This is a genomic window from Sporosarcina thermotolerans, assembly GCF_030067815.1.
GTDB classification, from domain to species: Bacteria; Bacillota; Bacilli; order Bacillales_A; family Planococcaceae; genus Sporosarcina; species Sporosarcina thermotolerans.
Genome location: NZ_CP125968.1, coordinates 995,001 through 1,052,671, shown reverse-complemented (window position 1 = coordinate 1,052,671; position 57,671 = coordinate 995,001). Strand labels below are relative to the sequence as shown.

The window sequence follows — 57,671 nt, the reverse complement described above, 5'->3', positions numbered from 1 at the left end:
ATGGTTTCTAAATCCTCGGTAGTCGGGGCTTTAATGAAAAAGTCAGTTCCCCAGTCAATCATATCGAACTGCTCAGTAGGTCGAATCATAATACGCCTTGCTTCGATTGGTTTGAACCCTAAACGTAAGAAATGCTCTGCTTGGTATGGTAATATTCCAATTGCCTCAAGAGGCTTGGATGGTTCGGAAATATCTTTCAAGTATTTCTTCAACCTTCTTAGAACTCTATAACTTTCTGTAAATGGCGGTTCCAAGAAAAAGGACCAAAGCATGTTAGGTTCTAAGCACACTCCACCAATACGTCTCCCGCTCTGCAATAGCCAGTAGCAAGGGACTTCACTTCCAAAAATAGCCACGCGTCTTTCCCAGCTCTGTCTAAAAAACACATTTTCCCTATAGGTAGTGTAATGTATTGCGAAATCTTTTGGATTTGCTTTCATTAAGCTAAACTCATTGTCTATACGTTGTTGCATACGATCCCCCCTCATTCCAACTAAAAACTATTATTTGTTTTGAATAAGCCCAAAGCCAATTCCCGTTGGATCTACTAAATAAGCAAGATAAAACTCGTCGAATTCCATTTTCTCTCTAACGATCATCGCCCCATTTTCTGTAGCCTTCAAAATTGCCTCATCAATTAGATCCACTTCAATCTGGATACGTGCGCCATGCGGGAAATCATGTGGACCTTTTGCAATTCCTCCATTAATGCCGCCATGTTCTATGTCTCCTGTCGAAATAGCTCTGTAATCCCATTTCGGCTTGGCAATTTCCCACCCGAAAACGGTGGAATAAAATTCCGCTGCTTTTTCCGGTTCTTGACTATTCAACTCAAAACCAATTACATTTCCTGAACGCACTTTCATGATACATCCCCCCATTAGACATCTTATTGTAATTACAATTATTCCAAGGTTCAGTAATATTGACAAGTACTTTTGTGAAAACGTTCATGTTCACTGCCCGCCAGGTGTCCAAACGAGTAAACTTCCCATTGAATGTTAGAGACTTCCCGTTAAACGCCGGGAACTTCCCATTGAACGACAAAGACTTCCCGTTAAACGTCAGGAACTTCTCATTGAACGGCAAAGACTTCCCGTTAAACGCAGGGAACTTCCCATTGAACGGCAAAGACTTCCCGTTAAACGCAGGGAACTTCCCATTGAACGGCAAAGACTTCCCGTTAAACGCCGAGTACTTCCTATTGAACGCCTATGACTTCCCGTTAAACACCGAGAACACTTCCTATTGAATGGAATGCCAATGTTCAGCAAAATCATCGGTTAACATGCAAAAAACTGCCACCCTAATAAAAAAATTGTGCAGTTAGCAAGCGCTTCGCCTCGAACGGAAGTATCATTCCGTTTTTACAAGGAGCTGGAAAAGGAGAGTTAAGGGTGCAAATGGTGTCTATGAAAAAACAGGATTTCTACTCTTGGAAAGATCCTGTTTTCTTCTATTCTAAAAGCAAATTTCTTCTAATGAACAAAGTACACAGCTTGGTGCATTTCGAACAAAAATGTAAGTTTTGGAGTTCGTTTTGTTCGTTATTTCAATGGATGACCCCTATGCCGCACGGTATGATGGAGACAACATGATTAAATGATTTGGGGGAATATGCGATGGATATAGTTGTGCAGACAACAGGCATTCGAAAGGTATATGGCACAAAATCGAATTTAATTACCGTACTTGAGGATATCGACTTTGCCGTTCAAGAAGGAGAGTTTGTTGCCATTATGGGGCCTTCGGGGGCTGGCAAGACGACGTTGCTAAATATTTTAGCCACGATTGATAAACCAACCTCGGGAAGTGTACGCATAAACGGAACTGAGATTACAAGCTTGAGCGATGAACCATTATCCGAGTTTAGACGTTCAAAGTTAGGATTCATTTTCCAGGACTATAATTTGCTTGATTCATTGACGATACGGGAGAATATCATGCTGCCTATGACGTTTTCCAACAAATATGATGTTTCGACAGACTTAAGAGTTAATGAAATTGCTGGAAAGCTTGGCATAGGGGCTATTTTGGACCGGTATCCTTATGAAACGTCGGGAGGGCAAAAGCAGCGGGCTGCTGCTGCGCGGGCGATTATCCATAATCCAACGCTCGTTCTTGCAGATGAACCGACCGGTGCATTGGATTCAAAAGCTTCGATGGATCTTCTATCGGCATTTCAATTGATGAATAATGAGTATGGGACGACAATTTTGATGGTTACGCACGATGCTTTTGCCGCAAGTTATTGCGACCGTGTCCTTTTCATGAAGGATGGTAGATTGTTTACCGAGATTGTGAAAGGCGATAAGGATCGGAAGTGGTTTTTTGATCGGCTTGTGATGACCTTATCAAACTTGGGAGGCGGCAGTTATGACATTATATGATGTCGTCCTCAAGAACATAAAATATAATATCCAGAAGTATTTTATTTACATCGCTTCCCTCACCTTTAGTGTGCTCATTTATTTCACATTCGTTTCATTGCAGTACAATGAGCAAATTGGCGAGGCATTTGCCCGGGAAGATAAGATGGGTCCTCTTTTGACTGGCGTTTCGGTTTTGCTGTCCTTGTTCATCATGGTGTTCGTCTGGTATTCTAATGCATTCTTCATCACAAACCGTAAGCAGGAAATTGGGCTTTATTCATTAGTCGGCGGTACAAAAAAGGAAATCGGGAAAATGCTGTTTTACGAGAATATGTCATTGGGCATTCTCGCGTTAGTCATTGGTATAGGGCTTGGACAATTATTCTCAACGTTCTTTAGTATGATTTTACTCAAAGTTATGGGATTTACATTGGTTGTTCATTTCTCCATACAGCCGGCGGCCATCGCACAGACTTCGCTTGTTTTCCTACTCGTCATGTCGATTACGTCGTTACAAGGCTATTTGATCGCCTATCGTTTTAATTTAATTGAGCTGTTTCAGGCAAAGCAGAAGGTACAACAACAATGGAAGCCGTCTTACATTCTTGCAATACTTGCGGTCGCGTTGATTAGCTTCGGTTATTGGAGTCTTTTACATGCAGTCGAATCAAAAAGCTGGGCTGATCATTTCGGTAGGAATTTCACAATAATTTTGGCTGTCCTTGTCATCGGATCCTATTTTCTATTCCATACGGGCAGCGGATTCCTTGTTCATGTATGGCAGAAAAGGAAAAAATCCTACCAACGCTGGAAGAACTTGTTGACGCTCACACAATTGAAAAGTCGGCTACGCAGCAACGGTCTGCTTTTAACTGTCATTTCCGTGTTGAATGCCGTAACACTCGTTGCATTCGGTTTTGCTTATACAATTTACTTTAATACACTTCAAACTCTTGAGGATCATGTGCCGTTTAGTTATCAGTTCAGCGCGCAGTCGGAACTTGCTAATAAGAAAGTGACAAATATCTTGGGAGCATACGAGGAGCATCCACTTATCTTTGATGAAACATTCGAGTATCTAACAGTTCCTGGATCGGCAAATGGGCTTGACTCGGTGCCAGGCGGCTTTCATTATTACCGAGACTCTTTCTTGGTGCTTTCAATCTCAACATACAATTTACTGGCGGAAAAACTTGAAAGATCTCCAGTAGATACTATCCAAGGAGAAAATGAAACAGTCATTTTGGGAAGGAATTTTATCGGTTCACAAAAGAAGGATGAGAATGTAGGCACTAATTTATCACTTGTCAGTCCAAAAGGGGAACTTCCATTTCATGTTATCGGCAATAAAGTGGAAACACTCTTTTCATATAATGTACAGCCATCCGTATTGATTGTGAATGATAGTATGTACGAACAATTGAAACAAAGTGGAACTATGCATGCGACTCGGGTAATAAAGGTCGGTAATCAGAAGGAAGCAAATCGATTGACAGATGATTTAAAAGCAGTCTATGAAGGCGATGGGAACGAAACGGAGTGGTTCGAGCCGGACAAGGGCTTCTATAGTTTTTCTGAAAGTTATCAAACAGGGCAATCCATATATGGCCTGCTCATCTTCGTGTTTGGCTTCATGGGACTTGTTTTTTTAGTAGCCACAGGCAGTGTTATTTATTTTAAAACGTTGACAGAAGCAGCGGAAGACCGAAAGCGTTACGAAATTTTACGTAAAATCGGACTGAGTCGGAAGAAGGTAAAGGCGCTGATTGCAAGACAAACATTTCTATTTTTCCTTCTCCCTCTCCTTGTAGGGATTACGCATAGTTGCATCATCCTTGCAGCACTCTCTTATGTGATGGATATCAATTTCATCTATCCTGTTTCAATCAGCGTCTCTGTGTATACATGTTTATATGGCCTTTATTACCAAATGACCGTTGCAACTGCAAACAAACTTGTGAATTCATAAATAAACGGGAAGGGCTCGCCTTTCCCGTTTCATTTACAATGGCGTAATAATCATCGCCTTTTGGAAAATGGACAGTTATAACTGTATACATATTTACCGTCGAGATAGTTACCCCATGACCAATCTTGTCTATAATTTTTTTTGCGATATACAAACCAATCCCGGTTGATTTACTGTTAATGCGGCCATTTGTTCCTGTGAAACCTAATTCAAAGACACGGCCTATATCCTGGTCCGGGATGCCAATGCCCTGGTCTTTTATTTTTAATCTAACCTCATTGGAATCTTCCTCAGAAATAATTGTAATTATTTCTCCGTCCTCTGAGTACTTCAATGCATTAGAGATGAATTCAGATAGCGAGTAGACAAGCCATTTAGTGTCCGTTTCAATTACCAAGGGTTGAATTTGAAGGTCAATTTTTATCTTCCGTCTAATGAACTCCTTTGCAAATTTTTTAACGACAGACTTGACGATTGTGTCAGTTCCGTCCTTGAGATGAAATAATCCCTTGCGAAATGGTCGGTTCTTGTGAAGTAAAGGGCCTGATTGACACTTCGTTCAATGCGTGAGATTTCTTCTAAAATACTCTCGTTTTCCGGGTTTCCCTTCGCTTGCTCCACTATCAATTTACTGATTGCAATCGGTGTTTTAATATCATGGAACCAGGTCGTCATGAATTCCATTGATTCCTTTTTATCGCGAAGGATGGATGTTAATTGTTGCTGTTGCGCATTGTTTACTGCTTGGAGCAATTCCATATACAATTGCTGCTCATATGTATTTGCAGCTCCTATCCCGTCCTGTATAAACGCTCCGTTGCTCCAACGGGAACTAATCTCCTTATGATGCTTTGCAATGATATAATAATCGATTACCAAATAAGAAATAAAGAAAAAGAGCGAAATGACATGGATATAAAGGATATTGGAAAAATGGATGGACATACTCGGCTCGACATTAAGCATAATTGTGACAAACGACATGATACCTGCATACAAGATGATTAGGCGCTTTTGGAAGCGGATGTATTGGCTAAATGAAGTGCTCATGAGAGTATGTATCCTTGTCCTTTTTTCGTTTGAATGTATCCTACCATTCCATATTCGCCTAATTTTCGGCGCAACCGGTTTATATTGACAGTGAGCGTGTTGTCATCGATGAAATTTTCATCCTCCCATAAGGCTGTTATTAATTCATCACGCGGGACAATTTCACTTTTACGTTCAAGAAGAACGCAAAGGATGCGGAATTCATTTTTCGTTAACTCAATTTCACCTTCAGGAGTGGAAAGAGCCGCCTTCTTTACATTAAGCGTTAAATCGCGATGTGTAAGCCGATCGGTATCTGCTTGTTGGTAGGTATATGTCCTTCTCAATAGTGCATGGATTTTTGTTAGCAGCATCTCCATCGAGAATGGTTTTTGAACAAAGTCGTCTCCCCCATATTCAGTGCCATCATCATGTCCATCGTCTCCGTTCGTGATGAGAGGAAGACGATTGGTACATTTGAATGCCGTCTAATCCGTTCGCACCAATAAAATCCATTCATATAAGGTAGATTAATATCAAGCAAGACGAGATTCGGTTTCACCGTGAGGAATGATTCTTCCACTTGACGGAAATCTTCTACAACATGAACCGCATATCCCCATTTTTGCAATTCTGATGCAATAATCGAACGGATTTTCATCTCATCTTCCACAACTAAAACGGTAAACATTTTCCTTCCCACCCCTATCCTTGAAATGAGATACAACTTTAAAGGCTTATATTTATCCTGATTGTATCATAGGTAATTATCGGAAAAGGCGTCATGACAAAAATGTAAGTTTGCTAAAGAAGTTCTTTCATTTTCTTAATCTCTTATCCAATGTCGCCTACCCTATACTGGTTCCTTCCATTCGCATTACGTTGTTATACGGCGCAGTTATATTGTCATACGAACTTCCCTTTAAACACCATGAACTTCCTATTGAGGTCCAATGTTTAGCAAAAATAATCGGTTAACGTACAAAAAAACTGCCACCAACACAAACTAAAATGTGTAGGTGACAGGTCTAAAAAAGATTACTTCTTTTCAATTACAGCAAAATAATTATCCTCTTCATCAGCAAAATTAAAAATGTTTACCTGTTGGCAACTCCATCATCTCGCCAGTCTTAACTCCTTTATTCTTAAGAGCGTTAAAAAGCTCATCTACATTCTCCGTAAAGAACATTAACGAAGGTGTTCAAAGATTCAATTCAGGGCTCATTTTAGCAACGAACTCCTTATTGTGTATGACGATACTTGTCCCCCACCTTCCGGAGCAACCTCAATCCATCGAAAACCTTGTCCATTATCTTCTTCCCCGATTACTTGAAACCCCAACTTTTCCGTCCAAAAACTTCGTGCTTGATCTTGATTCGTAACATATAACATGACTTGCCCCAACGTATGAATCATTCGCTTCGGACTCCATTTAATTAGTTTTAGGTATATAAATCAATTACATATTCAAATACTACCTTATACAGTATAATTTGTCATAAACATGCTTAAACATTTTTTATTGACACCATTCAGTATAGGAATTATATTTACCTTTACCTATTAAAAATGAAAAGGAATAAATTATGAATAATACACTTGTACGCGATGAAAAGGCATTAACGAAAGCGTTCATGAGTTTTCTACTACCGATTATGTTCGCGAATATTTTACAATCCCTTGGTCAGATTTTCGGGATGTTTTTAGTGGGGAGAAATTTGGGGGTCGATGCCCTCGCAGCAATATCCGCGTTCTTCCCGTTCTTCTTTTTTTTGATGGCATTTGCGATTGGCATTGGTTCCGGGAGTTCGATATTGGTAGGACAAACCTTCGGCGCGGGCAATATTGATAAAATGAAGCAAGTTGTTGGCGTCACGTTGGCAGCCACGACTCTTTTATCGATTGTCGTTGCCATTTTCGGTGGCGTATTCATTGAAACGATTTTGCGCATCATGCAGACACCGGAAAATATTTTTGCTCAAAGTGTTGCGTATGCCCGTATTTTATTTTTCACTTTACCAATTATGTTTATTTACATGGTGTACACGACTTTCTTACGGGGAGTTGGTGATTCCAAGACACCGTTCATTTTCTTGGTTATCAGTGTAATCTTAAACATTATATTTCTCCCTGTTCTTATGTTCGGGTGGCTTGGCTTGCCCCGTCTTGGTTTGAATGGTGCCGCGTATGCATCGGTTTTGTCCAACCTTATAACACTTCTATTGCTTTTACTTTATTTACACAAGAAACAACATAGTTTGCGGTTGGATAAAACGGTGTTGCAATACTTCAGATTAAAGAAGGATATTTTGTCATCCTTATTGAAACTAGCAATCCCGGCCAGTATAAGCATGGTGGCGATTTCGGTCGCTGAAATTGCGATCATCGGATTTGTGAACGTCTACGGATCCAGTGCGACAGCTGCTTATGGCGTAGTTAATCAGATTGGCGGATATGCACAAATGCCGGCGATGAGTATCGCGATTGCGACATCAGTATTCGTCGCACAAGCGCTTGGTGCCAGTTCCACGCAAATGATTCAAAAAATCCGGCAGATCGGTGTACGCCTAAACTATGTATTAGGCGGAATCATTATCGCCATTATGTATCTGTTTGCACAACCAATTTTAGGTCTTTTCATTGATCATGCTGAAACTCTTTCTATTGCAAAAGATTATTTATTCATTACGTTTTGGAGTTATATTATTTTCGGTCATATGCAAACTGTAACTGCTACGATGCGCGCAACAGGCGTTGTCCTCTGGCCGACCATCTTTTTGGTCCTTACGATTTGGGCTTGCGAAGTACCTGTCGCGTATTTCCTATCCCACCATACTTCCCTTCAATTGAACGGCGTTTGGGCTTCGTATGCAATAGCGTTCTGTGTGAATTTCATTGCCCAGTATACGTATTTCCAAACGAGATGGAAAAAGAAAACGTTACAGGTTATGTTGCGTGATTGAATGGTTTTCTAAAACCGAAAAATCAGGATCTCTCCATTTGGAAAGATCCTGTTTTTTTATAATAGCCATTTTACTTCTTCATACGCGAGATTGTATGATTAAATGTTTGTCCTCTACACTGTCATTGTTCCTAAGCTGCAAAGGAGGAGATTAGTAACTTATGAAAAAGAAAATACTATTCATTGGTACAAGTATTCTGTTGGTTTTCTTATTATTAGTGGGAGTGGGAACATATGAATTGATGAATTCCAGAGAATTTCAGTTATTTGGAGGGCTGACAAACAAAGTGGAAACGAATCAAAAAGTAGTTGCACTCACTTTTGATGACGGTCCAACAAAGAACACCGATGATATTCTCACATTATTAAAGAAGTATGATGTAAAAACGACCTTCTTTTTAATTGGGAATGAAATTGAAAAAAATCCCGAAATAACAAAGAAAATTTTAGACGAAGGTCATCAAATCGGAAATCATACGTATTCACATCAACGAATGATTTTTAAATCACCTTCTTTTATTAAGGAAGAAATCGAAAAAACAGACGATTTAATTCGCAGCATTGGATTTGAAGGAGAAATAGACTTTCGACCGCCAAATGGAAAAAAGATTGTCGGGTTGCCTTATTATTTATTCAAGGTGAAAAAAGATACAATAACCTGGAACCTTGAACCCGACATGATTTTAAACACCACTGATAAAATTGATTATATTAACAAGAATGTCACTCCTGGGTCCATTATATTAATGCATCCTATGTTTGACGAAAGTGGCGAGGAACTTAAAGTTATCGAAGGAATAATTGAATCATTATTAAATGAAGGATACACATTTGTTACAGTAAATGAGCTTCAGAACTTGAAAGATAATAATGATTAATAAACCAATTGGTTCATCATTGATCCTCCCGCCATTTTTGTCGCATAACCCTTGCCGCAATATCTGCTTCGCGAACAGGAATGGGCAGTCGACTTTCATACCCTGTCAGCGCAAGAGCTATCCTTGTCGAGGAGTCCATGTCAATTTGATTACCAGGAGAAATAAAGACTGGTTTTACGCTTTCTGATGTCCGAAGCACCCGGCCGATTATTTCTCCGCTTTCTATTATATCTGTAAAGCTGCCTTTCTCTTGATCGGGCTCCGTCAATTCCGAATCACCCACTTTAAAATACGTTTTTGCAACGCCGATAGTCGGGATTCCAAGAAAAAATGAAGCATGAGTTGCGATTCCCATCCTTCTTGGATGCAGTATTCCATTGCCGTCAAATAGAAAGAGGTCAGGTGAATTCTTCAACTGACTCGCCGCCTCGATGATCAATGGAAGTTCGCGGAATGCAAGAAAGCCCGGCATGTATAGAACTGTGATATGGCCGAGACTTTCTGCTCTCTCCATGATTTCCATTGTAGAGAGGTCGAAAACCGCGATATGACAGAACCCCATCTCTTTTCCATTCGCGTTTGAATAGGCCACATCTACACCAGCCACGGTCTGGATATCATGGAAGTATATTTGTCGGCTGACATCAACCTGTGCCGCCAACTTTTCCTGAATGGAAATGAATTCGCTGGGATTGATAGTAAGCGGATGTACAGGATAGATTTTCAATTTCCTCCACTTCCCCTTTGTTAAAAGCAAATGTCTTCTATTGAACAATGTGCCCAGCTGCCCCTTATTTTATAGATAAGGATTTCTTAGGGGCATACTATCGAACAAAGGGCCATTCTTTTCTACAAGGGTCCATTCTTCTCCATAAGAGCTCATTCTTTCTATGCCAAGGTCCATTCTTCTCCATAAGAGCTCATTCTTTCTATGCCGAGGTCCATTCTTCTCCTGCCAAGGTCCATTCCGTGGAATAAAAAGTAAACAGCCACCTATGCATTTAGAATTGCATGGGTGGCGGTAGCATTCGTTCATTGTCCATATCCTTTTTCTTCTTCCTCAGCAATCGCCTTTGTCGCATGAAATGTCCCAAATGGATGGTGAGGAGGGGCGTAAAGTACAAATAGTTTCAATGGAGTAGGTCCTGTATTTGTAACATTATGCCATGTTCCGGCCGGCACTACTACCGCAGAATTCACGGATGCGTTTCGAACAAAATTCAGATTGTCCTTACTTGGCCCCATTTGAACAAGCCCCTGGCCTTGTTCAATATAGATGAGTTGGTCTGTATCCGGATGGATTTCCAATCCTATATCGTCCCCGACATTGATGCTCATTAACGTGATCTGAAAATGTTTTCCAGTCCAAAAAGCAGTTCGATAATTATTGTTTTGAATTGCTGCCGCCATCATATTAACAACAAATGGGTTTGGTCCATAATCTTGCAACGGAATCGACATATTACCGCCCGCTTGCCATTGTGTGTTTGGCTGTGACCATTGAACGGGCATCCCTTGGGCATGGTCATTGGGACAAGATAGACCGGAATCATAGTAGGGTAATTATAAATCGTTCTCAATCCTTTCATTATCCTAATCTTCTTATCCTATGTCCCTACCTAAAACAGGTGTCTGCCATTCGCAATAACAAATAGCAGAAATCGTTTTTCACTTCTCTGTTCTCATTAAGCTATTCCTCACCAAAAATCGATTATTAAACGTAATTGGCACGCCTTTCCATCCAATTCAGCATGAATGTGCAAGTGCGGCTCGCTCGTATTTCCAGAGTTGCCGACCATCCCAAGAAGCTGACCCTTTTTCACTTCTTCGCCCTCAGTAACATTAACACTTCCATATTGCATATGCGCGAGGAAAATCGTAGCTTCATGTTGCTCGCACACTAAGGCAACATAGTTCCCTTCCGGATTTTCCGGATTCATTTCTGGTGGCGTCAGGTCCGGTAGGTCGTTCCTTGATTCGACAACTTTTCCATTGCATGGGCTGTATAGTTCATCCCCATAGATGGCGTATTTATATAAATCTTTCGGATAAAGGCCACTTGCACGTGTTCCGATTTTATTCAACTTCAGAACATCCAACGCGAACTTCTGACTCTCGTATGCATGATGGTAATTCAATTGCACACTATTTCCGCCATGACCGATAAAATATGTTCCTTGTTTAAGTGGGAATGCCAGCTCAATTGCCTCTTCATCGACGGTGTAACTCGGAAATACGAATGTGTTATATGCGCCGAAAACGAACAATAGGAAGACATGGATACCAATCGATCTTTTCTGGCTTTTTTCGTACTTTGCAGTGAACGGTAAACTGCGTATCTTTTTCCATGAAATAACTAAAGCAATGATAAATAGACCTAACCATAAGTAGCGGAAAAAATAACCGACCCAGCTCCAATTGCCAGACTGGAACAGCCAAACAAGTAACACAGCCGTAGTCAAAGCATCCAATAACCACTCCAACTTTGTCTTAAATGACGCTTTCCACAGTACCCCAATGAAAGCAACCGGCAGTACTATGAGCATGGTGATTGAAAAAATTATCCCAAACATCTTTTTTGTACCCCCTTTTCTATAGTAAAAGGCAATTTCCACTAAACTTTCTTTGAACCTACTATACGGTACATGTTCTTTTAAGTTTCAACAAAAAAGCCAACCGGGGTTATTTACCCGATTAGCTTCTCATTCAATAAATGTTGACTTCTTCTTAATATGCTCCCAAATACTTATTGAATAGTGGAAGCGGGCTTTTTCAAAAATAGAGACAGGATAATATTGATGACCGCTAATACTAAACCGATTGTGAAGACCATTGATGAACCAGAAGCTGCAGCTTCCGTCGGTACATTCGCAACTGTTTCCATGTAACTATTCTTTTTCGCAGTAAATATGGAGACGATTACTGCAATCCCAATTGCACCAGCGACTTGCTGGATCGTTTGCGTAATAGCAATTCCGTCAGGATAAAACTGACGCGGCAGGGAGTTTAGCGTGTTTGTCTGTACGGAAGCAAGCACTGCCCAATTCCAAGCATCATGACGATAAACGTTACGACAATGATCCATAACGCCGTATCTGTACCGAATTGCGTATAGCTTGCATAACCAAGGGCTACCATAACGGTTCCCGGTGTTATGACCGCTCGCGGACCATATGTGTCGAATAAACGGCCAATGATGGGTGCGAGAATACAATTCAACAAGCTACCCGGCAACAAGATAAGTCCTGTTGTAAATGCTGCAATGACAAGAGCCATTTGCATATACATCGGCAAAATGACAAGCATCGACAGCATATTAAAGAATGTGATGAAACTCATGATGACGCCTAAAACGAAAAGTGGATAACGGAATGCTCTTAAATTCATCATTGGATGTTCCATTTTCATTTGTCGAATCGCAAAAAGGATAATCGCTAACACCCGACAATAATTGCTCCAAGAACCGTTCCACTTGTCCAACCTTCAACGCCTGATACACTGAAGCCGTAAACGATACCACCGAATCCAATCGTCGAAAGAATAACAGATAATGCATCTATCGAAACTTTGCGGATTTCATTGACATTCGGTAAATATATGAATCCGAAGATTAATGAAAACAGCAAGAAAGGTACAGTAACCCAGAAAATATAATGCCACGAAAGTGTATCTAAAATAAGACCCGCTACTGTTGGACCAAGTGATGGACCAGCCAACATGACTAATCCCATAACGCCCATCGCAGCGCCTCGCTTATTCGGCGGGAAAATAGTAAAAATGACGTTTTGTGTCAACGGTAAGTTAATCGCGAGTCCAGCTGCTTGAATAACACGTCCTACGAGGAGTACACCAAATACCGGAGCTACTGCCGCTAATACTGTTCCTACGAGGAGAAGAACTACAGAAGTTATAAACATTTGGCGGGTCGTAAATTTTTGCATTAGGATACCTGATACAGGCACTAAAATCCCCAATGTTAAGAAATAGCCTGTTGCTAACCATTGAACCGTTGTAGGGTCAATCTTGAAAATCGAACTTAATTCTACGAAAGCAATATTCAAAGCCGTCTCACTAAATAGTCCTACAAAACCAGCTACTAGAAGTGCCGCCATGATCGGACCATTTTTGAATTGTTGCTTGGGTGTTGATGATGTACTCACTTGATAAAACTCCTTCAATGCATAATGATCTGTTGACGTTTTTGTATACAAAACCATCCAATTAGCTCAACAGGATTCTAACTATATCAGGAATTTTCTCGCCGATGTAAGTACTATTTTTTATTTTCCTCATAGCGAGTTCACAATTTGGACAAATTTATTGATGACAAAATAATTCTTCTAAACAAAAGAAGTTATCCAAATGTTGAGTGGTTAGCTTCTTCATTCTTTATATGCAATCAGGAATTTTAGGGCAAAGAAGGAGTTTGATAGACATTTCACGAAGCAGTAAAGGAATGACTATAAAGGAGATGTTAGTATGTTTACGACGGTTGAAGATTTTTTTACTCTTTGGGAACATGAAAGTAATTCTACACAGAAATTACTGGACACATTGACGGATGAATCACTGAGCACGGAGGTTTCGCCTGAAGACCGCACGCTCGGTCGAGTCGCTTGGCATATCGTGACAGCACTTGGCGACATGATGTCGCGCACAGACCTCGAGTTCGAGGCTACGAATCATAATTTGCCACTTCCGGAATCAGCGTCTGAGATTGCTGAAGCCTATCGCACTGTGAATGAAGCAATCATCGCCGCAATCAAAGAACAATGGACGGACAACTCTCTTTCCGAGATGAAAGAGATGTACGGACAACAATGGTCAGTCGGTACTGTACTCGGTATTGTCATGTCTCACCAAACGCACCATCGTGGACAAATGACAGTGCTCATGCGCCAAGCTGGACTGCCTGTTTACGGTGTGTATGGTCCAGCGCGAGAAGAATGGAAAGCGTTCGGCGCTCCTGTGCCAACAGTGTAACAGCAGGTACTTTTGTCGGTGCCTATTCGCCACGTATTTATGGTAATTCAATATAAGCCAACCTAATGTCGAATTGGTTGGCTTCTTCATTCATTTTATGCATTTGTCGTACCTGCAAATCACTCTACAGGACAGTAGTGATTCACTATATCTAATAGACGCTCCGTGCTTTCCATGGATACGTTCTCAGTTAGTCTAGCTCCCCGCAAGAATCGGTGACCATTGCAAAATAGCATCTTTCTTCAATCCGGTCTTTCACAATACAACCGTAAATAGAGTTCGGCCACTTCCGACGAAAGTTCTGAATACAAAAGATACGTCCGGCACACGTCAGCGCGGATATCTCCTGCACTCGCATCCACCCAATCGATAATCGTCACTTGATCTTCCGACATAATTAAATTCAACAAATGAAAATCCCCATGGCAAAGCATTTTTTCATACGTCATCGAATCCAACTTCTTTAGTAACTTCTCTTTTTGCCTATTTTCGAGTTGAGGGGCTGACTCAAGTTTATGACGTAATTTTTGGGACATTGATTCAAGTGAATCGGCATGAATCTCATGAATTTCTCGCTGTATATCAATGGAGATGTCTATGTAATACTCCGCCAGCTCCATGTTTTCAAGGAACAATTCCCCAATTGTTTTCCCTTTGATATATTCCATAACGATCGCTTGTTTTCCGTCTATTTTCGTGACATCTAAAACTTGTGGAACTGAAAGTCCACATGAATGAGCAAACCGCTGTTTATCCGCCTCATAAGACGATTCGGTTGGTGGCAAATAATCCTTAAAAACTTTTACGATTTTATTTTCATAAAGATAGATTTCCTGTAAAGATACTACAGATTAATCGTAAATAGAATCGCATAATTTCGCCGCAAGCTTTTTCCTGGAACTTACTTATCCATAAGGTAAAGGAAGGCATAATTAAGGTAGTTCGAAGGTCATGAAACGACGATAACTTTGTGACATTGACCGATAACGAGTTCAAAGTGAACGATAAACCTTCGAAACTGACCGATAACTTTCCGAAACTGACCAATATCATATAAAGGACGTAAAAAAACCAACCGGCGATAACCGGTTGGTTGGTGTCTTCAATTAATTTCTTACAAGATAATCAACCGCAGCTAATGAAGCAGTTGCGCCGGATCCCATGGAGATGATAATCTGCTTGAACGGGCTGTCCGAGCAGTCTCCTGCTGCAAATACGCCAGGAACATTCGTTGCACCGCGCTTATCAACAAGGATTTCACCGAATTTATTGCGCTCAACGGAGTCGCCGAGCCAAGCTGTATTTGGTACAAGACCGATTTGGATGAAGATTCCGGCAATCTCAATATGCTTTTCTTCACCTGTTTCGCGTTCAACATACGTAACACCGTTTACTTTATCCGTTCCCGTAATCTCTTTCGTTTGAGCATTCGTTACGACAGTGACATTCGGCAGGCTACGTAAGCGCTCTTGTAAAACAGAATCAGCTTTCAACTCGGAGTTGAATTCAAGTACTGTTACATGAGTAGTATAACCTGCAAGGTCGATTGCCGCTTCAATACCGGAGTTTCCGCCACCAACAACCGCAACGTTTTTACCTTCAAATAATGGACCATCACAGTGCACGCAGTAAGCGACGCCTTTATTTCTGAATTCTTTTTCTCCAGGAACTCCGATATTTCTCCAGCTTGCACCCGTTGAAAGGATAACGGATTTACTCTTTAGAACTGCACCGTTTTCCAATTCAATCTCGTAAAGTCTTTCTTCTCGAGACGTTTCGCACGTTGCAAGTTCATAATGTCGATATTATATTCTTTTACATGCTCTTCAAGGCTTGCCGCAAGCTTCGGACCTTCCGTGTGATTCACACTAATGAAGTTCTCAATTGCAGCCGTATCCAAAATTTGTCCTCCGAAACGATCTGCAACAATACCTGTGCGAATCCCTTTACGAGCCGCATAAATTGCGGCACTCGCTCCCGCTGGACCACCACCGACAACAAGTACATCAAACGGTTCTTTATCCTCAAATTCAGATGCATCCGGTCCGTTTCCAAGTTCAGCAAGGATCTCTTCAATCGTTTTACGGCCATTTGAGAACGGCTCGTCGTTAAGGTATACAGTCGGAACAGCAAGAATGTTTTTGCTTTCAACTTCTTCTTTAAACGCCGCACCATCAATCATCGTATGCGTGATGTTAGGGTTCAACACGCTCATAAGGTTAAGTGCTTGTACAACCTCGGGGCAGTTTTGACAGCTCAAGCTAATATATGAATCAAAGTGTAATGTATCTTTAATATTTTTCACTTGCTCGATCACTTTATCATCCACTTTTGGAGCTCTACCACTTACTTGCAGTAAAGCAAGAACCAATGATGTGAACTCATGGCCAAGTGGGACACCAGCAAATGTAATGCCTGTTTCTTCTCCAGGACGGTTTACAGTAAAGCTTGGTGTTCTTTCCAAGTCTACTAATTCTACTTTAATATGTGTTGACATCGTAGCTAATTCATCTACAAGCGACGCCATTTCGCGTGACACTTTGTCTTCACCAACACTAACTTTCAGATGGACATCGCCCTCCATCAATTCAAGATACTGGGCTAATTGTGCTTTTATATTTGCTTCTAACATGTAATCTACTCCTCGACTTGTACTTTATCTATAAAAAACTCGGCTTGAACGCCTTAGATTTTGAATCGAATTAAGAAGCGCGTTTGCAGTCCAGTAGCGTACTGGCCTCGATTCAAAATCTAAGACATCCACCAATATCCATTAAAAAACAAAGGGCCCCTTTCCCTTAAAAGGGAGGGGCCTTCCCTGTTATCATTCATGTAGTGAAATTAGATTTTACCTACAAGGTCAAGGCTTGGCTTAAGTGTTTCTTCGCCTTCTTTCCATTTTGCAGGGCAAACTTCACCTGGGTTGTTACGAACGTATTGTGCAGCTTTGATTTTGTCGACAAGAACGCTTGCGTCGCGTCCGATACCGTCCGCATTGATTTCAACTGTTTGAACAATGCCGTCTGGATCGATAAGGAACGTACCGCGTTGTGCAAGGCCCGCTTCTTCATCAAGAACGTCGAAGTTACGTGAAATCGTTTGTGAAGGGTCACCGATCATAATATATTCCAGCTTGCTGATCACATCTGAATGATCGTGCCAAGCTTTATGTGTAAAGTGTGTGTCCGTTGAAACGGAGTAAACTTCAGCGCCAAGTTGTTTTAGTGTTGCATATTGATCTTGAAGATCTCAAGCTCAGTTGGGCAAACGAATGTGAAGTCTGCAGGATAGAAGCAAACGATGCTCCATTGGCCTTTTAGGTTCTCATGAGTTACATCGATGAACTCACCTGTACCGCTATTGTAAGCTGACGCTTTGAATGGTAGTATTTCTTTTCCGATTAATGACATGTAAAAATTCCTCCTATTGATTTAATCATAGTTAGTTTAGGTCATTTCATCAAAACCTAACCCCAGCAATAAAAAAGTTGTAGATCTTGCTGCTTAACTATAATAATTCTAATTACATATTCATTATCATTTAGTTGTCGAATTTTGTCAACTGATACACTTTGATTCATCACAAACCTTTTATATCAATAGTTACAGAGATGTGACATGGCACAATTCATTCGATTTTTAAGCCGAATTATGTTTTTAAATTGATAGTATTTCTCAACTACATAACAGTGTTATCAATTATTGATTATTCCAAAGATGGTAAATATACATAATATAATAAAAATATGATGATTTCCTAATTAAAAGCAGTTAGGAAACCATCATATTTTTAGCAATAAGACCTATCAGGTGTGCCGCATCATCATCCGTGCACCTATAAAAATCGAAGTACTTAAAGCAAACGGCATCGTCAAAGCAGGTAATCCGAAAGGTAAAAGCACGGTATCGACACTTCCAATAAACACAACCGTCACAACGCAAGCGATTATCGCACTGTATCGCGAGAGCCGGTTCGCACCGTCCCGGAAAACTATCCCAACAGCAAGCGCTGTCAAAATAGCATTATAGCCGTACAGCCCTGCATCGATGAGCGTATGTTCACCACCAAGTATGTATGCGGTAAAGATACCGATGAAATTACCGGCGAGCGCATACAACCCCATCTTCCAACTCGCAATGAAGATTCCTAAAAAAAGTAGCAATCCGGCAACTAACCCCTGCAGAAAGAAAATTTGTCCGGCCCCGTCAAAAAAAGCACTTAACCAATGGATTTCCCCGGCAATCTCTAACTCCAGTGCGATACATTTTGCGGCATTAGTTCGTCCGTCAATTTAAATGCTTCGAATCGATACGAAGACAACATGAAGAGCCATGTTGTCACGATATACGGAAATGTCAATGTCGGCATACCGGCAGGCTGCAGAAATCTCATTACCGAAGCAGTAATTGCAGCCGAAATGACCGCACCGAATAAAGCAATCCCCAACTCACTGGCCCTTCTAAAAACAGAAAGAGCGCCATCCCTGTCAACATGGAATTATATCCATAAAGCCCCCGTTCAACAATCGCCGGATTCCCACCGCCTAAACGTCCGAAAAGCGTGCCGACCGCTGCCGAAAGAAACGCCATCAAACCAAGTTGTAGGGAGGTAATCATGATTGCAGTCAATATGAATAGACCCGTCACCCAATTTTCGATTAAAATTACCTGGGAGATGCCTTTCATCGTTGCCAAAAGTAAAGGAAATCTTTTTCCGACTCCTTTCTTTCCACCGCTTTCCATACCGATGCTCCCCTTCTTTTCACCTTTTTCGTTCTCATACCCTAAGACGATATATAGTAATCCCAACGGCATTGCTTTTTAATCACTTTTTATCCTTCTTACTATTGGCATCCCGTGCTGCCGTGTCGACAAGACAAAAGAGCCGCTTCACTCAACACAATCGTTGAAGAAGCGGCTTACAAATCGGCGAAGATAACGTTTTGAAGACGTGCGATCCACTTCCCAACGCCTGTGCACCACACATTTAGGACAATTCGATAAAAGTTATTTACATGCAGAAAGAAGCCGACCGAATATAGACCTGGTTGGCTTCTTTGTTTATTTTATGCAATTGTAGTAAATTATCTGACCAGAGTGTTGCACAGGCACCCAAACATGATATTTGACTTTTTCACATACGAATTGGGTGCAATTCTGATTTCAACACTTGAATCCTCCAAAATGTCTCATGTGACCGCAGTGGCATCCTCCAAAATGTCTCATGTGACCGCAGTGGCATCCGTGATGACCTTCAGGGAAAAAATTTATAGGTTGAACCATCGGTTGAACCATCGGTTGAACCATCGGTTGCACCATCGGTTGAACCATAGGTTGAACCATTTGGTGATAACCTACCGGAAATAAATTTAAACGTTGAACCATCTCGTTATGATCTTCAAGGAACAAATTTACATTTTGAATCATTTGTTCGTGTCCCATAACGTGATGTCCCATTGGGTACCCTGTTGGACGGCCTACATGTTGACCATGCGAAACGTGATGATAATGGTGATGAATGTGCTCATGGCGATGCTCTTGGCGACGCTCCTGGCGGTGCTCTTGTCGGTGCTCGTGGCGATGCTCGTGGCGATGCTCCTGGCGATGCTCTTGGCGATGCTCTTGGCGATGCTCGTGGCGGTGCTCGTGACGGTGCTCGTGACGATGCTCCTGGCGATGCTCCTGGCGATGCTCATGCCCGCGAGGAGCTTCTTCTGTATTTCTCATATTTACCCCCCTTTTCAAAGACTCTTAGTAGATTATGCTAGGCAAATAAAACTATTTAGACTATAACCCATGTTTACATATAATGAATAGCCCCCCAAAAACCAGTCTTCTCTGTGCCCTTTTTAGTGCCTGTGCACCACTTTTAAAAAAAGTTATTTAAATGCAAAAAGAAGCCGTCCAAATATTGACTTGGTTAGCTTCTTCATTTTTTATGCAATTGCAGAGAATTATCTGAACGGAGTGCTACACAGGCACCCAAACAATTCACTCACTTCTTACACCCTGACTCAACGCTTGAAAATCACTGCCTGCTGGATTTTGAAACACGCGGAGTCCGAACTCTCCCGCAACTGCAAACAAATGATCAAAAATATCAGCCTGTACATTTTCATATACAGCCCATTGAATACTGTTCGCAAAAGCATAAATCTCGATAGGCAAACCATGTTCACCGGGGGCCAACTGACGGACCATTAACGTTTTTTCCTGATGAATGCCCGGGTGCCGTTTAATGTATTCACTTATATACGCCCGAAATACCCCTATATTGGTCAGTGCCCTCCGTTGACGATATTGCTGCGGTCAACCTTATTTACATGATTATAATCCTCGATTTCTTTTTCACGATTAACAATATAATCCTTAAGGTAGTGTATCTGCTTAAAATGCTCCATCATTTCCTCCGTGCAAAACTGGATGCTTGATGTGTCAATATACAATGAACGCTTAATACGTCGCCCACCAGATTCCTGCATACCGCGCCAGTTGATAAATGAATCCGAAATTAGCGCGTAACTCGGAATCATCGTCACCGTCTGATCAAAGTTCCGTACCATGACCGTGTTCAAAGAAATATCGATGACATCCCCGTCTGCCCGTATTTCGTCATTTCAATCCAGTCGCCTACTCGCACCATATCATTAGCTGATAGCTGAATACCCGCAACAAGCCCTAATAAGGAATCTTTAAACACTAACATGAGCACTGCTGAAATGGCACCGATCCCGCTTAGCAGGATAAGCGGACTTTCACCGACAAGAATCGCAATGACTAACACAACGCCTAAAATAAATGTAATGATTTTGACAACTTGAATATACCCTTTAATCGGTTTCACTTTCGACACTTGGAACGTTTGGTAAATATCATTCACAGCGTTTAATAAACTATTGATTACAGTTAGGGCCACTATAATAATGTACACCCAAGCCGCTTTTTCAATTAATTCCCGATAAGCAGGAAACTTTGTTGCAAACGAAAAAATAATAATGGCAGGTACGATATGAGACAATTTGCGGAACACTTGACGTTCCAACAATATATCATCCCACTTGAAAGTATTCTTCTTCACGATATGCGTGATGAATCGGACAACCACTTTTTTTGTAATCAAATTCGCGACAATACAAATCAACGCGATAAAGATGATCATAATACCATTTGTTAGGTAGCCAACCCATGCTTCATCAACGCCGTAACCCAACAGTCGGTTACGAATAAAGTCCATCGATTTCCCTCCATCGTCTACAGTCTACTTTCCATTATAACAGAATTGGGAGGGCTACTCTTTTTCCGAGTGCCGCCCTTTGATTCGCTTAGTAAAACGGGGGAATGGATCCTTGACTATATTATCCCCATTATTCAGATGACTTTTCGGTACCTGCTCCACATTAAGCCATGCATATTTGTAACAAGCAATTGCGTAATATAAGCGATGATGAAACGTTCTACTAGAAGAGGAGGAACGATTGAATGCCAAGCGGTACACACAGCACGGAATTGGATTTACCGATTAAAAAGATATGGGATTTTGTCAGCGATATGAACAGATGGGCTCCGCTCGTTCCTGGTTATATCGAACATACGATTTTAAGCAACACCCAATCGACGTGGACATTCAAAGGCGATATAGGCATTGTGCAAAAAACGGTCAAATTGCAAATCGACGTTACAGAGTGGAGGGAACCTAGTTTAGTCACATTCGATTTGAAAGGTGTGCACGATAACTTTGTGGGCAATGGCCACTTTAAAGCAGACGCGACGTCGAATTCTACAACATTGATGCATGGGAATTTGGACATTGCCGCAAAGGGAGTAATGGGACCGATGATCAATGCAATATTAAAATCATTCATTCCAAAAACAGTCGAAGAGTTCACAAATGCAGTTGCAGAGGAAATTACGAACATTGAATTAAAAAGAGTGTAAATCAATCAAAAAAGAGTGGCAGTCACCGATTGTAACTCGGCAACTACCACCCTTTTTTATTGTTGGTCAAACCATAGTGGTTCATTGTCATCCACTTCACCATTATAATTGATTAGAATTTCTTCCCCTGCTTTTATATCTTTATAAGCATAGAAGTCAAATGTATGTTTTTCAAAACTAATCTCATACGTTGCATTCGGCGTATATGAATGATTGAATAGCATCCCATATCCAAGAAGGATTGCGGTATGATTAATCCCATACTCAAAGGCATAATCAGCAAGAAGTGTTTGCTCAATATGTGAATGTTGATCATTTGGATAGGCAATAACAGGTGCTTCGTGTAAAATTGCACCTTTTTTGATATCACAAGTTGCGAATACCCCTCTGTTGAATTCTCCGTCACTTAGTGCAGATGTCTTTACTTCAATCATCTTGCTCACCTACTCACTTATAAAATTTACTTTCTAACTATAACATTAATCAACACAGTTAGGGATATTTTATTTTTTCGGAACGTAGGCGAAGCACTTCATCGTTAATGAATTCAATCATTCTAAAAAAAGCCTTCCTAGCAGATCCCTCATTCACTTCATCCACCTTAAAGGAAGCCGTTTATCCGATCCGGACAAAATACAGCAAAGCCCTCTTCCGAAAGTCGGCTACAAAACATCTTCATATGTTCTTCACACCATAGATTTCGTGTAATACAATAACTGCATTTTGGTTAGAATCGGGGATTATTATCAAATTGGATGCACCCTTGTCTAATTGTCCTAAAATCCAAAACCAATTCCGGAAATGATATAAGGAATGGCTGATTTGATATATGTCTCTGGCTGAACATTATTACTTCTTTTCCATTCTATTGAAGCCCCGTAAAGTCCCCAGCTTAACATGACCGCAGTAAGTTTTAATCCATTGTCATCTGCAGTAGACTGCTGTTTTACCAACATTTTATATAAGATGACTTCAAGTTGGTCCCGATAATACGGGCAATCGTATCTTCATATCCCCTATGGCAACGGTTTGATAACGCCATTTGAAAATTGGTGATCACTTTAAAAATGTCTACCAATGTTTCCTCATTTAATTCGTTATTTTGGTACGTGTTGCAATTCAAATCAATTAATAAAACTTCTGATAATGCCTTTTCCAATAAGTCGTAAATATCTTCAAAATGATAATAGAACGTGGCTCGGTTAATCATAGCCTCGGCTGTAATATCCTTGACGGTAATATCCTTGAATTCCTTCCTACCCGAAAGTTCTATAAAAGCATCCGTTATTAATTTACGTGTGCGAAGAATTCTGGGATCCACCTTAGTTTCAGTCATTTTTTCATCCCCTTACTTTATAACCATTTTCTTAACTATATTGGATTAACGACAGTTCCGCAAAACTATTGGTTTAGATCATTTAAATTATGACTTAACTATCAATTTTTGATTGTGGTTAAGAGAATAGGACAACTATTTACCCAACCTATAGGCTTACGATTTTATTTCAAAAACTTGCTATAGTAAAGATATCCAAAAATTTCAAGGGGGTAAATCCGACGCTTATGAAAAAAAGATATATACTGATGGGTTCATTGATGTGTCTACTTTTATTAGGCGCTTGTGCGAATAAATCTGCTTCTGTGGATGAATCGCAGTCAACGCCCGTTCAAAAGCAGGAGCAAAAGGAAGATTATGAAGCAGCCATTGAAAAGAAAAATGCTGAACTTGAAATGACGCCTTTGGAACTGACGAGCTATAGCGAAGAAGTGGGCGCTACGTTGATAGAACCGACCCACACAAACTTTGCGGTAAATGAATTCGTCACAGTTGAAGGAACGGTTGAAAATCAGGAACAATTACAAGAAAACTATGTATGGATCAAAATCAAGTTTGACGGAGAAGCGACTTCCGACGACTCGATGGAATACTATGCACCTATCCAAGACGGTAAATTTAAGCAGGATGTTAGGCTGTTCAACGGGAGGGCGAATACCGGGTAACTGTGATGCTCCCAAGCAAGGACCAGAAAAATTATTATTATGATCTTGCAAAATTCACTGTGTTTAATGTTAACCCTGCTATGGAGCGAGATCTTACGTATACCCCTTTTGCTCAGGAAGCGGGATTATCGCTTCAATCTCCGGACAGTGGATATGTTAAAGAAAGCGAGATTTTTAAACTAAAAGGGAATATCCCCTCTATCAAGGGACCAAACGAAGCAGTGATGCTTGAATTAAAAAAGGACGGAGAAACATGGAAACATGTACTTCCTGTTAAAAACGGCAAGTTCGCGTATGACGTCCCTTTATTTTACGGAAAAGGGGTCCATGAATTAAAAGTTTACGTACCTGACGAGGAAAAAAATAACTATTTCCAGGCAGGCACAGTTCTTTACATCGACAATGAATCTGAACTTATCACTGAACCGATTCAGTACATGACGACCTATCAAGAACGTGGTGTCAATCTCACTTATCCAACGGCCGGCGGTGAAGAGACCAATTTAACGTATCGCATAAAAGGCACCATTGACAAAGATGCCCCATTTGCAAAAGAGACGACGCATCTTTATATTACGACGAAAAAAGATGGCGAGGAGGCTTTATCTGTCATTCCAGTAAAGGATTATTCATTCGATGATGAGTTCTATTTGCGCTTCGGACCGGGGACGTATGAAGTAATTGTGAGTGTTCCGGAAATAAAAGAGAAGAACAGTTCCAAGTTTTATTATGAATACGTTGCCCAATTCACAGTTGAAAGCACAGGCACTAAGGATCAACGTGATTTATTGCCATCACGGGGAGTTCAGTCCGATGCCCCTGAAATTATCGCGATTGCGGAAGAACTCATAAATGATGGAATGACAGAACGAGAGAAAGCGAAGGCAGTCTATGAGTTTACGGCAAAGTCGATTGCCTATGACGTTCAAAAACAGAAAAATAGCGAGTTTGAGTGGGATGATAGTGCACTAAAGGTACTCGAGCTTGAAAAAGGGATTTGCCAGGACTACACCTATCTTGCCCTCGCATTGCTTCGTGCGTCTAACATGGAAGCTGATATATAGCTGGAACAGCTGGAGCGGGCTTCAATTTCTCACGCCACGCATGGGTGGAAGTGAAGGTCGATGGCGAATGGCTAACGATGGACCCTACTTGGGGCGCTGGTTATGTACAGAACGGCGAATTCGTTGCGAACTACACAGAGGAATACTTCGAGCCGGATGAGGAAGCATTTAAGACGCACTCCGCCACGGAGTGCAATATTGATAAAACGAGCGATTTCCTGATTTATTCAAGAAATCGCTCGTTTTTTTCGTCTATCGGACTTGGTCTTCATATTTATGAAGATACATTGTTTTGCCGCTTCTTTTTTTACTTAGGACGAGGTGCTTGACCTTACTTTTCTTTGAAGGAGAGTTGATGAACACATAGACTGCCCCTACAAAAAATCCACCGCCTATAATATTGCCGAGTGTGACAGGAACAAGATTGTGCAGCGCGCCCATTAGCGTAACGGTTTCCGGATGCGGAGCTGCGAGTGCAATTGAAAATGTAACCATATTGGCTACACTATGTTCAAACCCTGCTGCGACAAAGGCAAACACTAATAGTAGAATGACCGTAATTTTCGGCCCATCCCCTTTTACATGCATTGGAATCCAGACAGCGAGACAGACGACTATATTACAAAGGATGCCCCTAAAAAACGGTTCACTAAAAGATCCGCTCATTTTCATAGCTGCAGAAGACATCAGCAATTCACTATTTTCCATTGAAGAAAATAATCCTGAATACATGACAAGAAGACCGAAGATAACGGCTCCGATCAAATTACCTCCATAACATGCTAACCAATTTTGCAAAGTATCCTTCACCGTTGTTGCTTTTTTCAGAGTGGCCATTGTAAAGTACATCGTATTTCCTGTGAATAGTTCTGCACCGCCGTAAATAATGAGGATAAGTGCGATACCAAAGAAAATGGATGACATGATAGATGCTACCGGTGACTGACTATCAAAGAATCCTTCACCTAATCGAAAAGATACCATAAGTCCTATTCCGACAGAAAAAGCTGCAAGCGCCGCTCTTATTAGGTATTTTAAAACGGAATCATTTAATATCCCCTTCTTTTTTAGTGCTAATTCTACTGCCTGTTCTAATGGTTGTTTCATTTATATTCCCTCGCTATTCTGAGTTTGTGAAGAATTTCACAAACTTTATAAATCCATCATACACCCTTTTCCAAACTTGTAAATCGTAAAATGTTGAACAAAATATGACTTATACATTTGGGCCAAGGAAATTTGACAACTATGTGAAAGGTAAAAAAACGGATTGAATTATCCTTCATAGCGTATATAATGGAATTGTAGACATTGTGAAATGTTTCACATAGTCGAAACGGGCCGTTTAAAAATTAAAAAGAAGAGGTGTTTGGAAATGGCAAAGATTCTTGTAGCAGGCGAAATCCCCCAAATTGGTTTAGATATATTAACGAAAGATCATGAAGTTGAAGTATTTACAGGTGAGAAATTAATTTCCGAAGCAGAATTACAGGAGCGCATTAAAGATAAAGATGCTTTGATAAGCTTACTTTCTACTCCCGTAAGTCAGAAAACCATTGATAACGCACCCAATTTAAAAATCATTGCAAACTACGGAGCAGGTTTTAATAATATAGATTTTGACTATGCAGCTTCGAAAGAAATCCCGGTAACAAATACACCGGTTGCTTCAACAGCCGCCACTGCTGATTTAACAATTGCATTATTGTTGGCTGCAGCAAGAAGGGTTGCCGAAGGAGATGAGGTGTGCCGCACAATTGGATTTAATGGTTGGGCACCACTTTACTTCAGAGGACGTGAAGTAACAGGAAAAATAATTGGAATTGTCGGCTTCGGACAAATTGGCCAGGCAGTAGCAAAACGCGCAGCCGCGTTTGATATGAAAGTGATCTACAGTGGTCCAAGACAAGCCGATATAGGTGTAGAAAAAGCATTGAATGCAACCTATGTTTCTTTCGATGAGTTGCTCGCCCAGTCAGATTTCATTACCATCAACTGTTCTTATAATCCAAGCATGAAGCATATGTTCAGTACAAGACAATTTGAGATGATGAAGCCGACAGCCTATTTAATCAACTGTGCTCGTGGTCCAATTGTTGAAGAAGCGGCCTTAATCAAAGCTTTGGAAGAGAACTTAATTGAAGGTGCTGCATTAGATGTATTTGAATTTGAACCTGAAATCAGTGAAGGCTTAAAAAAACTAAAAAATGTCGTTTTAACACCTCATATCGGAAATGCAACATTTGAAGCTCGTGATGCAATGGCGGAGATGGCTGCAACGAATATTGTAAAAGTATTAAATAATGAAGAGCCTCCATTTGTCGTCAACGGAGTAACAAGTAAGCAAGCTGTCACTACTATTTGAAAGAGGGCATTGAAAATGGAAGTTAAAACAGAATTAGCTACAAGAAGATTTTTCAAACTTGAAGATTTAGCGCAATTTGACCCTAACAAAGGGAAAAAAACTATTTTTTACGAAACAGAGAAAACTGCTGGTGCTGTCTGGTGTTTAGAGCCCGGACAGGAAATATTCAAGCATTCTCATACTACTTCAGATGATTTGTGGATTTGTCTTCAGGGACAGGAACATTCTATCCGGGAAATGGAGAAGAAGTCGAAATTACTCAAGGAGATCTCATTGTATCTTACCCTGGCCAGCAACACGGAATGCGCAACACAGGAGACGAGCGCTTTGTCTGTATTGGAGTTGCCGGCCCGATACCAATGGACTTAGTATTACATTAAATCCTTCATGAAATACAAAGAAGAAGCCGATCAAATTGTTGATTGATCGACTTCTTCTTTTTTAATTTATGAAATCGTATTGTAGTATCTGGGTAGTGGACTGCGCAGGCACCCACAAAATTATGCTTTTGGAGCTGTTCCTTCAGCGTTTGATATAACTACATCGACTTGGATCAAAGCATTTTCAGGTAAAGCTGATACGCCAACTGTTCTTCGTGCTGGCACACCGCCCGGGAAGAATGTTTTGTAGACTTCGTCTACTGCATCGATATCTTCGATGTTTGTAAGGAAGAGATTTACTTTAACGATATCGTCCATAGCATGATTGATGCTTTCTACAATTGCTTTAACATTTTTCAAGCATTGTTCAGCTTGCTCTTTTACACCACCAGCTACCAATTGACCAGTTTTTGCTTCCATTGGCAATTGAGCTGAAAGGTGATTGTAATGAGAGAACGCTACAGTTTGTGTAGATAGGGAATCTTTTGGTGCATTTTCTGTGTTGTTTGCCCAAATCACAATGCCATGTCTATCTTCAATCTCTTGTGGAGGTGTTCCGTCTCCGTGTGACACGACAGCTTCAATTTGTACTAAAGCATCCATCGGAAGAGCTGAAACTTCAACTGTTGTACGTGCAGGGACGTATGCTACTGCTCTTGCGATAGCGGAGTCTGGGAAGAATGTTGAATACACTTCGTTTACCGCTTCGATATCCGCAAGGTTCTTAACGAAGATCGTCGTTTTAACAATATCGTCAAAAGGAACGTCGATGCTTTCTAAAATTGCTTTAATGTTTTTCAATGACTGTGCAGTTTGCTCTTTTACACCACCAACAACTAATCTGCCTGTTTTTGGATCGATTGGCAATTGAGCTGTAAGGTAATTGTAATGGGAGAATGCCACGGTTTGTGTAGATAGTACACTTGTAGGTGCATTCGCAGTGTTATTTGTAAGTTTAATGAGGTCGCCAGCTTGTGGGGCGTTTGGAATTGAACCTTCACCGTGTGAAAGAAGTGCTTCAATTTGTACCATAGCACCCATCGGCAAAGCTGCAACTGCAACAGTTGTCCGTGCAGGAACATAAGTTGGGAAGAATGTTTTATACACTTCGTCTACAGTGTCAACATCTTTGATATCTTTAACGAATACCGTGATTCGAACGATATCACTCATAACATGACCTACGCTGTCTACAATTGCTTTAATATTAGTAAAGCACTGCTCAGCTTGTTCTTTTATACCACCAGCAACCAATTTACCTGTTGTTGGATCGACAGGCAATTGCGCTGAAAGATTATTGTAATGAGAAAAAGCAACAGAATGTGAATATAGACCGTTACCGCTTGGTGCATTTTCCGTATTTTTTGCTGAAACTGCGTTATAGTTGCTCATGATTGTATTTCCCTTCTTGATAAATATTAAGTAATTCTAGTATGCACCAAAAAAGCCGTTCTAAACCGCTTTGAGTGCTATGCAATTATAGCAGTCTTTGTTCACTATAGCTAACCTTATGTAAGAAACGGCAAAAAGACTCCAGTAGGTACCTGTGCAGCAGCATTTAAGGTGACACCTGAAGAATATATCAAATCAGCAATTCCTTATACCATGTCTGGGATTGTTGTGGAATAAGATAAACTCCCCTTGTGCAGTAAAGAAAAACAAACACCGATTATTGGTGTTTGTTTTTCTTATGGCTTAGAAAATGGTTAATCCAAAGAATTATCTATATCACCAATTTCATCTTACAACTCTTCCCACTTAGTTTTTTAGTTAACTCGGGATAATATCACCGTAATCTCTCCGGAGTTTACTAAGTTTCTCCAAGTTTTCTATGGACTGCTGTTCCAACTGATTGCCAATTAGCATAACCAAAGTTTCCACCACGGTTGTAGGTGCGACCATTGAATGGAAATCCCATGCATCTCCACGGTGGGCATACAACACATAATCTGCAAGTTTGTTCATGCTTGCAACGAGCTGATCCGTAAAAAGAATGGATTTAATATTTAATTGGTTAGCGTAATTAAGAATGGCTTCTGTCTCGGGTAGCAATTTTACATATTGAAAAATAACTATACAATCGCCTTCCTGAAAATGTATCATAGATTCAAAGATTTCATGACCGCTTTTCGCCATTTTTTCAACCGGAATTCCAAACCTTTTCAGACGATGCTCAATTAAATTGCCAAGTCCCTCAGAGGATGAGGGCGCATATACGATGACCCTCTTTGCCTTTTTAATTTCTACTGCAGACTCATTTAAATCCTCACGATTGAGGTGGGTATGTGTTTGAAAAAGATATTGATAACTTTGTTCAATAATCCGGTCGAATACATCATCACTCCCCATATCAAGGAAGAAATTTCTTAATTTATTCTCCGGAGTAGTATTGATCCGCTGTTTCACATGTTCTTTGAACTGTTTAAAGTTCTTGTAACCAGCCACTTGCCAGAAACGAGATATCGTAGCAGTACTCACTTTTGCCTCCCTTGCAATATCTTCTATCGACATGTAAGCAACATTTACTATACCCATCTTTTCAATGACTTCCATTACTTGTTGATGCTTCATTGACAACTCTGTTTTATTAACGTCTAAAAAAATTGCCACGCACTGTCACCAACCTTCTATAGTTATTTCTATTATAATTATTTTCCCCTTATGATGTGTAAATTTTTTTTCATAGTGGAAATTACCTTACTAATATTTACATGCTATTTACCTATCTACCATACTATATTAACGATTGAACGTTACTATAAAAGTAGTAAGAATATAAGGGAGGAATCAGTAGTGCCAACTAATTTGTCAAACAAAGATCGGTACACCCAGTCGCAAAAAATGATGATTTTCATCCTGTCGATGTCGTTATTTGGTCTTGCAAGTTTATTTACAGAACTATTGCCAGAGTTCCAATTAGGTCCGATTGATATTTCCATCTCGTATCTAGCATTTATCCCATTAATACTGGTATTTTTATTTCATCCATTGTATGCAGCAATTGGAGCATCCGTTGGAGATATTATTTTCGGAAAATTATTACTCGGAGACTTTGGTGGAATAGCTGAATTAGAAGGGTTTATTGAATTTTCTTTAGCAATGTATGTCGCCGGTCTACTTGTAAGGGATCCAAGTAATAGAAGACAAGTTGGTATTGCGGTTATCGTAGGTGTCGGAATTGACCAAATGCTTAGCTCAATTGTCGATATTGGAAAAGTATGGTTTGGAATTGAAGAGTTAGAAACTGTTACTGGTTTACCTGAAAGTATTCTTGCTATTGAAGCATTCAGCTTTGTAAATGAAATGGTTATTTCAGGAGTGTTGTTTGGATTGATACCAACACTTTATCTGCTTCCTAAACTTTACGGAAAAATCGAACCATTAATGGGAATTAATCCCCGGAACCCAGATGTCAAAGGTTCGATGCTCGAATATATTTCCGCTCGTTTTGTAATTGTAGCAGTATTCTTAGCCTTTGTAGGAATGGTGGCAGAATATATGTCTGATATGGATATCAACTTCGCTGTATGGGAGCCAGATTTCTTAGAACAATTTGGAGATGGATATATATGGATTCCTATTTCTGCTGCGGCGATTATCGTAATCTTTATTATTAGTATCGCAATAAAAATGGGTAAAAAGAAGGATGAAAAGAATAAATGGGCAGTTTAAATCAACCAATCATTGAAATTAAAGATGTACACTATCAATACCCTGGAGCAAAAGAGACAGTGTTAAATGGAGCGAGCCTTACCATTAATAAAGGTGATTTTCTTGCCATTATTGGTGGTAATGGTAGTGGTAAGTCAACTATATGTAAAACGATCAACGGTTTAATTCCGCATTATTTTTCTGGTGATTACAATGGAGAGGTTATTGTAAACGGGCTATCTGTTAAAGAGCAGCCCGTTTCCATTCTTAGTCATCATGTCGGTTATGTTTATCAGGATTTTCAAAATCAGTTGATGAAGTTAACCGTTCTGGAAGACGTTGGATTTTCACCACTTAATTTCGGATATCCAGATTATGAGGAAAAAGCGATGTGGGCATTAGAACTGCTCGGTATCGAACACCTCAAAGACAAAACGGTTTGGGAACTTAGTGGTGGGCAGCAACATTTAACTGCACTTGCTGGAGCTTTGGCTTTAAATCCCGAAATACTAATTATTGATGAACCTGTTGCACAGCTTGACCCACAGCATGCAACATTAATCTATGATAAATTGCAGTATTTAAATGAGGAACTAGGAAAAACAATTATTGTTATCGAGCACCATACCGAATTCATTGCGAATTATTGTAAACATGTTGCCCTAATTGAAAATGGTCAGGTGAAATGGCATACAGACGTAAAGCAGGGCTTGTTAAATATAACCGAACTTGAGGATGTACACATTTACCCACCCCAAGTAACACAGGCAGCTTTGCAAATCGCTAGTTTTTCTAATTCAGATGAACTGCCAATTACAGTAGATGAAGCAAAGGATTATTTTAAAGATTACTTCTTTGATCCAGGAACGGATAGCAATCAAGCAAATTTACATTCAACAGATTCGGCTATCTTATCGATAAAAGATGTCCGATACGAAGTTAAAACACTACAAGGTGAAAGAAGAACTGTTTTGGATATTGATGCACTAACCTTCTTTGAAGGTGAAAGAGTTGCGATTGTCGGGAACAATGGTGCAGGCAAAACAACTTTAATGAAAAGTCTAGCTGGTATTAATAAACCGCGTAAAGGCGAAATAATAGTAGATGGCATCGATGTGATGCGAGCGCCTGTTGAAAAGCTTTCCAGTCACATTTCCTATATTTATCAAAATCCTGAGGAAATGTTTATTCAAGATACCATTCAAAATGATGTAACATATTTCGGAAACGTACGCAATTTGGATCGGAAAGAATTATATGAACAAATTGCTGATCAATTAAATTTGCATGCACTTCTTCCAAAAGACGGCAGACTACTTAGTGGTGGACAACAAAGAAGATCTTCTGTTGCGATTGGCTTAGCGATGATGCCAACGGTAATGATCCTAGATGAACCAACTGCAAGCTTAGACGTAGGAACAGAAAGCAATTAATTCGTATCCTACATTCCATTCGTGACAGAGTGAAAACGGTACTAATTGCCACGCACGATATGCAGCTCGTTTCGGAGTGGGCAACGAGAGTCATCGTAATGGAACATGGAAAAGTCGTATTTGACGGTACACCACGGGCACTATTTGAACGAATTGAGGTTTGGAAAAGCGCCGGACTGAAGTTACCGCAAATTGCCGAGTTAAGTTTGGAACTAAATATTCACCCGGCATTATCTGTGGAGGAATTTGTTGGAAGGGTAAAGGAGGTTCAAGTAATTGGAGCTAACGGATAAAATTAAAGACGTTCTAAATGTCCAAACGATTAAGCTCGAATTAATTAAAACCGCCTTCGGAAAACCTGATGTCTATATGGCAAAAATTGACCCTAGAGTACTAATGTTTTGGTATTTAACGGTCAGTATCTTACCATGGTTTACTTTTAATAATACCATTTTGCTCTTAATCATTGCATATACAACTTTCTTAGCTGTCATTTCAAGAGTAAGTCCGTTAATCCTTACATTACTCGGAATTGGTATCATCACCGAACTCTTTACGCTATTCATTGTATCCCTTATTTTTGGTGGAGGAACATTCGAAACGATTCTGCCATTGCTCACGTTTTCGATGAAACTTTTCATCATGTCGATTGCAAGTGTCTCGGTCTTTGCAAGCATGAGTCCCGAACGTTTAAGTGACGGGTTGCTAAGCTTAAAGGTACCAGCTCAATTTAGTTTTGCCGTTTCCTATGGTTATAGAATGCTACCGATTTTATTGGATGAGTATCACCAAATTTTCCAATCTTTTCGTTTACGTGGGAAGACTCCAGAAAAACATGGTTTTCTCAAATGGCGCATCGTTTACTACTATATAAAAGTAGTGATTCAATCATTCTACCCATTAATGTTAAACATCGCTAAACGAACAAGATTGACAGTAGAAGCGTTAGAAGTACGCGGCTTCTCTTATTCACTACACAGTTCCGTCGCAAAAAAAAATAAATTATCCTATTTAAAAGTCAGGACGAAAGATTATATATTTATCATCACACAACTCACTATTCTTCTACTTATTTTATGGGCCGGAGATGTTTTTCCAACATAAGTTCGTAGATTTAAATCGAAAGGAGTTTTTACATGTATATTGATTTTCACACCCATGCAAATTTAGCAAAGAAAATAACGGTTTCCCTTGAGGTTTTCAAGGGAAAAATGCAGGAAGCAAAGGAAAGTGGACTTACCGCTCTAGCAATCACGGAGCATTTTAACTCTAAGAATATTATCGATTTATACGAAACACTACAAAAGGAATTCCCATACAAGGGAGAGTATTATGAAATCGAAGGAATGAAAGTATTCTGTGGCTTAGAAATTGACGTAAAAGAAACGGGACATTTCCTTGTTATTGGGTCTCGAGACGACATTTTAACCATTGCTCGTTTACTTCTAGCCCATCAAAAAGAGGAAAATTTCCTTCCAGTAAAAGATCTCATTGAATTACTGGCTGATTTTAATGTATTAAAGATTGGGGCACATCCTTTACGCGAATCGACACCTTGGGAACATCATGATTCTTCCGTATTAAAGCAATTCGATGCCTTTGACTTAAATGGTAAAGATTTATATACGTATGGAAATGAAATAGAAGAACGTGTTCGCACATTCGCTAGTCAGTATAATGTTCCTGTCGTTGGTGGAAGTGATACCCACCACCAACTGCAATACGGGTCAATTATAAACGAATTCCCAGAATGTGAATCCATTGATGAATTAAGGTCTACGATTCAAAAAGGAGATTATGAAACAAGAATTTCACCCTGCATAGATATCAAGGTTAAAGCTGCAAATCAAGTTAAAAAAATGATAAAACAAACCATCACAGTTTAAACTAGTGAACGGTGCCTGTGCAGCACGCATTTATGACAATTCAATAAAGATTATATAAATACACATAGAAGCCAATCAACTTACCTGGGGAAGAAATCTTAAACCTCTTGAAAGTAAGTACGGGAGAAAGCTCGGTCGTTAGAAACCGGAGCAATGTTTCAGAATAGACAGCAGCAACTGCATTATCTGTTCTTTTAAAAGTCTTGATCGCAACATACAATCAAGGCATTAAACATACTGCATCTATGCCGTTCAATGCTTTATCATCTACACAATTATTTGACTCGATGGGTAAAAAGAAACCAGAAGCTTAATCACTAATTAAAAACTCTACAAAAGATATTGATAGTCTAAAAAGAAGCTCCTCACAAGTTCAATGACTTATGAGAAGCTTCTTCTTATTTGGTAAAGAATTTATCTATCTCTTCCCTTTATCATAAATCTCACCTAACGCTCTCGGAGCACGATTTGATTTAGAAAAGAAGATCAATAACAATAACGTTAGTACATACGGTAGTATCATGAATAAATCAGTGAAACTGCTTGGCAATGCCATCGCCTGTGCGATAAACATTCCCCGGATTTAGCAAAACCAAATAATAGACAAGCTGCTAACGTCGGGAGAATTCTCCAGTTACCAAAGATTAATGCTGCAATGGCTAAGAATCCATATCCCATATAAATGCCTGAAGAAAATTGGGCTGAAATGGAATAGGCAAAACACATACCAGCGAGACCCGATAGCATTCCAGATATAAGCACCGCGGAAAATCGTATTTTATATACATTTACGCCTGCTGCGTCAACGGATTGAGGATTCTCCCACTCGCTCTTAAGCGTAATCCGAACTTCGTTTTATACAATACATACCAAGCAAAAATAGCAATCACAATGATGATCACTTCGAACGGATACACATCCGTAAATACCGCACCAATCACCGGTATATTGGCTAAACCGTCAATTGTAAAACGCTCCGATACGCCCAATCGGAACTTGTCCGAAGCCGCTCCGAATACAAGCGCATTGATCTGTGTTGTTGAGAAAGTCGTTAGAGCCAGCGCCAAAATATTGATGACAACACCGCTGATTACTTGATTTGCCTTAAATTTAATACTTAATACGGCATGAATCATGGAAAAACCCATCCCGCCAATCATCGCAAATAGTAATGCGACATAGAACATATCTTCAATAGCTGCTCCTGAAGCATTTGCAATTAACACAGCTGACATAGCCCCGATGAATGCCCCAAAACCTTGAAAGCCTTCAAGTGCTAAATTGGTAACTCCACTTTTTTCACTATATATACCGCCTATTGCCATGATAAAAAGAGGCAGAGCAAAGGATAATCCATCAATAATAATCGTATCCATCTATGATTCACTGTCCTTTCGATCCACTTCTTTTTCCTTCAAGCGGCTGACTTTATGCTTTACGTACGCTCCACATGCACTAAACAATAGGATTAACCCGATGATCACAGAAGCAATTTCCTGTCTAATCCCAGCCTGTGAACTCATATACGTACTTCCTTGGTCAATAATCGATACTAAGAAGGATGAAAAAATAATCCCGATCGGATGGGAGTTCCCCAATAGTGCTACCGCAATGGAGTCAAAACCGATACTTGTTAATACCTTTGGTTGAATGGAAGCAAAATCACCTAAATAATACGTCACACCTGCGAGACCAGCCAAACCTCCTGAAATGATCATGGCTAAGACCATATTGCTTCCGACCTTTATCCCTGTATACTTCGCCGCATCTCGGTTGGATCCTACTGCTTTAATTTCAAGACCAACGACAGTTTTGTCTAAAAGAAACTTGATGAAAATCGCTACTACAATGGCCAAAATAAAGCCCAATGGAATATCCATTTTCAGGTTTGCAAACTCAACATTTACTAACGTCAATCTTGCTGCTTCCGTAATGTATTTGGATTGTCTTGAAACCGGGTCAATATAATACATATGAATGAAGAAGCTTATCACGTACTGAGCGATGTAATTTAGCATAATCGTAGTTACAACTTCATGAATGTTAAACTTATATTTTAACCACCCAACAAGACCGCCCATCAATCCTCCTGCAACCATTCCGATTAGCAACACAAGCGGCTTAGCAATGATTGCATCTAACCCACTGTAGCCAACAATAATGGTTGCTAAGAAACCGGAGAAGAGCATTTGACCCGAAACCCCGATATTAAATAGGCCCGCTCGAAGTGCAACTGCCACCGCCAAACTGGCAAATACAAGTGGCGTCATAGCGTCTAACAAACTCAGAAAGTCAGTCAGCAAGCTCTTATAACCAGCGTACGTTGCCTTAGGGAAGATTCCTGCCCCTTGGAACAAATTGTAAAATGCTTGAATCGGATTTTTGCCAAGCAACAGTATGACGATAGCCGCAACAATAAAGCTGACAAGTATAGAGACTACCGGAATTGTGATCGGTTGCCATTTCTCATTCCGTATTGGCCAAAACAGACGATAACTTAAGCTTGTTTTCTTTTTATCTTTACTCATGCTTAGCCCCCATCATATATTCGCCGACTTCATTCGTCGTTAATGATTCACTGCTTGCAACTTTTTGAAGTTGGCCATTATAGATCACGCCGATCGTATCCGCTACATTCATAATTTCGTCTAACTCGAGCGAAACCAATAGGATCGCTTTCCCTTGATCACGTTGTTCTATCATCATCTTATGAATATTTTCGATCGCACCAATATCTACTCCACGTGTTGGCTGAACGAAAATCATGAGCGGGGATTGCAATTCGATTTCACGAGCAATGATGGCCTTTTGCTGGTTCCCGCCACTCATCGAACGGACCTGCGTCTTAATGCCTTGTCCACTTCGAATGTCATATTTATCAATCATCTGACTGCCAAATTGATCAAATTCCTGTTTATTCAATATTCCTTTATTGGAAAAAGGCTTCTTGTAGTACTGCTTTGAACCTATGTTCGTTGATAAATCAAAGTCCAAAAACAGTCCAAATCTTTGTCTATCTTCAGGTATATAAGAGATTCCAGATTCAGTTCTGTTTCTTATACTGTCATTCGTAATGTCCTGTCCATTGAGGAATATCTTTCCGCCGCTTGCTTTAGTCAAACCGGCAATGGCATCCGCTATTTCAACTTGTCCATTATCCGCAACGCCCGCAATCGCAAAAATTTCACCACTGTGTATTGTAAAGGAAACGTCTTTGACGACTTCAAATCCATCCTCATTTTTCACGGTTAACTGTTCTACTTTCAGTACTTCCTCTTTAAACTCTGCAGGTGCCTTTTCCGATTCAAAATTTACTTCTCTACCAACCATTAATTGAGCCATAAGATTGACCGATGTTGTCTTCACATCCAATACATCAATCAACTTACCTTTGTTCAATACGGCACAACGATCGGCTACTTTCTTAATTTCTTCTAATTTATGTGTAATTAAAATGATTGTTTTTCCACTGTTTCGTAGACCTTCGATAATACCTAACAAAAATTCGATTTCTTGAGGCGTTAGAACTGCTGTTGGTTCATCGAAAATAAGGATTTCTGCTTCACGATAAAGCACTTTCAAAATTTCTACTCGTTGTTGCATGGAAACTGTAAGATCGGCAATTTTTTTCGTAGGATCCACTTCCAAGCCGAAGTTCTTGGACAGTTCCTCAACTTTACGATTGGCATTCCGAATACCTACATATGGAAAGAGACCGGCAAATTTACTGATGGGCTCGACCCCTAATATGATATTCTCTGTAATCGAATAATCTTCGACTAACTTAAAATGCTGGTGGACCATCCCGATGTTAAGGTTTGCTGCATGGTTTGGCGAACTGATTTGAACCTTCTCTCCCCGAATATAGATTTCTCCTTCATCGGGTTCGTACATTCCACTCAGAATACTCATCAACGTTGATTTGCCTGCACCATTTTCACCAAGCAAGGCAAATATTTCTCCCTTTTTAATGCCAATGGATACGTCATCATTTGCTACGATTCCAGGGAAACGTTTCGTAATCTGTTTCATCTCTACGATATAATCAGACATCTTTCTTCTCCTTCCTCACAATAAGTGGAAAAATAATAGAAGTTCATCATTCCCTAATCATTCGATTAATGAACTGATAAACTTCTATTGTCATTGTGTCTCTAATTAATCTTATAGTCCTGGAAACTCTTCTGGAGTGTTTCCATTAAAATTGGATGCAGGTACGATCGTGCCATCTTTCACTAACTCGTACGCCTCATTCAATTTGTTTAGCGTATCCTCAGATAATTGGTGACGACCTTCTTCTTTGATAAAACCAGTTGACTCTGTATCTGCATAAAGAACAACGTTACCGCCTTTGAAGGATCCATCAGCAACAGAATTCAATGATTTTTCAATGTTCATAGCCATGAATTTTACAGCAGATGTCAATACGATATTTTCAGAACCGTTTGAACCGTCATCATATTGGTCAACGTCTACACCAATTACTTTTACATCATTTTTAGCTTCCTTAGCTGCCGTGAATACACCATTTCCAGTGCCGCCTGCAGCAACGAAGAGGATATCTACACCTTGTTTGATTAAAGCGTTACCGATTACTTTACCTGTTGCTTCATCCGCAAAGGATCCTGCATAGTTACCACCAACATCAGCACCAGTAACGTCAGTACCTGCATATCCAGATAGTTCAACGAGTTCAACACTTTTTCCATAAACTTTATTCGCGTAATTTACGCCTGACTCAAAACCAAATTGATAGTTAACATTTGAAGGATAAGCAATGCCATTTACAACTGCTACTTTGTTTGTCTTAGTTTCAAGTGCTGCAGCCATTCCTGCAAAGAAACCACTTTCTTGTTCTGCGAAGTTCATCGCATAGATATTATCGAACTCAGTTTGGCCATCTACAGGAGCTGGCTCAGTGTCATTCATGATGAAGATCTTATCAGGGTTTTCTACAGCGATGCTAGAAACTCCAGCAAATTGGAATCCAGGTGTAACAATTACATCATAATCTGCCACAATATCGGCAACAGCTTGTACAGCTGCAGCTGGATCACCTGTTGGTTCTTTAACTGATTTTACTGTTGCTGTTGGATTATTTTCGATAAACTTCAAGATGCCGTTATAGTTATCTTCATTAAAGTTACCATCATCAACGCCAGAAGGGCTTGTTACGATAGCAATTTTCAATCCGTCTTCGCTATTTCCAGCCTTATCTTCCTTTTTATCAGCTGCGTTACTTCCGCAAGCGGCCATAACAACAGTCATAAAAGCAATAAGTAATACCATTGCAAATTTCTTTGTACTATTCATTGAAATGATCCTCCCTGTAATCTTGTTGTGTATTTGTAAAAAATAAAAAGCACCGATTGGGTACCGGTGCTTGACGTCAGGAAGGTAGACAATAGAAATAAATAAGGTATTTATCGCTATTGTATATACACAACCTCGTAGTCAAGCTATTTACGGCAGCTTGGTAGAAACTTTGGGCCTTATCCCCAACATTATACGAGAAAAATATTTATTTTTTACATACTCATAGTATCACCAGCCTTTCTTGCTGTCAATAAAACACGAACAATTTCTATAGAAAAAGCATCAATATTCGTTAATTTACTGATTATTTATAAAGAAATATACTTATGAGTAAATTCCGGATGAATTTCAGAGTGTATACAAACAACTAATTTGAATTAGTTGTAGAAAAGCGAGTCTTTTCTTATAATTATTTTTGTTCAAATTGTTATATTTTTAATAGTAATTATTCGGTACGTATAAAATTACTGGTAAAAGGAATGAAGACAATCACCGATGTTTCAATCAAAAAAAGTGGTTATCCAGACGACAAAATCGTCCGAATAACCACTCATTCTTCATGCTTATTTCAAATGCCCTCAGCCCGTGTATTGAATCAATTGAGCAACCACTAATGTGACAACACCAATTGCAGAGAACACGAGGAATAGCGGCATATAGAAACGAATCCATTTTTGCCAAGATACACCGGCGATAACAAGTGCAGCCATAAAGTAACCAGACGTCGGGAATAGAATATGAGCAAAGCCGTCCCGAACTGGAACGCAAGTACTGCCGTCTGTCTTGTTACGCCGATCATGTCTGCAAGTGGCCCCATGATTGGCATTGTGACTAAGGCCTGTCCACTTCCAGACGGGATGATAAAGTTAATCGAGAGCTGTACGAGATACATACCTACTGCACCGAGAACGGATGGCATCTCGCCAACCAATGAACCTAAGCTATGAACGATCGAATCCATGATTTGTCCGTCCTCAAGCACAACAGCGACAGAACGGGCAAGACCAACAATAATGGCTCCCATAAGCACTTCACGGAATCCATCCGTAAACGCGTTAGAAATTTGGGTAGCGTTCAATCCTGCAATCAGGCCGACGACAGCCCCCATAAAGATAAACAGTCCTGCCATCTCTACCATGAACCAACCTTGTTGAAGCACACCATATACTAAAATCCCAAGGAAGATGAAAGCAGCAATTGAAGCATACTTTTGTCTTGTGTTCATGCTTTTCGCTTCAATTTTACCTTTCTGCTTGTAAAGTTCCCTTTTTCTTGGTCATCTTCATATACATAGCTGTTTAAAGGATTCTGCTGTACCTTTTTTGCATAACGCATGATGAAGAAAATCCCTATCGATATACAAATAACGAAGAGAGCTAAACGCAACGGCAATCCTGAAAACACCGGGACACCTACGATTTTCTGAGACAATCCTACGTTAATTGGATTTAAAACTCCGGTAGTAAATCCGACAACCGTACCGACAAGCGCAATCGATGCAGCCACAATGGAATCATACCCTAAGGCGATGATTAATGGCATAATGACAGGAATATAAACGAGCGATAGCTCAGGGGTTCCGATTAATGTTGCCCCGATTGCAAATACTGTCGTTAAGATTGGGATCAATAAAATACTATTTTTTGCAAAACGGTTTGCCAGCCTGTCCACAACAACTTCAATGATTCCGGTTGCCTTCAGCACCGCAAACATACCGCCGATAATAAACGTGAAAAATACGATCTCCCCGGCGTCGATCAATCCACGCGGAATAACAGTAAGGAAATCAGCTATACCAATTGGTGTAGCTTCCACTTCTGTAAAAGAGTTCGGATCAATCGCTGTTCTTCCATCAGGACCTGGTACACGCTCAAATTGACCTGCAGGAATAAAGTAAGTCGAAATGGCCGCCAGCGCACTAAATATAAACAGAATTACATAAATATGCGGAAGTTGAAACTTCTTTTTGATGTTCTTTTCTTTTTCCATTTGGTACCTCCATTAGGTTTTATTTGTAAAGATGTAAACTTATTGTACAATCTTATTGCGCTTGAGTCGTTAGACCTTATAGCCAATTAAAAACTGCTTCATTGTTAAGGAATGACAATGAAAATTTTTGATTTGTGAACAATGAACAACAGTCTGTACATTAACACCATCGAAAAATGGTGATTTATTCGATTAAAAAAGCCTTTCATCAATTCAACGAATTGATGAAAGGCGTACTATTAAACGTGTTGTTTTCCTTTTTTTGCTTCTACCAGTTGGCCGCCATTGTTTTCGAAGAACTTGATAATTCCTTCAGCAGCACGGTAAGAAAGTGCTCCAACTGTACCTGTAGGGTTATAACCTGCGTTTTGTGGGAATGCAGAAGCTCCTACAACGAACAGATTGTCTACATCCCACATTTGAAGATAGCTATTGACTGCAGATGTTTCAGGATCTGCACCCATGATGACGCCACCTGTATTATGCGTTGACTGGTATTCAGCAACGTTATATGGTCCGAGTTCTCTGCTCGTATCGATATGATCTGCGCCCATTTCTTTAAGGATCGCTTCACATTTATCAGCCAAGAATGCTGTCAATTGACGGTCTTGTTCTTCAAAGTCGAAAGTGATTCGAACTAATGGATCACCGAATGGGTCTTTGTAAACAGGGTCTAAATCTAAGAAGTGTTGTTTGTAAGCCATGGATGCACCTTCACCACTAACCGTTAACGCTGCATTCGTATATTTCAACGATACATCTTTAAATTCTTTACCCCAAGTTGGTGTACCTGAAGGGATTCGGTTATTAGCAATCGGTCGTAGTCCAGTTTGTCCAAGGATGATCATCCCACCGTGGATAAAGTCCAAATCAGTGTGGTCGAAGTTGTCGCCATTATAATCATCAACGATCATTCCTAAGCCACCTGCTCCAGCAAAGTTATTGAACTTTTGCTCGTCGAAGAATCCTGTTGCTCTCCCTTTACGGATTTGGTATGCATAGTTTTTCCCGATAACACCAGTACCAGTAGTCGGGTTATATGGTCTACCAATTTCAGATAGTAGAAGAAGTCGAACGTTCGAAAATACATAACTTGTCAATACGACAACATCAGCTGGTTGTTCGAATTCCTCGCCTGTATTCATGTCTACATATACAACACCCGTTACTTTATCTCCATCTTTCAAGATACGGCGAACTTCAGAGTGAGGTCTAACTTCGAAGTTACCTGTTGCTTTAGCAACTGGAAGTACAGTTACGAGTGGGTCAGCTTTTGCTCCGTACTCACAACCGAAACGCTCACAGAATCCACAGTACTGACAAGCTACACGAGAAATTCCGTCTGGGTTTGTATAGTTTTCCGACAAGTTCGCAGAAGGTTGAACATATGGATGTAGACCCATATTCTTTGTTGCTTTATCAAATAATTGCATCGCTTGCGTTTTTTTCATCGGACCAGTAGGGAACGGATTTGAACGTGGTCCTCCTAATGGGTTATCCTCACCAGAAATTCCGGCCATTTTTTCGTACTGGTCATAGTAAGGCTCAATTTCATCATACGTTATACCCCAGTCTTGGATTGTCATATCAGCTGGGATTTTGTCTGCACCATATTTTTTAATCGTTTCACTACGCATCTCAAAATCATACGGAAGGAAACGGAAGTTTTGCCCATTCCAGTGTGTTCCGCGCCGCCTACACCTACGCCAAGTAAAAATGATCCGTATTGTCTCATTGGGAGAGAACGCATTTTTTCATTGTTACGGAACGTAATCGTTTCTTTCGATAGATCTTGCATCATTTCATGTCGAATCGCATATCTGAGTTCATCATGCGCCATGAAATAATCTTCCATTTTTCTATCTTTTCCTCGTTCTAATCCAACTACTTGGTAACCTTTTTTTGTAAGCTCAGAAGCGATAATGCCCCCAGCCCAACCAACACCAACAATAACGACATCTGTTTTTGGTAATTTTTTAACCATCCGTATTTCCTCCTCAATCGTAAATACCTTACATTATGTTATCTATCAAGATTAGTGACTATGTTGAGAATTTAACGCTGCTGGTTCGATCACCTTGAATTCATCTTCAATAATATTGAGGAAGCTCATTTGGTGTCCTGGGAAGTTCTTCATCTTCCAACCTTCCATATTTGCATTACCTCCGTATAATGGGTCAGCATATGCACCTTCAAGGGTTGCAGAGCGTAACACACCAAAGAAGTAATCAGATTTCATCCCGATTAGTTCTACTTTCCCTTCTGCAAACTCGGTTAGAATCGCATCTTGCTCTTCTTCAGAAAGCTTTTCAAATCGGTTGTCGTATGTTTTTACACTGAGGTCCTGTATAGCTTTCAACCCGATTTCAAAGATTTGTTGTCTGTTTAGACGGCCTTGATAACCTTGAGTTGATTCGCCCGGATAGAAAGGTCCTGACGTGTATTCTTTTGTACCTGTACCCATCCGCCTGCCAGTTGGTGATCAATATAATAAGCTACTAATAATTCTTTAGCTCCTGGACCATTATGATCCTTCGGGAAAATTCTTTCCGTCGCCGCCTCCGTAATACGGTATTGTTCAGGTGTAAAATACATTAATGCGACATTTGGATTTTCAAAAGTCTTATGAGGTTCAGATTGGACGTCTGTAGTGGAAGCATCGTTCTCCACTAATAGACTACCAAGTGCACCACCGGCAATCAGTCCACCGACTGTAAGCCCCGAATTCTTTAGAAAGTTCCGTCGAGAAGAACGTTTATCTAAAAGTGAATTTTTCTCATCTTTTGTTGACATGTTAAAACCTCCAAATTCAATTTTCTAAATTATTTACCTAAGTAAATATGAGACATCAAAAAATCGTACTCCAGTTGTAAAGTGGAGTAAAAGTTGCCGCTCCTATTATGAGAGAAGCTGCAAAAATACTGTATTTTCTTCCTACCCACAAAGAATAATAATTGACAGACCAATTGCTGTACCTAAAAGCGTAAACCATGGAAACCCACCGGAATTAGAAATAAGAAAAGTAGCTAATCCTCCAATTATACAAAGTGGCAAAAGAGCTTGTAAAACAAATTTCAGCTCTTCCTTACTATATTGGGACACTCTCATTCTCCGTTCTTATGATTTTTTGTTTCAACACTAAAAGGGTTTATTTCCGTCGCAGATGGCCGCTTTCTATCTTCAATCGCCGGAAGCTCGCTGCGTAATAGCAATTAAGAAATCTGCTCATATATAGACCTTTTGGAGTAGGAAACAATGATTCTTATTCTACTACATTTATTAATTTATTTCATGAGTTTGTCACAAGTTTATAATTTCAAAATATTGTTTTGTTTCCATGTCTTCCCGCCCTGTAAATGCTTACCATAGTTAAAAACACTGGTTTCCTCAGTCAGTCCATCATTCTAAATTTTCTTTATTCATTAAAAATACTAATAGATTCAGTTGTCCAGATTTCTGAAAAAACAAACCTTTGTACAATTTTGATGTCTATAATATAATGGACGAGAAGCGGTACTTTTCGCTCACTAGTATCACTTTGTAACAAGACGACGAACTAGTTTTTTCTATTTACACGAAAGTATATAACTTCCATTTAAGATAGTGGGTGGTAAGAATCATGGAACAAGAACCAGAGTACACTCTTGTAGAGCATTTAACAGAGCTTAGAAAACGGCTAATTATTGTTTCTGTGACATTTATCGTTACGTTGATAATAGGTTTTAGTCTCGCACAAAAATTATTAACTCTGATTAAATCGCAGCCTACAGCCGCTCGTGTGGAATGGAACGTATTCGGTTATACGGATGGACTAATGATTTATTTAAGCTGTGCTTTAGTTTTATCCTTACTGATTACGTTACCAATCGCATTGTACCAAACATGGTTATTTGTAAAACCTGGATTATCTAAGGAAGAATCCAAAGGAACAATTATTTTTATCCCTGTTTCTTTCTTGCTGTTTTTAGCGGGGATTAGTTTTAGTTATTTCCTATTATTTCCTTTGATGCTAAACTTCATGGCAAATATCAATGAATCCATAGGTGCAATTGAAACATATGGCATGAAGCAATACTTCTCTTTTATGTTTAACCTTCTCATTCCTGTAGGTATCGTATTTGAATTACCTGTAGTGATATTGTTCTTAACAAAGTTGGGTATTGTTACACCTGATAAGTTAAGGAAAATGAGAAAGATTTCTTATTTTATCCTCGTCGTCGTAGGTGTGTCAATTTCTCCGCCAGATTTCGTCTCGGATATCTTGATCATTATTCCTTTATTGCTTTTGTTTGAAATCAGTATTTGGGTGTCTAGTGTATCTCTTAAGAGAAAGCTGGCCAAGGAGAAAAAACAAGAGGAAAGTTTGAAGGAATAAGTTTACAATGCGTCGTTTTATCAGAAGTGTTATAGTGATACAAACTTCATAAGTAAGTCAATTCTAAGGAGGAACAACCATGCCAAGTATTGGTGTACCAGGATTAATCATCATTCTCGTTATCGCTTTAATTATTTTCGGACCGTCTAAATTACCACAGTTAGGAAAAGCTGTTGGACAAACGTTAAAAGAATTCAAAAACTCAACAAAAGATATTGTTGACGACGTTGCAGATGAATTTAAAATAGACGAAAAAGAATCAACAGATAAGAAGAAGGTTTCATAAAAACCGTTGTTGATTGGTATGAACCACCTTTTTTGAGTCAGTTAATAAACACCTGATGAAACAGCCAGTTGTCGGTATTGATCCGGCGATTGGCTGTTTAATTTTATTTGAATGTGGTCCAAAAAAGAAGCTCCTCACAAGTCTAATGACTTGTGAGGAGCTTCTTTTTGTTACGTTGTATGTCTAGCTCCAGCGGCTATCCCCTTGGATCATTAGCCGCTGGAGCTTTTCTTAATTACATCATTCCGCCCATTCCACCCATGTCAGGCATGCCTGCACCTGGTGGTTCTGGTAGATCTGCTACAACAGCTTCTGTCGATAAGAACATTGCCGCCACAGATGCTGCATTTTGAAGTGCTGAACGAGTTACTTTAGTTGGGTCTAAGATACCGGCTTGCATCATGTTAACCCACTCGCCGTTTGCTGCGTTGAAACCGATGCCGACTTCTTCGCGTTTTAGGCGGTCAACTACGATTGAGCCTTCAAGGCCAGCGTTGTTCGCGATTTGACGAACTGGCTCTTCAAGTGCGCGAAGGACAATCTTCACACCAGTTGCGACGTCGCCTTCTGTGCTTTCAAGAAGTGATTCAACCTTCGTGTATACGTTGATAAGTGCCGTACCACCACCAGATACGATTCCTTCTTCAACAGCCGCACGAGTTGAGTTCAACGCGTCTTCGATGCGAAGTTTACGCTCTTTCAATTCTGTTTCAGTTGCTGCACCGACTTTGATAACTGCTACGCCGCCAGCAAGTTTCGCAAGGCGCTCTTGCAGCTTCTCTTTGTCGAACTCAGAAGTTGTTTCTTCAAGTTGTACGCGGATTTGGCTAACGCGTGATGCGATTTGCCCTGCATCGCCATTTCCTTCAACGATTGTTGTGTGATCTTTTGTAACAACAACTTTTGCAGCTCTTCCAAGTTGAGTAATATCAGCGGATTTAAGGTCAAGACCGAGATCCTCAGTAATGACTTCTCCACCTGTAAGGATTGCAATGTCTTCAAGCATTGCTTTACGACGATCACCGAAACCAGGTGCTTTAACAGCAACTGCGTTGAACGTTCCACGAAGCTTATTCACAACAAGTGTTGCAAGTGCTTCGCCTTCTACGTCTTCAGCAATCATCAACAATGGCTTGCCTTGTTGAACGACTTGCTCAAGAACTGGAAGGATTTCTTGGATATTAGAAATCTTTTTATCTGTGATTAAGATGTAAGGGTTATCGAGAACTGCTTCCATTTTGTCTGTATCAGTAGCCATATATGCAGATGCATAACCGCGATCAAATTGCATACCTTCTACAACGTCAAGCTCAGTCGTGAAGCCTTTCGACTCTTCGATTGTGATGACGCCATCGTTTCCAACGCGCTCCATTGCTTCAGCGATCAATTCGCCGACTGCTTCGTCGCCTGAAGAGATTGCAGCAACTTGTGCGATTTCTTGCTTGCTTTCGATTTCATCAGAAATACCTTTTAATGATTCAACAGCGGTTGCAACTGCTTGTTCAATCCCTTTACGGATACCGACAGGGTTTGCGCCAGCCGTTACGTTTTTTAAACCTTCACGAATCATCGCTTGTGCAAGAACTGTCGCTGTTGTTGTACCGTCACCAGCGATTTCATTTGTTTTGGAAGCAACTTCCGCAACAAGTTTCGCACCCATGTTTTCGAATGCGTCTTCAAGTTCGATTTCTTTTGCGATCGTTACACCGTCATTAGTAATAAGCGGTGAACCGAATTTTCTTTCAAGAACGACGTTTCGTCCCTTTGGTCCAAGCGTCACTTTAACAGCGTCAGCAAGTGTATCTACACCACGAAGCATTGCGCTGCGCGCGTCTTCATTGAATTTAATTTCTTTAGCCATTTATGAATACCCTCCTATTTTGTATGTTGTCTTTATATAAGCGCGTTTAATTAACCGATAACGGCAAGAACGTCGCTTTCACGCAGGATCAAATATTCATTTCCTTCATATTTAACTTCAGTACCAGCATATTTTGAGAAGATGATGCGGTCGCCTTCTTTTACTTCCAAGTCAACACGCTGGCCGTTTTCAAGAACTCGTCCAGTACCTGCCGCAACAACTTTACCCTCTTGCGGTTTCTCTTTTGCAGAATCCGGTAGTACGATACCACTTGACGTTTTTTCTTCTGCTTCGATCAGTTCGATTACGATACGGTCACCTAATGGTTTCAACAAGTGAAACAACCTCCTCAGCATTATCTTTTCTTTTTAGCACTCAGTAAGCATGAGTGCTAATACATTTAATATCATAATAAAGTTGCCCAAAAATTGCAAGCAAAATACTCGCTTCTTTTCTCTTTGCTAAACTTCTTTTAAAACGCTAAAATGAACACTAAGAGAAAGGGCGTTGTACTATGAAATACTGGAAAATCTACATATGGATCATCGCAATCTACATTGCGATGCAATTTGCAAGTGTCCCTGTTGCTAAAGGGATGATCAATTATTTCCACCATACATCAGGCATGGAGGAAGCGGACGCTAAATTTTACGGCTTCGCATGGGGTCTTTTTATCGTGAACATCATTGCGGCACCTTTTATTTTATTCATGACGACACGGAATAAAAAGTTCTGGGATATCTTTAAGACAGGAAAAAAAGCTTCTATTGGAAAGACAATTCTTTGGGGGGTCCTTGGATTGTTCATGGCGATGGCTGGCCAAATGATCGCTGCCATCATCGAGATGGCATTTGGCGTCATGCCTGGCTCCGATAACACTGCCCTCTTAGGGGAGGTTGCGAGAATGTCGCCGATTGTTATTGTTTCAATCGTCATTTTCGCACCGTTGTTTGAGGAGATTGTATTCAGACGAATTTTGTTCGGAGGCATTTATACGAAAACAAATTTCTGGGTCGCCGCCCTTATCAGCGCATTCCTTTTCTCGGTCGTCCATGGCGAGCTCAATCATACAATTCTCTATATGATTCCGGGACTCGTGTTCGCTTTCCTTTATTACCATACGAAAAGCATTTTAGCGCCGATGATTTCGCATCTGTTAATGAACAGCTTCGCCGTCATTGTCCAGTTAAATCCTGAAGTCTTCAAACAGCCTGAGAGTATCAAGCAAGCATTCATCTTCTTGTTGCAATGAAACCGAAAAACGACTTCCCACATTGGGAAGTCGTTTTTCAGTTCATCCAATCGTCGTAAACAACGAAAATAGGAGAATGCCAATAACTATTGAAAAGATTATCGCGAACACTATGCCAATACCCATAAGAATTGCAACAACGCCGAATCCACGCAATGCAGAGAATTTATGGACAAGGCCAATACCTTTACTCATGATTACTATACCGTAAATCCCAACGCCAATCATGACGATGTTCATCAAGAAATATACGCCAAGCGGCAGATTGGTAACACCAAAATTCTCCGTAGGTACTTCGAATAGTCGAGAACCATATATAGCAAGAATAAGATAATTCATCGGAGCAAGATAGATAGTCAGAATTGTTGACGCTGGCGTGACATGGATCATTTCAGAAAACTTTCCTGTTCCTCCAAGCCATTTTCCAATCCATGTATACAGCGCAGCCATAATCACCCAACCTAACAAAGCACCAGAGAATGTCAGTATAATTGAAAATATAACGATTAAATACGCTGGCAAGCCACTAAACCAACCGGTCGGTGCCAAGGCAATCGAACCGGTACTGATTGAACCTAATAGTAAAATAAAAACCCCATACCCGACCGACTTCTTCTCAAGCAAGTACTCCAAAGTCTTTGTCGGCTGATTCCATATGGATAACAACGGATTCATACAACATCTTCCCCCTTTTCAATGGTATATACTATGTAAGAGCATGCCCTCTTCAGTACGCTACTTCTTTTATCATACAGAAATTGACATCTGATTTCATTACAAAAAAGCCCTTTTTCCGGAATACTTATCCGAAAAAAGGGCTTGCCGATTTATTTCTCCAAATTCCCCATCACTTCATCAATTTGCCGCTGTTGCTCCGCCTTTATCTCCTCAAGCTTCCGCTTCTCTTCCGCCTTCAAGAACTTTCGATACCCGACTCGGCAGATAACGATGCTGATTTCGTAAAGGATGAACAACGGGACGGTCACTAACAAATGGGACATAATATCAGGCGGTGTGATGAACGCCGCAACTACAAATAGAACAAAATATGAATATTTCCTGATTTTCACTAACTTCGCAGGATCCAATATACCAAGTCTTGATAAAAATAAGAGAACGATTGGCAATTGGAAGATGACCCCAAACGGAATCAAAATCTGGAATAGGAATGTGAAATATTGATTGATACCTACTGTTTGCGTTATTCCCAATTCCCCCGATAAATCCATCATGAAATTCATAACGAATGGGACGAGGATAAAATACGAGAATCCTATTCCGACTATAAACAGGATGAATGCAAACGGGATATAGCTTAAAGTCACTTTCCGCTCAGTTTCCTGAAGGCCTGGCGATACGAACGACCAGAACTGGTACATGATGATCGGTGAAATAATGACGACCGCAAGGAAGATGATGACTTTCAAGTAAATGACGATTGGATCGACAACATTGAATGTGGAACTCATCATATCCTCCCTCATTCAGTAAAAACTCAATAACTGGTTTAGCGGCGAAAAAGCTACCAATTACCGCAATAACAAAGAAAACGACGATTACTATCAGCCGTTTTCTAATTTCTTCTATATGCTCAATGACAGTTAAATTTTTCTCTTTCATAGGACAGACATCCTTACTTACTGCACGTCGTTTTTCTTATCTTCAACTTTCTTTACTGTATCTTCATCATCCGAAGCAAGTCCCTTGGTTGCATTCTTGAATTCACGTAATGAAGAGCCAAACGCTTTACCGATTTCAGGCAACTTCTTCGGTCCAAAAACTAACAAAGCAATAATTGCAATTATAATTAAACTGCCTATACCTGGAGCCATTTCGGACACCTCCTTCGTCTGTTGTCTATTTTACATGAAAACAGCTTGTATTACTATTGACAAGCCGTTTATAATTGTGAATCTTTTACGTCATTTTTTATAAAATAAATCAATGTCTGCAACTCTGCAGATAAATCAATCGTATGTACACGCATCCAATCTGGCACTGTCAGACGAGCCGGTGTGAAGTTTAATATCCCTTTCACTTCTATTTCGGCGAGACGATCCGCTGTATCTTGGGCTACGTTTGCTGGAACAGTTAGAATTACGATGTTAATGCCCATCTCTTGTAACTTCTCTTCCATCATATCCGGATGATATACAGGGATGTTACTGACGATTCTACCTTCCTTCGATGCTTTTGGGTCGAACGCTATTACAATCCGCGTATTATGGGTTTTCTGGAAGTTGTATTTCAGAAATGCACTCCCTAAACCGCCGACGCCGATTAATGCGACGTCTGTCTCTTCATCCTGATCAAGCGTCTGACGGAAGAAATGAAGCAGGTCATCTACATCATAGCCATACCCTTTTCTTCCAAGCGCACCGAAATGGGAAAAATCCCGGCGAATCGTAGCGGCATCAATTTTCATCACTTCGCTCAATTCACTAGAAGAAACACGTTTACCAGCATTCGAGAAGCCTTTTAGGAATCTATAATATAAAGGAAGGCGTTTCGATGTCGCCTGCGGAATTCTTGGAGTTACTTCAGACATTTCCTACCTCCTGCCCCATTGAATTAAGTCGGGATTTCACACATTTAAATTAGGACTTTCCTGAATTAGTCCGAACAATTTCTATCGTACAGCAGAAAATGATTGATGTAAAGCCGACCATTGCGCGCGTCTCTTCATTCGATTAAACTTAATGTATGAATAGAGGTGTGCTGAATGATTGTTTTACAAGTGAACGGACTAACTAAATCCTTTTCAGGAACTGATATATTGGAAAACGTGCGACTCGAAGTACAACATCGTGACAGAGTCGCGCTCGTCGGCCGCAACGGAGCAGGTAAATCCACATTGCTTAAAATTATTGCGCGAGAGATGACGGCGGATTCCGGCGACATTATCATGCCAAAGGACGTGCAGATAGGGTATCTTGAACAACACGCAGGCATCGACTCTTCCCGTACAGTTTGGGCAGAAATGATGACCGTTTTCGAACCAATGCTATCAATGGAGCAAAAACTCCGTAGGCTTGAAGCACAAATGGCGGATCCGCTGTATACGGGAATACTGAAGAATACGAACGAGTCATGAAGGAGTATGACGCTCTCCAAATCGAATTCAAGGATTCGGGAGGGTATCAATATGAATCTGACATGCGTTCCGTCCTGCACGGCATGCGGTTTTATCCAGATGACTACGAGAAAAAAGTCAATCTTCTTTCGGGCGGGCAAAAAACACGCTTAGCTCTCGCAAAGATGCTGCTAAGCAAACCGGACCTCCTCATATTGGACGAGCCAACGAACCATTTAGATATCGAGACGCTTGGCTGGCTTGAAAAATATCTCGTCTCTTATGAAGGAGCGATTCTAATCGTTTCGCATGACCGATACTTCCTCGACCAGATCGTGACGATCACGTATGAAGTGTCTAGACGGAAAGTGACGAAGTATGTCGGAAACTATAGTGCGTATTTGGATGAAAAAGCAAAGAACTACGAGCGCGATAAGAAACTGTATGAACGTGAATCCAGCGAGAAAGCAAAACTTGAAGAGTTCATTCAACGGAATATCGCTCGTGCGTCCACTTCTAAAATGGCGAAAAGCCGACGGAAGCTCCTTGAACGGACCGAATGGATGGATTCGCCTGACGGGGATGAACGGTCCGCAAGCTTTTCATTCTCAATCGAAAGGCCAAGTGGGAATGATGTGCTGAAACTTGAAAATATCGCAGTCGGCTACAATGACAAACCTGTTTCCGAAAACATTAATATGCATGCCTACAAAGGCGACCGCATCGCCATATTAGGTCCGAATGGGATCGGTAAATCGACATTACTTAAGACGATTGTGAAAATGCAGGAACCATTAGATGGGACAATCCGCTATGGCACGAATGTCCAGTTCGGATATTATGATCAAAACCAGGCGACGATCATCGGTACGGGACAGTTCTAGGAGCTTTGGGACGAGTGGCCGATGATGAATGAAAAGGATGTCCGCACTGTGTTAGGACGCTTCCTCTTTACAGGGGAAGATGTCGAAAAACCAGTGACATCGTTATCCGGTGGGGAAAAGCGCGCCTTTCATTAGCGAAGCTTATGCTCCAAAAATCGAATACGCTTATCCTTGACGAACCGACAAACCATCTTGACCTCGATAGCAAAGAAGTACTGGAGAATGCATTGGATGACTTTCCAGGAACAATCCTTTTTGTTTCGCATGACCGTTACTTCATCAACCGGATTGCGACGAAGGTTATCGATGTCGCTAAAACTGGTGTTACGGAGTATCTTGGCGATTACGATTATTTCATCGAGAAGAAAACAGAGATTGCCGAGTTAAAGGCGGAGGAGTCTTCGTCACAACAAAAGATCCAAACGAAAAACAAGCGCAACGAAGATGACAAAGAGTTCAAAAGGCAAGAACGCCGACTGACAAGGGCAATTGCCGAAATTGAAACTACATTAGCTAAAATGGATGAAGAGATAGCAGGTTTGCAGGAGGAGCTCTTGCGGCCCGAATTCGCTGATGACCATATTAAACTAATGGAACTTCAAGAGCAGATCGATTCATTGCAAATGAAGCATGATGAGCAATCAGAAGAATGGTTGGTCCTCCAAGAAGAGTTGGAGAATTTACATTTACAAGCATAATAAATGCTGTCGAAAGGTATGGCGCCGATTCGACAGCATTTTTATGTTTTCGACAAACGTGAATTTCCTTTTCCACAATCTTATTCACATCATAAACATTGATACTATAGGATATTCACATAGTTATCCACGTTGTCCACAATTAAAACTTGTTTTACCCACATAGTTATCCAAAACCTGGACGGCTAATACACAATTGTCGAATAATTATCCACAACTTACTAACAAATGTGCATAAGTACGAACGTTCCCTCTTGACAAAAGAATCCATTTAAAGGCCAAATAAAAACGGAAATCGTCAAGACTCGACGATTTCCATCACTTATTTGCTCCAAGATGCAAGAGGCATACCCGGGCGCCCGTTCATTTCCATATTTCCACGTTTTCCATCCATGAACATTGCAGTTCCAGCTGCAGCAATCATCGCTGCATTATCCGTACATAGAGAGATAGGGGGGACATAAAAATGAATTCCCTCTTTTTCAAAGGTCATTTCGAGCGAAGCACGCAGCCCTTTATTCGCTGCAACTCCACCCGCCGCGATCACTTGCTTCACATTATATTCTTTCGCGGCCTTCAATGTTTTTGCTGTTAGAACTTCGACAACACTTTGCTGAAAACCAGCAGCCACATGAGATGGCACGATTGTACCACCTTTTTGCTCAAGATTATGCTTATAATTGATAACTGCCGATTTTAAACCACTGAAGCTGAAATCATATGATTCCCGCTCAAGCCAAGCCCTTGGGAATTCAACCGCATCATCGCTTTCAAGCGCGAGCTTATCAATCGCAGGCCCGCCGGGATACGGCAAGCCGAGTACGCGAGCCACCTTGTCGTAAGCTTCTCCTGCGGCATCATCACGCGTCTCCCGATCAATTTAAAGGACCCATGCCCTTCCATCAATACAAGCTCTGTATGGCCTCCTGAAACGATGAGCGCAAGGAGCGGAAACTCCATTGGCTGCATTAATTGATTGGCGTAAATATGCCCAGCAATATGGTGGACACCAATAATCGGCAATCCATTCGCAAACGCAAAAGCCTTCGCCGCATTAATGCCGATCAAAAGCGCACCGACAAGTCCCGGACCCTCCGTCACAGCAACAGCATCCAAATCAGCCGGCTCAAGATTCGCTGCCAACAATGCTCCTTCAATAACAAGCGTGATTTGTTCGACATGGTGTCGCGAAGCAATTTCGGGTACAACTCCACCGAATCGTTGCTGACTTTGGATCTGTGAAGCGACAATATTTGATATAATTTCATGGCCATTCTTAATGACAGAAGCCGCCGTTTCATCACAGCTCGTTTCAATACCTAATATATAAATATCTTTATCCATTAAAATTCCACCCACATGACGAGCGCATCTTCATGGTCGTCCGTATAATAGTTTTTCCGTATACCGCCATCCTGGAAGCCTAACTTCCTATACAGGTTTTGTGCTGTATGGTTCGACACTCGCACCTCAAGCGTCATCAACCTCACCTCATTCACCTTACACAGCTCAATCGCCTTGCGCATCAATGCCTCACCGATTCCCTGGCCTCTCAAACGCTTCCTGACAGCAACATTTGTAATATGACATTCATCGAGTACAACCCACATACCACAATGTCCAATGACCTCGTCATCTTGAACCGCGACAATATAATGGGCATAATCATTCCCTAACATCTCATGTTCAAAAATCTCATGCGACCACGGAGTCGTAAACGCCTCATGCTCGATTTTGACAACAGCCGGAATGTCGTCAACGGTCATTTTTCGATATTGGATTCCATTTGTCACATTACTCACTGCCTTTTTCCTTCGTTTGCTGCATCAACCAATTTGCTTCTGCCTCAGCAATCCTGCGGTATTCCGGTGTAAATGCATGTGTATTCTCTTCATGTCCAGATTGCTGCGCTATGTAAATCAACGACGACGCACGTGGCAGGTTCATTGGAAAAGGAGCAATCACCGAATTCTCCTTCAATCTGTTCGTAATCAGCTCTTCATACATGCCAACGTCCTTACCGATGAACAAAACGGGACAGTCTAATTCACCTAACGAATCGAGCAAAGCTTCAATTCCAAGGTGACGATCTTCGTGAATTGCGACAAGCGCACCATCGATATTTTCATAAACGCCCGCATACACATTATTCCTTCTTGCGTCCACAACCGGGCAAATAAGGCCATTAAAATAAATAGCGTTAGCCGCCAATGTTTTAAGGCTTGAAACACCTACAAGAGGTTTTTTCAACGTCCATGCCAACGTCTTCGCAATCGTCACCCCAATTCGGACACCTGTATACGATCCCGGTCCTTCAGAAACTGCAATCGCATCAATATCTTTCGGTTTCAATTGCACGGTCTCAAATAATTCTTCAATAACCGGCATCGCACGTAAAGAATGATTGACCGCCATCGAAGAATTCACCTCAGCTAAAATCGCCCCGTCTTTCACGATTGCGACAGACAAAGGTGTATTAGCTGTATCTATTCCTAACCATATCATACTGTCATCGCCTCACAAATCTTTTCATAACGTCTACCTTTAGGGACGAACAAAAGCTTTCTTGAAGTATCCCGGTATGTTGTAACTGGATTTCGAGTCGCTCACTTGGAAGATCATCTTCTATCAAATGCGCCCATTCTACGACTGAGATTGCATCCCCGTAAAATAGTTCATCCCAACCGAGATCCTCATCACTATCCGCCAAACGATAGACATCAAGATGATTGAAAAGGAAATCCTCTCCTTCATACTGTTTGAGGATTGTAAAAGTGGGGCTGTTTACGGTCCGAGTGATGCCTAATCCCTTTGCCAACGCTTTCGTGAAAGTCGTTTTACCGGCACCCAGATCACCTTCCAACGTTATGACGTCTGGAGGTGAAAGCAATCCCGCTAATTTCTTAGCAATTTGTTCAGTTTCCTCTTGGGAATGAACATCAAATTCTATAGTCATAGTAATTTCCTTTCATCTCCACTTTATTATAGTTAGTGTACCGAAAATAAGATGTTACTGAAAGTATTGGGGTT

General features: G+C 40.5%; 49 protein-coding genes, 15 pseudogenes and 1 riboswitch (1 of these 65 only partly in view). Of the genes and pseudogenes, 21 read left to right on the top strand and 43 right to left on the bottom strand.

Annotated elements, in window-relative coordinates; genetic code table 11:
- Positions 1 to 473 carry the 5' portion of a GNAT family N-acetyltransferase gene (locus QNH10_RS05950; RefSeq protein WP_283733876.1) on the bottom strand. 412 nt of this gene lie to the left of the window's left edge, so only the first 473 of its 885 coding nucleotides appear in the window; the start codon lies at positions 471 to 473; its stop codon lies beyond the left edge, outside the window.
- A gap of 30 nt (positions 474 to 503) precedes the next feature.
- Positions 504 to 866, bottom strand: a complete 363-nt coding sequence (locus QNH10_RS05945) for a VOC family protein (protein WP_283733875.1) — start codon at positions 864 to 866, stop codon at positions 504 to 506.
- Positions 867 to 925: 59 nt separating this feature from the next.
- Here QNH10_RS05945 and QNH10_RS05940 point away from each other — a divergent pair, with 59 nt between their 5' ends.
- From QNH10_RS05940 to QNH10_RS05930, 3 genes are all read left to right on the top strand, one after another.
- Positions 926 to 1,252, top strand: a complete 327-nt coding sequence (locus QNH10_RS05940) for a hypothetical protein (RefSeq protein WP_283733874.1) — start codon at positions 926 to 928, stop codon at positions 1,250 to 1,252.
- Between the two features lie 370 nt (positions 1,253 to 1,622).
- Positions 1,623 to 2,390 (top strand): ABC transporter ATP-binding protein, encoded by a 768-nt coding sequence (locus QNH10_RS05935; protein WP_283733873.1) that lies wholly within the window; start codon positions 1,623 to 1,625, stop codon positions 2,388 to 2,390.
- On the top strand, positions 2,377 to 4,341 hold the full coding sequence (locus QNH10_RS05930) for an ABC transporter permease (protein WP_283733872.1): 1,965 nt from the start codon (positions 2,377 to 2,379) through the stop codon (positions 4,339 to 4,341). The genes QNH10_RS05935 and QNH10_RS05930 overlap by 14 nt, the downstream gene beginning before the upstream one ends.
- Here QNH10_RS05930 and QNH10_RS21055 read toward each other — a convergent pair.
- The 5 genes and pseudogenes from QNH10_RS21055 to QNH10_RS05915 form a co-directional block, all read right to left on the bottom strand.
- On the bottom strand, positions 4,259 to 4,675 hold the full coding sequence (locus QNH10_RS21055; protein WP_430541112.1) for an ATP-binding protein: 417 nt from the start codon (positions 4,673 to 4,675) through the stop codon (positions 4,259 to 4,261). The two genes, QNH10_RS05930 and QNH10_RS21055, sit on opposite strands and share 83 nt — an antisense overlap.
- Positions 4,676 to 4,761: 86 nt before the next feature.
- Positions 4,762 to 5,391, bottom strand: a complete 630-nt coding sequence (locus tag QNH10_RS05925) for an ATP-binding protein (RefSeq protein ID WP_283733871.1) — start codon at positions 5,389 to 5,391, stop codon at positions 4,762 to 4,764.
- A complete protein-coding gene (locus QNH10_RS20510; RefSeq protein ID WP_347178005.1) occupies positions 5,388 to 5,744 on the bottom strand; it encodes a winged helix-turn-helix domain-containing protein in 357 nt (118 codons plus the stop codon). Before QNH10_RS20510 ends, QNH10_RS05925 begins: the two co-directional genes overlap by 4 nt.
- Positions 5,735 to 6,061 carry a response regulator gene (locus tag QNH10_RS20505; protein ID WP_347178004.1) on the bottom strand — a complete coding sequence of 109 codons (327 nt, stop codon included), beginning with the start codon at positions 6,059 to 6,061 and terminating at the stop codon, positions 5,735 to 5,737. The genes QNH10_RS20510 and QNH10_RS20505 overlap by 10 nt, the downstream gene beginning before the upstream one ends.
- Before the next feature lie 347 nt (positions 6,062 to 6,408).
- Positions 6,409 to 6,786 (bottom strand): annotated as a pseudogene (locus tag QNH10_RS05915) (VOC family protein).
- A 170-nt stretch (positions 6,787 to 6,956) separates the two neighbouring features.
- Here QNH10_RS05915 and QNH10_RS05910 point away from each other — a divergent pair.
- Together QNH10_RS05910 and QNH10_RS05905 are read left to right on the top strand one after the other, a co-directional pair.
- Positions 6,957 to 8,333 (top strand): MATE family efflux transporter, encoded by a 1,377-nt coding sequence (locus QNH10_RS05910; protein ID WP_283733870.1) that lies wholly within the window; start codon positions 6,957 to 6,959, stop codon positions 8,331 to 8,333.
- Between the two features lie 160 nt (positions 8,334 to 8,493).
- Entirely contained in the window at positions 8,494 to 9,210 is a 717-nt protein-coding gene (locus QNH10_RS05905; RefSeq protein ID WP_283733869.1) for a polysaccharide deacetylase family protein, read from the top strand.
- A gap of 16 nt (positions 9,211 to 9,226) precedes the next feature.
- Here the strand turns inward: QNH10_RS05905 and QNH10_RS05900 are convergent, their stop codons facing one another.
- The 4 genes and pseudogenes from QNH10_RS05900 to QNH10_RS05885 form a co-directional block, all read right to left on the bottom strand.
- Positions 9,227 to 9,937, bottom strand: coding sequence for an endonuclease V (locus QNH10_RS05900; RefSeq protein ID WP_283733868.1), 711 nt, complete (start codon positions 9,935 to 9,937; stop codon positions 9,227 to 9,229).
- A 305-nt stretch (positions 9,938 to 10,242) separates the two neighbouring features.
- Positions 10,243 to 10,722, bottom strand: a complete 480-nt coding sequence (locus tag QNH10_RS05895; RefSeq protein WP_430541096.1) for a cupin domain-containing protein — start codon at positions 10,720 to 10,722, stop codon at positions 10,243 to 10,245.
- Between the two features lie 185 nt (positions 10,723 to 10,907).
- A complete protein-coding gene (locus QNH10_RS05890; RefSeq protein WP_283733867.1) occupies positions 10,908 to 11,783 on the bottom strand; it encodes a M23 family metallopeptidase in 876 nt (291 codons plus the stop codon).
- A gap of 173 nt (positions 11,784 to 11,956) precedes the next feature.
- Positions 11,957 to 13,427: pseudogene (locus tag QNH10_RS05885) on the bottom strand (DHA2 family efflux MFS transporter permease subunit).
- Between the two features lie 262 nt (positions 13,428 to 13,689).
- Between QNH10_RS05885 and QNH10_RS05880 the strand changes: the two are divergent.
- Positions 13,690 to 14,193 (top strand): DinB family protein, encoded by a 504-nt coding sequence (locus QNH10_RS05880; RefSeq protein ID WP_283733866.1) that lies wholly within the window; start codon positions 13,690 to 13,692, stop codon positions 14,191 to 14,193.
- A gap of 119 nt (positions 14,194 to 14,312) precedes the next feature.
- On the opposite strand, the pseudogene QNH10_RS05875 reads toward QNH10_RS05880, so the two are convergent.
- The 5 genes and pseudogenes from QNH10_RS05875 to QNH10_RS05855 form a co-directional block, all read right to left on the bottom strand.
- A pseudogene (locus tag QNH10_RS05875) lies at positions 14,313 to 15,023 on the bottom strand (phosphotransferase family protein).
- A gap of 276 nt (positions 15,024 to 15,299) precedes the next feature.
- Positions 15,300 to 16,825: pseudogene (gene ahpF / locus QNH10_RS05870) on the bottom strand (alkyl hydroperoxide reductase subunit F).
- A 209-nt stretch (positions 16,826 to 17,034) separates the two neighbouring features.
- Positions 17,035 to 17,603: pseudogene (gene ahpC / locus QNH10_RS05865) on the bottom strand (alkyl hydroperoxide reductase subunit C).
- Between the two features lie 395 nt (positions 17,604 to 17,998).
- Positions 17,999 to 18,376 (bottom strand): urea transporter, encoded by a 378-nt coding sequence (locus tag QNH10_RS05860; RefSeq protein WP_283734575.1) that lies wholly within the window; start codon positions 18,374 to 18,376, stop codon positions 17,999 to 18,001.
- Between the two features lie 62 nt (positions 18,377 to 18,438).
- Positions 18,439 to 18,878: pseudogene (locus tag QNH10_RS05855) on the bottom strand (urea transporter).
- Between the two features lie 770 nt (positions 18,879 to 19,648).
- Here QNH10_RS05855 and QNH10_RS05850 point away from each other — a divergent pair.
- Positions 19,649 to 19,960, top strand: coding sequence for a hypothetical protein (locus QNH10_RS05850; RefSeq protein ID WP_283733864.1), 312 nt, complete (start codon positions 19,649 to 19,651; stop codon positions 19,958 to 19,960).
- Positions 19,961 to 20,183: 223 nt separating this feature from the next.
- On the opposite strand, the pseudogene QNH10_RS05845 reads toward QNH10_RS05850, so the two are convergent.
- A pseudogene (locus tag QNH10_RS05845) lies at positions 20,184 to 21,426 on the bottom strand (mechanosensitive ion channel family protein).
- Between the two features lie 245 nt (positions 21,427 to 21,671).
- Between QNH10_RS05845 and QNH10_RS05840 the strand changes: the two are divergent.
- Positions 21,672 to 22,127 carry an SRPBCC family protein gene (locus QNH10_RS05840; RefSeq protein WP_283733863.1) on the top strand — a complete coding sequence of 152 codons (456 nt, stop codon included), beginning with the start codon at positions 21,672 to 21,674 and terminating at the stop codon, positions 22,125 to 22,127.
- A gap of 56 nt (positions 22,128 to 22,183) precedes the next feature.
- Here the strand turns inward: QNH10_RS05840 and QNH10_RS05835 are convergent, their stop codons facing one another.
- Entirely contained in the window at positions 22,184 to 22,561 is a 378-nt protein-coding gene (locus QNH10_RS05835) for an SET domain-containing protein (RefSeq protein ID WP_283733862.1), read from the bottom strand.
- 342 nt (positions 22,562 to 22,903) lie between these two features.
- Positions 22,904 to 23,463: pseudogene (locus QNH10_RS05830) on the bottom strand (TetR/AcrR family transcriptional regulator).
- Between the two features lie 227 nt (positions 23,464 to 23,690).
- Here QNH10_RS05830 and QNH10_RS05825 point away from each other — a divergent pair.
- Both QNH10_RS05825 and QNH10_RS05820 read left to right on the top strand, forming a co-directional pair.
- Complete coding sequence (locus QNH10_RS05825; protein WP_283733861.1) at positions 23,691 to 24,128, top strand: hypothetical protein; 438 nt, start codon at positions 23,691 to 23,693, stop codon at positions 24,126 to 24,128.
- Between the two features lie 5 nt (positions 24,129 to 24,133).
- On the top strand, positions 24,134 to 25,192 hold the full coding sequence (locus QNH10_RS05820) for a transglutaminase-like domain-containing protein (RefSeq protein WP_283733860.1): 1,059 nt from the start codon (positions 24,134 to 24,136) through the stop codon (positions 25,190 to 25,192).
- Between the two features lie 252 nt (positions 25,193 to 25,444).
- Here QNH10_RS05820 and QNH10_RS05815 read toward each other — a convergent pair whose 3' ends face one another.
- Positions 25,445 to 26,299, bottom strand: coding sequence for a formate/nitrite transporter family protein (locus tag QNH10_RS05815; RefSeq protein ID WP_283733859.1), 855 nt, complete (start codon positions 26,297 to 26,299; stop codon positions 25,445 to 25,447).
- A gap of 268 nt (positions 26,300 to 26,567) precedes the next feature.
- On the opposite strand from QNH10_RS05815, the gene QNH10_RS05810 reads away from it, so the two are divergent.
- Entirely contained in the window at positions 26,568 to 27,557 is a 990-nt protein-coding gene (locus QNH10_RS05810; RefSeq protein WP_283733858.1) for a 2-hydroxyacid dehydrogenase family protein, read from the top strand.
- Positions 27,558 to 27,754: 197 nt separating this feature from the next.
- Positions 27,755 to 27,937, top strand: a complete 183-nt coding sequence (locus QNH10_RS05805; protein WP_283733857.1) for a cupin domain-containing protein — start codon at positions 27,755 to 27,757, stop codon at positions 27,935 to 27,937.
- A 120-nt stretch (positions 27,938 to 28,057) separates the two neighbouring features.
- Here QNH10_RS05805 and QNH10_RS05800 read toward each other — a convergent pair whose 3' ends face one another.
- On the bottom strand, positions 28,058 to 29,329 hold the full coding sequence (locus tag QNH10_RS05800; RefSeq protein ID WP_283733856.1) for a Rid family detoxifying hydrolase: 1,272 nt from the start codon (positions 29,327 to 29,329) through the stop codon (positions 28,058 to 28,060).
- A gap of 378 nt (positions 29,330 to 29,707) precedes the next feature.
- Positions 29,708 to 30,547 (bottom strand): MurR/RpiR family transcriptional regulator, encoded by an 840-nt coding sequence (locus tag QNH10_RS05795; protein ID WP_283733855.1) that lies wholly within the window; start codon positions 30,545 to 30,547, stop codon positions 29,708 to 29,710.
- Positions 30,548 to 30,730: 183 nt separating this feature from the next.
- Here QNH10_RS05795 and QNH10_RS05790 point away from each other — a divergent pair, with 183 nt between their 5' ends.
- From QNH10_RS05790 to QNH10_RS05770, 5 genes are all read left to right on the top strand, one after another.
- Positions 30,731 to 31,609, top strand: a complete 879-nt coding sequence (locus tag QNH10_RS05790; protein WP_283733854.1) for a DUF8171 family membrane protein — start codon at positions 30,731 to 30,733, stop codon at positions 31,607 to 31,609.
- Positions 31,597 to 33,021: an ABC transporter ATP-binding protein gene (locus QNH10_RS05785; RefSeq protein WP_283733853.1), complete on the top strand. Its 1,425-nt coding sequence runs from the start codon at positions 31,597 to 31,599 to the stop codon at positions 33,019 to 33,021. The genes QNH10_RS05790 and QNH10_RS05785 overlap by 13 nt, the downstream gene beginning before the upstream one ends.
- A 98-nt stretch (positions 33,022 to 33,119) precedes the next feature.
- Positions 33,120 to 33,314, top strand: coding sequence for a hypothetical protein (locus QNH10_RS05780; protein ID WP_283733852.1), 195 nt, complete (start codon positions 33,120 to 33,122; stop codon positions 33,312 to 33,314).
- Complete coding sequence (locus tag QNH10_RS05775) at positions 33,298 to 34,125, top strand: energy-coupling factor transporter transmembrane component T family protein (RefSeq protein WP_283733851.1); 828 nt, start codon at positions 33,298 to 33,300, stop codon at positions 34,123 to 34,125. The genes QNH10_RS05780 and QNH10_RS05775 overlap by 17 nt, the downstream gene beginning before the upstream one ends.
- Positions 34,126 to 34,157: 32 nt before the next feature.
- A complete protein-coding gene (locus QNH10_RS05770; protein ID WP_283733850.1) occupies positions 34,158 to 34,907 on the top strand; it encodes a PHP domain-containing protein in 750 nt (249 codons plus the stop codon).
- A 418-nt stretch (positions 34,908 to 35,325) separates the two neighbouring features.
- Here the strand turns inward: QNH10_RS05770 and QNH10_RS05765 are convergent, their stop codons facing one another.
- The 10 genes and pseudogenes from QNH10_RS05765 to QNH10_RS20495 all read right to left on the bottom strand — a co-directional run bounded on the left by QNH10_RS05765 (position 35,326) and on the right by QNH10_RS20495 (position 45,005).
- Positions 35,326 to 35,481, bottom strand: coding sequence for a hypothetical protein (locus QNH10_RS05765; protein ID WP_283733849.1), 156 nt, complete (start codon positions 35,479 to 35,481; stop codon positions 35,326 to 35,328).
- Positions 35,427 to 36,232 (bottom strand): annotated as a pseudogene (locus tag QNH10_RS05760) (ABC transporter permease). Before QNH10_RS05760 ends, QNH10_RS05765 begins: the two are co-directional and overlap by 55 nt.
- Before the next feature lie 51 nt (positions 36,233 to 36,283).
- On the bottom strand, positions 36,284 to 37,435 hold the full coding sequence (locus QNH10_RS05755) for an ABC transporter permease (protein ID WP_283733847.1): 1,152 nt from the start codon (positions 37,433 to 37,435) through the stop codon (positions 36,284 to 36,286).
- Complete coding sequence (locus tag QNH10_RS05750) at positions 37,428 to 38,960, bottom strand: ABC transporter ATP-binding protein (RefSeq protein WP_283733846.1); 1,533 nt, start codon at positions 38,958 to 38,960, stop codon at positions 37,428 to 37,430. Before QNH10_RS05750 ends, QNH10_RS05755 begins: the two co-directional genes overlap by 8 nt.
- 111 nt (positions 38,961 to 39,071) lie before the next feature.
- Positions 39,072 to 40,220, bottom strand: coding sequence for a BMP family lipoprotein (locus tag QNH10_RS05745; RefSeq protein WP_283733845.1), 1,149 nt, complete (start codon positions 40,218 to 40,220; stop codon positions 39,072 to 39,074).
- Positions 40,221 to 40,338: 118 nt separating this feature from the next.
- Positions 40,339 to 40,439, bottom strand: a riboswitch (purine riboswitch).
- Positions 40,440 to 40,801: 362 nt separating this feature from the next.
- Positions 40,802 to 41,448 (bottom strand): annotated as a pseudogene (locus tag QNH10_RS05740) (Na+/H+ antiporter NhaC family protein).
- On the bottom strand, positions 41,445 to 42,212 hold the full coding sequence (locus QNH10_RS05735) for a hypothetical protein (RefSeq protein WP_283733844.1): 768 nt from the start codon (positions 42,210 to 42,212) through the stop codon (positions 41,445 to 41,447). Before QNH10_RS05735 ends, QNH10_RS05740 begins: the two are co-directional and overlap by 4 nt.
- Before the next feature lie 239 nt (positions 42,213 to 42,451).
- Positions 42,452 to 44,196 (bottom strand): annotated as a pseudogene (locus tag QNH10_RS05730) (GMC family oxidoreductase).
- 51 nt (positions 44,197 to 44,247) lie between these two features.
- Positions 44,248 to 44,676, bottom strand: coding sequence for a gluconate 2-dehydrogenase subunit 3 family protein (locus QNH10_RS20500; protein WP_347178002.1), 429 nt, complete (start codon positions 44,674 to 44,676; stop codon positions 44,248 to 44,250).
- Positions 44,598 to 45,005, bottom strand: coding sequence for a gluconate 2-dehydrogenase subunit 3 family protein (locus QNH10_RS20495; protein WP_347178001.1), 408 nt, complete (start codon positions 45,003 to 45,005; stop codon positions 44,598 to 44,600). The genes QNH10_RS20500 and QNH10_RS20495 overlap by 79 nt, the downstream gene beginning before the upstream one ends.
- Positions 45,006 to 45,831: 826 nt before the next feature.
- Between QNH10_RS20495 and tatC (QNH10_RS05720) the strand changes: the two genes are divergently transcribed.
- Both tatC (QNH10_RS05720) and tatA read left to right on the top strand, forming a co-directional pair.
- Complete coding sequence (gene tatC, locus QNH10_RS05720) at positions 45,832 to 46,587, top strand: twin-arginine translocase subunit TatC (RefSeq protein ID WP_283733843.1); 756 nt, start codon at positions 45,832 to 45,834, stop codon at positions 46,585 to 46,587.
- Between the two features lie 79 nt (positions 46,588 to 46,666).
- Positions 46,667 to 46,873 carry a twin-arginine translocase TatA/TatE family subunit gene (gene tatA, locus QNH10_RS05715; RefSeq protein WP_283733842.1) on the top strand — a complete coding sequence of 69 codons (207 nt, stop codon included), beginning with the start codon at positions 46,667 to 46,669 and terminating at the stop codon, positions 46,871 to 46,873.
- Positions 46,874 to 47,108: 235 nt separating this feature from the next.
- Here tatA and groL read toward each other — a convergent pair whose 3' ends face one another.
- Together groL and groES are read right to left on the bottom strand one after the other, a co-directional pair.
- A complete protein-coding gene (gene groL / locus QNH10_RS05710) occupies positions 47,109 to 48,734 on the bottom strand; it encodes a chaperonin GroEL (protein WP_283733841.1) in 1,626 nt (541 codons plus the stop codon).
- Between the two features lie 50 nt (positions 48,735 to 48,784).
- Entirely contained in the window at positions 48,785 to 49,069 is a 285-nt protein-coding gene (gene groES, locus QNH10_RS05705; RefSeq protein WP_283733840.1) for a co-chaperone GroES, read from the bottom strand.
- 179 nt (positions 49,070 to 49,248) lie between these two features.
- On the opposite strand from groES, the gene QNH10_RS05700 reads away from it, so the two are divergent.
- The gene (locus QNH10_RS05700; RefSeq protein WP_283733839.1) at positions 49,249 to 49,986 is read left to right on the top strand and encodes a CPBP family intramembrane glutamic endopeptidase; all 738 of its coding nucleotides are present in this window, start codon (positions 49,249 to 49,251) and stop codon (positions 49,984 to 49,986) included.
- 42 nt (positions 49,987 to 50,028) lie between these two features.
- On the opposite strand, the gene QNH10_RS05695 is transcribed toward QNH10_RS05700, so the two are convergent.
- The 5 genes and pseudogenes from QNH10_RS05695 to QNH10_RS05680 form a co-directional block, all read right to left on the bottom strand.
- A complete protein-coding gene (locus QNH10_RS05695; protein WP_283733838.1) occupies positions 50,029 to 50,661 on the bottom strand; it encodes a YIP1 family protein in 633 nt (210 codons plus the stop codon).
- 152 nt (positions 50,662 to 50,813) lie between these two features.
- Positions 50,814 to 51,458, bottom strand: a complete 645-nt coding sequence (gene tatC, locus QNH10_RS05690) for a twin-arginine translocase subunit TatC (RefSeq protein ID WP_347178000.1) — start codon at positions 51,456 to 51,458, stop codon at positions 50,814 to 50,816.
- Positions 51,459 to 51,519: 61 nt separating this feature from the next.
- Positions 51,520 to 51,606, bottom strand: a pseudogene (locus tag QNH10_RS20490) (twin-arginine translocase subunit TatC); the annotation flags it as partial.
- 17 nt (positions 51,607 to 51,623) lie between these two features.
- The gene (locus QNH10_RS05685; protein WP_283733837.1) at positions 51,624 to 51,818 is read right to left on the bottom strand and encodes a twin-arginine translocase TatA/TatE family subunit; all 195 of its coding nucleotides are present in this window, start codon (positions 51,816 to 51,818) and stop codon (positions 51,624 to 51,626) included.
- Between the two features lie 68 nt (positions 51,819 to 51,886).
- Positions 51,887 to 52,534 (bottom strand): redox-sensing transcriptional repressor Rex, encoded by a 648-nt coding sequence (locus QNH10_RS05680; protein ID WP_283733836.1) that lies wholly within the window; start codon positions 52,532 to 52,534, stop codon positions 51,887 to 51,889.
- A gap of 174 nt (positions 52,535 to 52,708) precedes the next feature.
- Here QNH10_RS05680 and QNH10_RS05675 point away from each other — a divergent pair.
- Positions 52,709 to 54,641, top strand: a pseudogene (locus tag QNH10_RS05675) (ABC-F family ATP-binding cassette domain-containing protein).
- A gap of 322 nt (positions 54,642 to 54,963) precedes the next feature.
- Here QNH10_RS05675 and tsaD read toward each other — a convergent pair.
- The 4 genes and pseudogenes from tsaD to tsaE all read right to left on the bottom strand — a co-directional run bounded on the left by tsaD (position 54,964) and on the right by tsaE (position 57,597).
- A pseudogene (tsaD, locus tag QNH10_RS05670) lies at positions 54,964 to 55,985 on the bottom strand (tRNA (adenosine(37)-N6)-threonylcarbamoyltransferase complex transferase subunit TsaD).
- Entirely contained in the window at positions 55,985 to 56,434 is a 450-nt protein-coding gene (gene rimI, locus QNH10_RS05665; RefSeq protein ID WP_283734574.1) for a ribosomal protein S18-alanine N-acetyltransferase, read from the bottom strand. Before rimI ends, tsaD begins: the two are co-directional and overlap by 1 nt.
- A 1-nt stretch (position 56,435) precedes the next feature.
- Positions 56,436 to 57,146, bottom strand: a complete 711-nt coding sequence (gene tsaB, locus QNH10_RS05660) for a tRNA (adenosine(37)-N6)-threonylcarbamoyltransferase complex dimerization subunit type 1 TsaB (protein ID WP_283733835.1) — start codon at positions 57,144 to 57,146, stop codon at positions 56,436 to 56,438.
- Positions 57,143 to 57,597: pseudogene (tsaE, locus tag QNH10_RS05655) on the bottom strand (tRNA (adenosine(37)-N6)-threonylcarbamoyltransferase complex ATPase subunit type 1 TsaE). The gene tsaB and the pseudogene tsaE overlap by 4 nt, the downstream one beginning before the upstream one ends.
- Positions 57,598 to 57,671: the final 74 nt, after the last annotated feature.

What these genes read in the sequence shown, in the direction of transcription:
- tatC (WP_283733843.1), top strand. Translation starts at nt 45,832, where the DNA reads ATGGAACAAGAACCAGAGTACACTCTTGTAGAGCATTTAACAGAGCTT.
- QNH10_RS05800 (WP_283733856.1), bottom strand. Translation starts at nt 29,329, where the DNA reads ATGAGCAACTATAACGCAGTTTCAGCAAAAAATACGGAAAATGCACCA.
- QNH10_RS05810 (WP_283733858.1), top strand. Translation starts at nt 26,568, where the DNA reads ATGGCAAAGATTCTTGTAGCAGGCGAAATCCCCCAAATTGGTTTAGAT.
- QNH10_RS05695 (WP_283733838.1), bottom strand. Translation starts at nt 50,661, where the DNA reads ATGAATCCGTTGTTATCCATATGGAATCAGCCGACAAAGACTTTGGAG.
- QNH10_RS05890 (WP_283733867.1), bottom strand. Translation starts at nt 11,783, where the DNA reads ATGTTTGGGATAATTTTTTCAATCACCATGCTCATAGTACTGCCGGTT.
- QNH10_RS20505 (WP_347178004.1), bottom strand. Translation starts at nt 6,061, where the DNA reads ATGTTTACCGTTTTAGTTGTGGAAGATGAGATGAAAATCCGTTCGATT.
- QNH10_RS05750 (WP_283733846.1), bottom strand. Translation starts at nt 38,960, where the DNA reads ATGTCTGATTATATCGTAGAGATGAAACAGATTACGAAACGTTTCCCT.
- QNH10_RS05925 (WP_283733871.1), bottom strand. Translation starts at nt 5,391, where the DNA reads ATGAGCACTTCATTTAGCCAATACATCCGCTTCCAAAAGCGCCTAATC.
- QNH10_RS05895 (WP_430541096.1), bottom strand. Translation starts at nt 10,722, where the DNA reads ATGCCCGTTCAATGGTCACAGCCAAACACACAATGGCAAGCGGGCGGT.
- QNH10_RS05745 (WP_283733845.1), bottom strand. Translation starts at nt 40,220, where the DNA reads ATGAATAGTACAAAGAAATTTGCAATGGTATTACTTATTGCTTTTATG.
- QNH10_RS05825 (WP_283733861.1), top strand. Translation starts at nt 23,691, where the DNA reads ATGAAAAAAAGATATATACTGATGGGTTCATTGATGTGTCTACTTTTA.
- groL (WP_283733841.1), bottom strand. Translation starts at nt 48,734, where the DNA reads ATGGCTAAAGAAATTAAATTCAATGAAGACGCGCGCAGCGCAATGCTT.
- tatA (WP_283733842.1), top strand. Translation starts at nt 46,667, where the DNA reads ATGCCAAGTATTGGTGTACCAGGATTAATCATCATTCTCGTTATCGCT.
- QNH10_RS20495 (WP_347178001.1), bottom strand. Translation starts at nt 45,005, where the DNA reads ATGTCAACAAAAGATGAGAAAAATTCACTTTTAGATAAACGTTCTTCT.
- QNH10_RS05700 (WP_283733839.1), top strand. Translation starts at nt 49,249, where the DNA reads ATGAAATACTGGAAAATCTACATATGGATCATCGCAATCTACATTGCG.
- QNH10_RS05945 (WP_283733875.1), bottom strand. Translation starts at nt 866, where the DNA reads ATGAAAGTGCGTTCAGGAAATGTAATTGGTTTTGAGTTGAATAGTCAA.
- QNH10_RS05835 (WP_283733862.1), bottom strand. Translation starts at nt 22,561, where the DNA reads ATGATTGAAGTAAAGACATCTGCACTAAGTGACGGAGAATTCAACAGA.
- QNH10_RS05685 (WP_283733837.1), bottom strand. Translation starts at nt 51,818, where the DNA reads ATGGCTCCAGGTATAGGCAGTTTAATTATAATTGCAATTATTGCTTTG.
- QNH10_RS20510 (WP_347178005.1), bottom strand. Translation starts at nt 5,744, where the DNA reads ATGCTGCTAACAAAAATCCATGCACTATTGAGAAGGACATATACCTAC.
- QNH10_RS05935 (WP_283733873.1), top strand. Translation starts at nt 1,623, where the DNA reads ATGGATATAGTTGTGCAGACAACAGGCATTCGAAAGGTATATGGCACA.
- QNH10_RS05820 (WP_283733860.1), top strand. Translation starts at nt 24,134, where the DNA reads ATGCTCCCAAGCAAGGACCAGAAAAATTATTATTATGATCTTGCAAAA.
- QNH10_RS05680 (WP_283733836.1), bottom strand. Translation starts at nt 52,534, where the DNA reads ATGTCTGAAGTAACTCCAAGAATTCCGCAGGCGACATCGAAACGCCTT.
- QNH10_RS05785 (WP_283733853.1), top strand. Translation starts at nt 31,597, where the DNA reads ATGGGCAGTTTAAATCAACCAATCATTGAAATTAAAGATGTACACTAT.
- QNH10_RS05880 (WP_283733866.1), top strand. Translation starts at nt 13,690, where the DNA reads ATGTTTACGACGGTTGAAGATTTTTTTACTCTTTGGGAACATGAAAGT.
- QNH10_RS05735 (WP_283733844.1), bottom strand. Translation starts at nt 42,212, where the DNA reads ATGGAAAAAGAAAAGAACATCAAAAAGAAGTTTCAACTTCCGCATATT.
- tsaB (WP_283733835.1), bottom strand. Translation starts at nt 57,146, where the DNA reads ATGATATGGTTAGGAATAGATACAGCTAATACACCTTTGTCTGTCGCA.
- QNH10_RS05780 (WP_283733852.1), top strand. Translation starts at nt 33,120, where the DNA reads ATGGAACATGGAAAAGTCGTATTTGACGGTACACCACGGGCACTATTT.
- QNH10_RS05840 (WP_283733863.1), top strand. Translation starts at nt 21,672, where the DNA reads ATGCCAAGCGGTACACACAGCACGGAATTGGATTTACCGATTAAAAAG.
- QNH10_RS05905 (WP_283733869.1), top strand. Translation starts at nt 8,494, where the DNA reads ATGAAAAAGAAAATACTATTCATTGGTACAAGTATTCTGTTGGTTTTC.
- QNH10_RS05765 (WP_283733849.1), bottom strand. Translation starts at nt 35,481, where the DNA reads ATGTTTATCGCACAGGCGATGGCATTGCCAAGCAGTTTCACTGATTTA.
- QNH10_RS05910 (WP_283733870.1), top strand. Translation starts at nt 6,957, where the DNA reads ATGAATAATACACTTGTACGCGATGAAAAGGCATTAACGAAAGCGTTC.
- QNH10_RS05755 (WP_283733847.1), bottom strand. Translation starts at nt 37,435, where the DNA reads ATGAGTAAAGATAAAAAGAAAACAAGCTTAAGTTATCGTCTGTTTTGG.
- QNH10_RS20500 (WP_347178002.1), bottom strand. Translation starts at nt 44,676, where the DNA reads ATGGGTACAGGTACAAAAGAATACACGTCAGGACCTTTCTATCCGGGC.
- QNH10_RS05815 (WP_283733859.1), bottom strand. Translation starts at nt 26,299, where the DNA reads ATGAAACAACCATTAGAACAGGCAGTAGAATTAGCACTAAAAAAGAAG.
- QNH10_RS05930 (WP_283733872.1), top strand. Translation starts at nt 2,377, where the DNA reads ATGACATTATATGATGTCGTCCTCAAGAACATAAAATATAATATCCAG.
- tatC (WP_347178000.1), bottom strand. Translation starts at nt 51,458, where the DNA reads ATGATGAGTTCCACATTCAATGTTGTCGATCCAATCGTCATTTACTTG.
- QNH10_RS05770 (WP_283733850.1), top strand. Translation starts at nt 34,158, where the DNA reads ATGTATATTGATTTTCACACCCATGCAAATTTAGCAAAGAAAATAACG.